Source organism: Neobacillus sedimentimangrovi (genome assembly GCF_010614825.1).
GTDB lineage: Bacteria > Bacillota > Bacilli > Bacillales > Cytobacillaceae > Neobacillus > Neobacillus thermocopriae.
The window spans coordinates 1-40,485 of sequence record NZ_JAAFZF010000028.1; the positions used below are offsets into that span (position 1 = coordinate 1).

45 protein-coding genes and 3 pseudogenes are annotated in these 40,485 nt (G+C 38.9%); 12 read left to right on the top strand and 36 right to left on the bottom strand.

Annotated elements, in window-relative coordinates; all coding sequences use genetic code 11:
* The 7 genes and pseudogenes from GZA11_RS10290 to yugI all read right to left on the bottom strand — a co-directional run.
* Positions 1–267: pseudogene (locus tag GZA11_RS10290) on the bottom strand (group II intron reverse transcriptase/maturase); the annotation flags it as partial.
* A gap of 804 nt (positions 268–1,071) precedes the next feature.
* Entirely contained in the window at positions 1,072–2,421 is a 1,350-nt protein-coding gene (locus GZA11_RS10295; protein ID WP_038536989.1) for a glucose-6-phosphate isomerase, read from the bottom strand.
* A 164-nt stretch (positions 2,422–2,585) separates the two neighbouring features.
* Positions 2,586–3,749, bottom strand: coding sequence for an iron-containing alcohol dehydrogenase (locus GZA11_RS10300; RefSeq protein WP_163183725.1), 1,164 nt, complete (start codon positions 3,747–3,749; stop codon positions 2,586–2,588).
* 50 nt (positions 3,750–3,799) lie between these two features.
* On the bottom strand, positions 3,800–5,071 hold the full coding sequence (locus tag GZA11_RS10305; RefSeq protein ID WP_328822043.1) for a Glu/Leu/Phe/Val family dehydrogenase: 1,272 nt from the start codon (positions 5,069–5,071) through the stop codon (positions 3,800–3,802).
* Between the two features lie 59 nt (positions 5,072–5,130).
* Positions 5,131–6,330 carry an ornithine--oxo-acid transaminase gene (locus GZA11_RS10310; protein WP_038536995.1) on the bottom strand — a complete coding sequence of 400 codons (1,200 nt, stop codon included), beginning with the start codon at positions 6,328–6,330 and terminating at the stop codon, positions 5,131–5,133.
* Between the two features lie 192 nt (positions 6,331–6,522).
* Positions 6,523–6,963 carry a hypothetical protein gene (locus tag GZA11_RS10315; protein WP_038536999.1) on the bottom strand — a complete coding sequence of 147 codons (441 nt, stop codon included), beginning with the start codon at positions 6,961–6,963 and terminating at the stop codon, positions 6,523–6,525.
* Between the two features lie 204 nt (positions 6,964–7,167).
* Positions 7,168–7,569, bottom strand: coding sequence for a S1 domain-containing post-transcriptional regulator GSP13 (gene yugI, locus GZA11_RS10320; protein ID WP_038537001.1), 402 nt, complete (start codon positions 7,567–7,569; stop codon positions 7,168–7,170).
* A 224-nt stretch (positions 7,570–7,793) separates the two neighbouring features.
* Here yugI and GZA11_RS10325 point away from each other — a divergent pair, with 224 nt between their 5' ends.
* Positions 7,794–8,000, top strand: coding sequence for a helix-turn-helix domain-containing protein (locus GZA11_RS10325; protein WP_038537002.1), 207 nt, complete (start codon positions 7,794–7,796; stop codon positions 7,998–8,000).
* A gap of 153 nt (positions 8,001–8,153) precedes the next feature.
* Here the strand turns inward: GZA11_RS10325 and GZA11_RS10330 are convergent, their stop codons facing one another.
* Positions 8,154–8,417, bottom strand: coding sequence for a DUF1871 family protein (locus tag GZA11_RS10330; RefSeq protein WP_163183727.1), 264 nt, complete (start codon positions 8,415–8,417; stop codon positions 8,154–8,156).
* A gap of 86 nt (positions 8,418–8,503) precedes the next feature.
* Between GZA11_RS10330 and GZA11_RS10335 the strand changes: the two genes are divergently transcribed.
* The gene (locus GZA11_RS10335; protein WP_038537006.1) at positions 8,504–9,667 is read left to right on the top strand and encodes a MalY/PatB family protein; all 1,164 of its coding nucleotides are present in this window, start codon (positions 8,504–8,506) and stop codon (positions 9,665–9,667) included.
* A gap of 301 nt (positions 9,668–9,968) precedes the next feature.
* On the opposite strand, the gene gndA is transcribed toward GZA11_RS10335, so the two are convergent.
* From gndA to GZA11_RS10360, 5 genes are all read right to left on the bottom strand, one after another.
* Complete coding sequence (gene gndA, locus GZA11_RS10340) at positions 9,969–11,381, bottom strand: NADP-dependent phosphogluconate dehydrogenase (protein WP_038537009.1); 1,413 nt, start codon at positions 11,379–11,381, stop codon at positions 9,969–9,971.
* Between the two features lie 79 nt (positions 11,382–11,460).
* On the bottom strand, positions 11,461–12,663 hold the full coding sequence (locus GZA11_RS10345) for an alanyl-tRNA editing protein (protein WP_374718068.1): 1,203 nt from the start codon (positions 12,661–12,663) through the stop codon (positions 11,461–11,463).
* Positions 12,664–12,825: 162 nt separating this feature from the next.
* Positions 12,826–13,110 (bottom strand): hypothetical protein, encoded by a 285-nt coding sequence (locus GZA11_RS10350; RefSeq protein WP_163183731.1) that lies wholly within the window; start codon positions 13,108–13,110, stop codon positions 12,826–12,828.
* 109 nt (positions 13,111–13,219) lie between these two features.
* Positions 13,220–13,426 carry a hypothetical protein gene (locus tag GZA11_RS10355; RefSeq protein WP_038537016.1) on the bottom strand — a complete coding sequence of 69 codons (207 nt, stop codon included), beginning with the start codon at positions 13,424–13,426 and terminating at the stop codon, positions 13,220–13,222.
* An 86-nt stretch (positions 13,427–13,512) separates the two neighbouring features.
* On the bottom strand, positions 13,513–14,247 hold the full coding sequence (locus tag GZA11_RS10360) for a peptidylprolyl isomerase (protein ID WP_163183733.1): 735 nt from the start codon (positions 14,245–14,247) through the stop codon (positions 13,513–13,515).
* A 127-nt stretch (positions 14,248–14,374) separates the two neighbouring features.
* Here GZA11_RS10360 and GZA11_RS10365 point away from each other — a divergent pair, with 127 nt between their 5' ends.
* Positions 14,375–14,755, top strand: a complete 381-nt coding sequence (locus GZA11_RS10365; RefSeq protein WP_038537021.1) for a kinase-associated lipoprotein B — start codon at positions 14,375–14,377, stop codon at positions 14,753–14,755.
* Positions 14,756–14,792: 37 nt separating this feature from the next.
* Here GZA11_RS10365 and kapD read toward each other — a convergent pair whose 3' ends face one another.
* The 7 genes from kapD to GZA11_RS10400 all read right to left on the bottom strand — a co-directional run bounded on the left by kapD (position 14,793) and on the right by GZA11_RS10400 (position 21,828).
* Complete coding sequence (kapD, locus tag GZA11_RS10370) at positions 14,793–15,416, bottom strand: 3'-5' exonuclease KapD (RefSeq protein WP_163183735.1); 624 nt, start codon at positions 15,414–15,416, stop codon at positions 14,793–14,795.
* A gap of 166 nt (positions 15,417–15,582) precedes the next feature.
* Positions 15,583–15,963 carry a hotdog fold thioesterase gene (locus tag GZA11_RS10375; protein WP_038537025.1) on the bottom strand — a complete coding sequence of 127 codons (381 nt, stop codon included), beginning with the start codon at positions 15,961–15,963 and terminating at the stop codon, positions 15,583–15,585.
* 532 nt (positions 15,964–16,495) lie between these two features.
* Positions 16,496–18,004: a leucyl aminopeptidase gene (locus GZA11_RS10380; protein ID WP_163183736.1), complete on the bottom strand. Its 1,509-nt coding sequence runs from the start codon at positions 18,002–18,004 to the stop codon at positions 16,496–16,498.
* Positions 18,005–18,074: 70 nt separating this feature from the next.
* Complete coding sequence (locus tag GZA11_RS10385; RefSeq protein ID WP_163183738.1) at positions 18,075–18,683, bottom strand: 3D domain-containing protein; 609 nt, start codon at positions 18,681–18,683, stop codon at positions 18,075–18,077.
* A gap of 1,027 nt (positions 18,684–19,710) precedes the next feature.
* A complete protein-coding gene (locus tag GZA11_RS10390; protein ID WP_038537034.1) occupies positions 19,711–20,034 on the bottom strand; it encodes a YuiB family protein in 324 nt (107 codons plus the stop codon).
* Between the two features lie 140 nt (positions 20,035–20,174).
* Positions 20,175–20,300 (bottom strand): YuiA family protein, encoded by a 126-nt coding sequence (locus GZA11_RS10395; protein ID WP_158332802.1) that lies wholly within the window; start codon positions 20,298–20,300, stop codon positions 20,175–20,177.
* A gap of 301 nt (positions 20,301–20,601) precedes the next feature.
* Positions 20,602–21,828: an NAD(P)/FAD-dependent oxidoreductase gene (locus tag GZA11_RS10400; protein ID WP_200878226.1), complete on the bottom strand. Its 1,227-nt coding sequence runs from the start codon at positions 21,826–21,828 to the stop codon at positions 20,602–20,604.
* 424 nt (positions 21,829–22,252) lie between these two features.
* On the opposite strand from GZA11_RS10400, the gene GZA11_RS10405 reads away from it, so the two are divergent.
* The gene (locus GZA11_RS10405; protein ID WP_144242966.1) at positions 22,253–23,248 is read left to right on the top strand and encodes an NAD(P)/FAD-dependent oxidoreductase; all 996 of its coding nucleotides are present in this window, start codon (positions 22,253–22,255) and stop codon (positions 23,246–23,248) included.
* Between the two features lie 48 nt (positions 23,249–23,296).
* Here GZA11_RS10405 and GZA11_RS10410 read toward each other — a convergent pair.
* Positions 23,297–23,432, bottom strand: a pseudogene (locus GZA11_RS10410) (iron-sulfur cluster assembly accessory protein); the annotation flags it as partial.
* A 193-nt stretch (positions 23,433–23,625) separates the two neighbouring features.
* Positions 23,626–23,757, bottom strand: a complete 132-nt coding sequence (locus GZA11_RS16910) for a hypothetical protein (RefSeq protein WP_268926768.1) — start codon at positions 23,755–23,757, stop codon at positions 23,626–23,628.
* Positions 23,758–23,775: 18 nt separating this feature from the next.
* Here GZA11_RS16910 and GZA11_RS10415 point away from each other — a divergent pair.
* Positions 23,776–24,267: pseudogene (locus GZA11_RS10415) on the top strand (Rrf2 family transcriptional regulator); the annotation flags it as partial.
* Between the two features lie 286 nt (positions 24,268–24,553).
* Here the strand turns inward: GZA11_RS10415 and GZA11_RS10420 are convergent.
* Positions 24,554–24,919: a HesB/IscA family protein gene (locus GZA11_RS10420; protein WP_163183742.1), complete on the bottom strand. Its 366-nt coding sequence runs from the start codon at positions 24,917–24,919 to the stop codon at positions 24,554–24,556.
* 360 nt (positions 24,920–25,279) lie between these two features.
* Positions 25,280–25,519: a YuzB family protein gene (locus GZA11_RS10425; RefSeq protein WP_038537043.1), complete on the bottom strand. Its 240-nt coding sequence runs from the start codon at positions 25,517–25,519 to the stop codon at positions 25,280–25,282.
* Between the two features lie 251 nt (positions 25,520–25,770).
* Here GZA11_RS10425 and GZA11_RS10430 point away from each other — a divergent pair, with 251 nt between their 5' ends.
* A complete protein-coding gene (locus GZA11_RS10430; protein WP_038537046.1) occupies positions 25,771–26,841 on the top strand; it encodes an NAD(P)/FAD-dependent oxidoreductase in 1,071 nt (356 codons plus the stop codon).
* 280 nt (positions 26,842–27,121) lie between these two features.
* On the opposite strand, the gene GZA11_RS10435 is transcribed toward GZA11_RS10430, so the two are convergent.
* Positions 27,122–27,448, bottom strand: a complete 327-nt coding sequence (locus GZA11_RS10435; protein WP_038537049.1) for a YuzD family protein — start codon at positions 27,446–27,448, stop codon at positions 27,122–27,124.
* A 152-nt stretch (positions 27,449–27,600) separates the two neighbouring features.
* Here GZA11_RS10435 and GZA11_RS10440 point away from each other — a divergent pair, with 152 nt between their 5' ends.
* Positions 27,601–27,837, top strand: coding sequence for a NifU family protein (locus GZA11_RS10440; RefSeq protein WP_038537052.1), 237 nt, complete (start codon positions 27,601–27,603; stop codon positions 27,835–27,837).
* Positions 27,838–27,928: 91 nt separating this feature from the next.
* On the opposite strand, the gene GZA11_RS10445 is transcribed toward GZA11_RS10440, so the two are convergent.
* Complete coding sequence (locus tag GZA11_RS10445; RefSeq protein WP_038537054.1) at positions 27,929–28,924, bottom strand: 2-hydroxyacid dehydrogenase; 996 nt, start codon at positions 28,922–28,924, stop codon at positions 27,929–27,931.
* 60 nt (positions 28,925–28,984) lie between these two features.
* Positions 28,985–29,995, bottom strand: coding sequence for a spore coat putative kinase YutH (yutH, locus tag GZA11_RS10450; RefSeq protein ID WP_163183744.1), 1,011 nt, complete (start codon positions 29,993–29,995; stop codon positions 28,985–28,987).
* Between the two features lie 175 nt (positions 29,996–30,170).
* Here yutH and GZA11_RS10455 point away from each other — a divergent pair, with 175 nt between their 5' ends.
* The gene (locus GZA11_RS10455) at positions 30,171–30,671 is read left to right on the top strand and encodes a phosphatidylglycerophosphatase A family protein (RefSeq protein ID WP_200878227.1); all 501 of its coding nucleotides are present in this window, start codon (positions 30,171–30,173) and stop codon (positions 30,669–30,671) included.
* Positions 30,672–30,704: 33 nt separating this feature from the next.
* Here the strand turns inward: GZA11_RS10455 and GZA11_RS10460 are convergent, their stop codons facing one another.
* Both GZA11_RS10460 and GZA11_RS10465 read right to left on the bottom strand, forming a co-directional pair.
* Positions 30,705–31,469 (bottom strand): TIGR01457 family HAD-type hydrolase, encoded by a 765-nt coding sequence (locus tag GZA11_RS10460; RefSeq protein ID WP_038537059.1) that lies wholly within the window; start codon positions 31,467–31,469, stop codon positions 30,705–30,707.
* Positions 31,470–31,524: 55 nt separating this feature from the next.
* Complete coding sequence (locus tag GZA11_RS10465) at positions 31,525–31,962, bottom strand: DUF86 domain-containing protein (RefSeq protein WP_038537062.1); 438 nt, start codon at positions 31,960–31,962, stop codon at positions 31,525–31,527.
* 269 nt (positions 31,963–32,231) lie between these two features.
* On the opposite strand from GZA11_RS10465, the gene GZA11_RS10470 reads away from it, so the two are divergent.
* Positions 32,232–32,498: a DUF3055 domain-containing protein gene (locus GZA11_RS10470; RefSeq protein ID WP_038537066.1), complete on the top strand. Its 267-nt coding sequence runs from the start codon at positions 32,232–32,234 to the stop codon at positions 32,496–32,498.
* A gap of 63 nt (positions 32,499–32,561) precedes the next feature.
* Positions 32,562–32,855 (top strand): hypothetical protein, encoded by a 294-nt coding sequence (locus tag GZA11_RS10475; RefSeq protein WP_038537070.1) that lies wholly within the window; start codon positions 32,562–32,564, stop codon positions 32,853–32,855.
* A 34-nt stretch (positions 32,856–32,889) separates the two neighbouring features.
* Here the strand turns inward: GZA11_RS10475 and GZA11_RS10480 are convergent, their stop codons facing one another.
* Positions 32,890–33,165, bottom strand: a complete 276-nt coding sequence (locus GZA11_RS10480; RefSeq protein WP_038537073.1) for a YutD family protein — start codon at positions 33,163–33,165, stop codon at positions 32,890–32,892.
* Between the two features lie 115 nt (positions 33,166–33,280).
* On the opposite strand from GZA11_RS10480, the gene GZA11_RS10485 reads away from it, so the two are divergent.
* On the top strand, positions 33,281–33,916 hold the full coding sequence (locus GZA11_RS10485; RefSeq protein ID WP_038537075.1) for a YhcN/YlaJ family sporulation lipoprotein: 636 nt from the start codon (positions 33,281–33,283) through the stop codon (positions 33,914–33,916).
* A gap of 46 nt (positions 33,917–33,962) precedes the next feature.
* Here the strand turns inward: GZA11_RS10485 and lipA are convergent, their stop codons facing one another.
* On the bottom strand, positions 33,963–34,880 hold the full coding sequence (gene lipA, locus GZA11_RS10490; protein ID WP_038537078.1) for a lipoyl synthase: 918 nt from the start codon (positions 34,878–34,880) through the stop codon (positions 33,963–33,965).
* A gap of 198 nt (positions 34,881–35,078) precedes the next feature.
* Here lipA and GZA11_RS10495 point away from each other — a divergent pair, with 198 nt between their 5' ends.
* A complete protein-coding gene (locus GZA11_RS10495; RefSeq protein ID WP_407938556.1) occupies positions 35,079–36,071 on the top strand; it encodes a M23 family metallopeptidase in 993 nt (330 codons plus the stop codon).
* 32 nt (positions 36,072–36,103) lie between these two features.
* Here the strand turns inward: GZA11_RS10495 and yunB are convergent, their stop codons facing one another.
* The 5 genes from yunB to GZA11_RS10520 form a co-directional block, all read right to left on the bottom strand.
* On the bottom strand, positions 36,104–36,901 hold the full coding sequence (gene yunB / locus GZA11_RS10500) for a sporulation protein YunB (RefSeq protein WP_038537083.1): 798 nt from the start codon (positions 36,899–36,901) through the stop codon (positions 36,104–36,106).
* Between the two features lie 281 nt (positions 36,902–37,182).
* Positions 37,183–37,485 carry a YunC family protein gene (locus GZA11_RS10505; protein WP_038537085.1) on the bottom strand — a complete coding sequence of 101 codons (303 nt, stop codon included), beginning with the start codon at positions 37,483–37,485 and terminating at the stop codon, positions 37,183–37,185.
* 67 nt (positions 37,486–37,552) lie between these two features.
* Positions 37,553–38,374: a sulfite exporter TauE/SafE family protein gene (locus GZA11_RS10510; RefSeq protein ID WP_163183748.1), complete on the bottom strand. Its 822-nt coding sequence runs from the start codon at positions 38,372–38,374 to the stop codon at positions 37,553–37,555.
* Between the two features lie 30 nt (positions 38,375–38,404).
* Complete coding sequence (locus tag GZA11_RS10515) at positions 38,405–39,250, bottom strand: DUF72 domain-containing protein (protein WP_038537089.1); 846 nt, start codon at positions 39,248–39,250, stop codon at positions 38,405–38,407.
* Positions 39,251–39,410: 160 nt separating this feature from the next.
* Positions 39,411–40,485, bottom strand: a 1,075-nt coding sequence (locus GZA11_RS10520; protein ID WP_163183750.1) for an IS3 family transposase, incomplete at its 5' end; no start/stop codon positions are given.

Below are 40,485 nucleotides of genomic sequence, written 5' to 3' on the forward strand. Positions count from 1 at the left end.
CGCCTGTTGAATGAAACGATCTATCACAGTTGGTATTCCTAAAAGCCTTACCCCTCCGCTTGGTTTCGGGATTTCGACACGGCGGACGGGAGAAGGTTCATAGTCACCTGTTCTTAAAGCTTCCCGATGGGAATCCCAGTTCTCATAGAGATGTCGTCGTAGGGATTTTACGGACATTCCATCTATGCCGTGACTTCCTTTGTTCTGCTCTACCCGTTTTAGGGCAGTTAAAAGATTTTCCCGTGATAAGATTCGTTCCATTAACATGATGTTATTCCTCTCCACGCGAATGAAGATTCTGTTTATGCCGGCTCTTGCTCCACCCTCCTAAAGTTCCCGGCGGATTCACCGCTTCCTCCTTTAGGTAAGTCCTTTCGGATTGTCTGTGTTCAACACAATAACCGAATGTACAGATTTCATTCTTTCTTAATAGTTCAGTCCTTCCCATTCTTTCTCGAGTTAGAATGGTACTATGACTTCTGCTGACTTCTGATTGTTCAGCTATCCATTGCTGGATAGGTTACCAAGTGTACTTGGCGTTTCAATCAGACCTCCCCGGGTAAGAGTGCAGTCTTTCCCTCCATCTATCTGCTTCATTTACTCTGTACCACCTTCGGCAGTAAGGACTTTGTCTTGTTATGCAGACTCATCCAGTGGTACCTAGCCTTATATGAAGTTCGTGTTCCTCAGACCGGAGGTTTGCCGCCCGCTTCCTTCAGATTCCATGTCACCACGGACACCCTTGCGCTAAGCTAACCATTACTACTGCCTTCATGGCTCGGGACTTTCACCCTATAGACTACACCCATGCCGGGCGCACATAAAGGGGCTGTCTAAAAAGTCCATTTAAGAGAAAAATGAACCCAAATTAAAAACCCAAGAATGTTGATTTAACAGCATTCTTGGGTTTTGCTTTTATAAAGATTTCGGCTGAAATACCACTTTCCGGACAGCCCCTTTGCGATTCTAAGTGTTATTTTAAATGTTAATTCTAATTCGATTTAACTTTAAAATATGAAGTTTCCCTCCCAAAAGAGAACCTGTTGATTTAGTTTCGACCTGCTTTTTTTATTATTTTAATCGTTTTTCAAGCTCTGCTTTTTTCTCTTCATATCCAGGTTTCCCTAATAGGGCAAACATATTGACTTTATAAGCTTCTACACCTGGCTGATCAAATGGATTAACCCCTAGCAAGTATCCGCTCATCGCACAAGCTTTTTCAAAGAAGTACACAAGATAACCGAAAGTATACTCATCCATGGCTGGAATAGTAACGATTAAGTTTGGTACGCCACCATCCGTATGTGCTAGCATGGTACCTTCAAATGCTTTGTTATTTACAAAATCAACAGTCTTGTCTGCCAAGTAATTTAGTCCATCCAAATCGTTGTCCATCGCCTCAATGGTTAGCTCATGGCGAGGCTGATCAACTTTGATAATAGTTTCAAATAAATCGCGACGGCCTTCTTGAACATACTGACCTAATGAATGTAAATCAGTGGAGAAATTTGCTGAAGCCGGGAAAATTCCTTTTTGGTCTTTTCCTTCACTTTCACCAAACAACTGCTTCCACCATTCAGAGAAATATTGTAACCCTGGCTCATAGTTAACGAGCATTTCAATCGTTTTGCCTTTGTTATATAAAACATTTCTTACAGCCGCATATTGATAGGCAGGGTTAGATTCAAGCTCGGATTCGCTGAAATCTTCCTGTGCTTTTGCTGCACCAGCCATCATTTTTTCAATATCTGCTCCGCTGACAGCAATCGGTAGCAAACCAACAGCAGTTAAAACTGAATAACGTCCACCAACATCATCCGGAATCACAAACGTTTCATAGCCTTCTTCACTTGCTAATGTTTTTAATGCCCCGCGAGCCTTGTCTGTTGTTGCATAGATTCGTTTACGTGCTTCTTCCACACCGTATTTTTCCTCTAATAATTTACGGAATATACGGAAAGCAATGGCTGGCTCAGTGGTCGTTCCTGATTTGGAAATGACATTAATGGAAAAATCTTTTCCGTCGAGAAGATCCATAATATCTCTCATATAAGTGGAACTAATATTATTTCCGGCAAAAATAATTTGCGGAGTCTTCCTCTTTTCCTTTGGCAAAGCATTATAAAAGCTATGTTGCAACATTTCAATAGCGGCTCTAGCGCCGAGGTAGGAACCGCCAATACCGATAACAATCAGCACATCAGAATCAGACTTAATTTTCTCTGCTGCTTTTTGAATTCGGGCAAATTCCTCTTTATCATAATTCGTTGGGAGCTCAATCCAGCCTAAAAAGTCATTCCCTGCACCCGTTTTTTCATGAAGGGAATGGTGAGCAACTTTCACAGCATCACGTAAATATGTAAGTTCATGTTCTCCAAAGAAGGAGAGGGCCTTTGAATAATCAAAACGAACGTGTGTCATACATGATCCTCCAAAATTTTATTTTCAATAACCACTTTAAACAATGAGAGATGGATAATCAAGGCGAAGTCACTTATGTAAACGCAACCAATTTCGAGCATTTTTTTACAGAGGGAGGAATTTTGTCGAAAAAGGAGCTCAGTAAAAAACCTGAGCTCCCAATATTATAAGGACGCACGATAAATGGCTAAGCAATCATCCCGGTTCAGTTTCTTAAAGTTACCGAATTCTCCATTTGCCATTGCACGGTCCGCCATTAGATCAATGTTGCTGTCATCTATGTCGTAATCCGCCAATCGTGATGGGGCTCCAATCTGATTCCAGAACTCGCGTAGCTTACGAATGCCTTCAAGCCCCGCCTCTTCAGCCGTTTTTCCTTCAGGGTTCACCCCAAATACCCTCACAGCCAGCTGTTTAAACCGCTCAGGCTTCACATGAAGAGTATGCTCCATCCAATGCGGGAATAGGATGGCAAGCCCGCCTCCATGAGGAATATCATAAACAGCCGATACAGCATGCTCCAGATTATGGGTCGCCCAGTCACCGCGATAGCCCATATTTAAAATCCCATTTAATGCCATTGTTCCGCAATATAGGATTGTTTTTCGGTGTTCATAATTTTCAAGATCCTCTAGTAATTTTGGAGCGGTTTCCATAACAGTCAACAGCAAGGACTCACACATACGGTCCTGAAAATCGGTATTTTCTTCAAGGTGAAAATAATGTTCCAAAACATGGGACATCATATCAACAATGCCATAAATTGTTTGATCCCTTGGGACTGTAAAGGTATAAACCGGATCCAGAATTGAGAACTTAGGAAAAGTAACTGGACTACCCCACCCATATTTTTCCTTTGTCTCCCAGTTTGTGATCACCGATCCGGCATTCATTTCGGAACCCGTTGCTGCTAATGTCAATACAGTCCCAAATGGTAAAGCTTCCTTGGCAACAGCCTTTTTGATAACAATGTCCCAAGGATCGCCGTCATATTTGGCCCCGGCGGCAATCAATTTACTGCAATCAATAACACTACCACCGCCTACAGCTAAAATAAACTCGATTCCCTCGCGTTTACAGATATCCACTCCTTTCCGAGCGGAAGAAACACGGGGATTAGGTTCTACTCCGGCCAGTTCAAACACTTGTGCTCCAATTTCATTTAAGATGGCTATTACTTGATCATATAAGCCTGTTCGTTTAATGCTACCGCCACCATAAACCAACAATACCTTTTTCCCATAGCGGGGAATTTCAACTTTTAATTGCTCAATTTGTCCTTTTCCGAAAATTAATTTTACAGGGTTTTGAAAAATAAAGTTTTGCAACTGATTCCTCTCCTTTAATTCATTAGTTTAGGTGCCATATCCTAAAGAAATTAAATCCAACCTCTAAACTGAGCCGCCTCCGCCATTTTTCTCACTCCCGTCATATAAGCAGCAAGGCGCATGTTCATCTTTCGTCGTTCAGCCGTTTTAAATACTTCTTGAAAAGAAGTGGTTATCTTTTCTCGCAGTTTCTCTTTAACTTCTTCCTTACTCCAATAAAAACCTTGGTTATTCTGTACCCATTCAAAATAGGAAACAATGACTCCCCCAGCACCTGTTAATAAATCAGGAACAATAACGATTCCCCGTTCGGCAAGAATCGTTGTCGCCTCTAGTGTGGTCGGACCATTAGCAACTTCCGCTATCAATTTTGCTTTAATATTAGGAGCATTTTCCTCAGTGATTTGATTAGAAATGGCCGCAGGAATTAAAATATCACAATCTTGCTCAAGAAGTTCTTCATTTGAAATGGCTCCTTCGAATAATGTTGTAATCGTCCCAAAACTATCACGACGTTCTAATAGGTAGTCAATTGGAAGCCCATTGGGGTCATAAAGGGCTCCATAAACATCGGAAATACCAACTATCTTTGCCCCTTCATCAGACAGGAATTTTGCTAAATAACCCCCGGCATTTCCGAAGCCTTGGACAATGACCCGCGCCCCTTTAATAGGAATTCCGACTTTTTCGGCGGCTTCCTCTATACATATAGCAGCTCCCATTGCTCCGGCAGTATCCCGGCATGATGATCCCCCAAGTGAGAGTGGTTTCCCAGTTATAAAACTTGGTGATCCGACTTGCTTTAGACGGTTATATTCATCCAGCATCCAAGCCATTATTTGCGAATTGGTATACATATCAGGTGCCAAGATATCCTTTGTCGGACCTACCACTTGACTAATGGCTCGGACGTATCCCCGGCTCAGTCGTTCCAGTTCACCCATAGACATAGTCCTTGGATTACAAATGACACCGCCTTTTCCTCCCCCAAAAGGCAGATCGGCAATTCCACATTTCATACTCATCCAAATTGCCAATGCCTTTATTTCGTCCTTATCTATTTTTGGGTGAAAACGGATCCCCCCCATCGTCGGTCCAACCGAGTCCATATGCTGCACACGATAACCTGTAAATACCTTTTTCGAACCATCATCCATATGGACAGGGATTCGGACCACGAGAGTTCTTAAAGGTTCCGCGAGTAAGTGGAACATCTCTTGTGAGTACCCAAGCTTATGTAGGACATTTTGAATAACCCTCTGTGTTGAAATAAGAAGGCTTTCCATTTGTTTTTCGATTTCTTCTTCATCCATTATCCCCATTTTGGTCCCCCGACTTTGATAAAAATCGTCCTTGTTTATGCCCTCTTTTTTTAGACTACCTAACTTAATACTTTATGAATTCTTTCAATGGCCCAATCCAGCTCATCTTTTGTAATCACAAGAGGTGGAGCAAAACGAATAACGGTATCATGTGTTTCCTTACATAAAAGTCCTTCTTCTTTTAACTGCTCACAATATGGTCTTGCTGCCTCTTTTAATTCCATGCCAATAAACAAACCTCGGCCACGAATTTCCTTAATAATAGGATTTTTGATTTCTTTTAACTTACTAATAAAATACTCACCAAGCTCTTGGGATTTTTCAGCAAGCTTCTCCTCTATTAGAACATCAAGCGCAGCAATAGAAACAGCACAAGCCATCGGATTGCCACCGAAAGTCGAACCATGGGACCCAGGATTAAATACGCCTAATATATCTTTGTTTGCGACCACACAAGAAATTGGGAAAACACCGCCCCCTAGCGCCTTTCCTAAAATATACATGTCCGGTTCAAATCCTTCCCATTCACAAGCAAACATCTTCCCAGTACGTCCCAGCCCAGCTTGGATTTCATCAGCGATAAATAATACATTATTTTCTTTACACAACTCATACGCTGCCTTCAAATAGCCTTTTGGCGGTATGATAATACCGGCCTCCCCTTGGATCGGCTCAATTAAAAATGCGGCGGTATTAGGAGTAATGGATTCTTTTAAGGCATTTAAATCACCATATGGGACCAATTTAATCCCTGGAAGCATAGGACCGAATCCCCGCTTATACTCATCCTCAGAAGATAAAGAAACAGCGGCCATCGTCCGTCCATGGAAATTCCCAACACAACCAATAATTTCAGCCTGGTTTTCAGCGATACCTTTCACATCATAACCCCAGCGGCGGGCCGCCTTGATGGCTGTTTCTACTGCCTCAGCACCCGTATTCATCGGTAGAGCCATCTCTTTGTTCGTCATTTTGCATATTTTTTCATACCATGGTCCAAGCTGGTCATTGTGGAAAGCGCGGGAGGTTAATGTTACTTTATCTGCTTGTTCCTTCAATGCTTGAATTATTTTTGGATGGCGATGCCCCTGGTTGACAGCAGAATAGGCACTTAACATATCCATATATTTGTTTCCTTCTGGGTCTTCTACCCAAACTCCTTCTGCCTTTGAAATGACAATTGGAAGGGGATGATAATTGTGTGCTCCATATTTCTCTGTTTGTTCAATAATACTTTGTGTATTTCTATTGCCACGCATAATTCCATTCCTCCATTTCAAACTTATGTATGTCCATCCATATTTATTGTAGCCCACAACGATAAAAGAATGAATCGGTAAACCTATAAGATTTTAATCTGTAACCTATAAGATTTTTAATAAAAGTCTCTGTTAAATTTTAATGTTGATAAATGAATAATATTTTTTGGACACCCTATTTATTTATGTTTACTAACGACCCCGTTTCTTTAATAAAAAGCTGTTCCATATATTTTCTTCAACCAAGAAAAATCCTTCATGTGAACAGGAGGCTAACAGGCACTTACCATCTTTGTAAAACATTAAGTCCTCTGGTAATTTGGGACTGATCCAATCAAAAAGAGATTTGCTACGTTCTTTTAAAAATTGCCTTGTAACATTGTTTAAAGCGAAATAAAAAACGTATGCTGTATCTTCAAGAAGTTTTGTCGTTTCCCATTCTTGTTGAATTTTTCTCTCAATAAGGTGTTCTTCAATAGGTGCGATCAAAATGTCAATATAAGCAAGGCGTTCATCTTCAATCTCCATCATTTGTCTATTCTCAACAAAAGCAAAGATATTGCAATTTCTGGATAATAAATCAATTAGTTCTTTATATCGTTTACCCTTTACATTTTCCATTATCGTTAGCATTTTAGTTCCCCCCAGACTAAATAGCTTTATTAAGTTTTTTCGTATCGCACTCTATCTCTCTTAATCTTCAACTATCCTATCCATTGAATAAGGGCTAAACACTAAATTTTGACAGTCATAAACTGTCATAGGTGTCAGTCAACAGAGCCTAATAAAAAAACAGCCCGGTACTTTTTCTTTGGAAGTTCCTAGGCTGTTTTTTCATTATTTTTTTATTAAATCTTCACGCTGGGATTGATCAATCCATTCCTGAAGCTTTTCTTTTAATGTATTAAAGCCTTGATAACCGTCTCCCTCAGCAACAATGGCTGCAGCCTGACGCTTACGGGGTTTTCTTGAACGAACAGTCTGCTGTACAGGAGGCTCTTCGGTTGCTTTGATGGAAAGGCCTATTTTTCCTGCCTCTTCATCTACTGATAAAATTTTTACCTTAATTTCATCACCAACTTTTAAATGATCATGAATATCTTTCACATAGCCGTACGTAATTTCTGAAATATGAACAAGACCTTGTGTATTTTCGTCCAGTGCAACAAACGCACCGTATGGTTGGATCCCGGTCACCTTACCAGTAATTACACTTCCTGTTTCAAATTTTTGTGACATGAAAACACTCCTAAGTAAATTAATTATAGTTCCCTTTTATACGCATTAAAAAATTATAACACACCAAACTTCAATTATCAAAAAAACGCTTCTCTTTATAACGAAATAAACAAACGATCATTTAACAGTTCGTAACAAAATGGACAAAATCACATTAAAAAAATAAAAGAATTCCATGATAAAATAATAGTAGGAAACGATCTTACTCGGGGGTGAATAACTGTATGATTACCATTGGTCATACGATTAAAGCTGCACGTGAAAGACGAAATCTGACAAAAGAGGAGCTTGCCCAAAAATTAAGGGTAGGAACACATACGGTAGAAAAATACGAATCAGGGGAACAAATTCCTAGCAATCAAACGATTTTAAAGCTATCTACAGTACTTGATATACCTACTTCCGAACTTTTGAAAAAACAAAATATATAAAACGCTAAAAGCGCCCGTTTTATATATTTTTTCATTTTTGTGTGAAAAAAAGTATAAAAGAGGGAAATTTTGGTTAACCTTAGACCATAAGCTTTCTAGTATTCCCCCCTTTTTGAGTGGACATCCGTCGATCGGAATGTTCACTTTTTTTGTTTATAAATTGCAGGAATTGCTTTCTTTCACTACCAATAAGGCCTCAGCTATTTTTAAACATTTTTCCATTGGAATTACCTTCTCAAATGAGAATTCATAAATATGCTGTATTCTCTTTGCTAACTTAACGGAATCATCCAACTCATAAACAGCTTGGATGACATCCACCATTTCCGTATCGTAATCTCCTTTTTCCAATCCAAATGGATTCCAATCATTTAAAAGATCCACCAACTTAAGATTCGTTTGAACTTCTTTTCTCATTTTTTCGCCCCTAAAATTTTTCCATTCTTTAAGAAATATTTTATCATAAATATAAGACAGTTATAAAAGATATAGGAGGCAAGATTATGTCAGTGTTTGATGAAAAAATAGACCGTTCAAAGACAGCCTCTGTGAAATGGGAGCTAACGAAAGTAATTTTTGGAGAAGAGGATTTATGGCCAATGTGGGTGGCCGATATGGATTTTAAGCCGCCAAAAGCCGTCCTCGACGCGCTGAAAAAACGTTTGGACCATGGCATCTTGGGCTATACTTTTGTACCTAACACCACATCCCAAGCCATTGTTGAATGGTTATTTAAAAGACACCAGTGGGAAGTAAAACCTTCATGGCTTTCCTATTGTGGGGGAGTTGTTCAAGCCATCAGCACCGCTATAACGTCCTTCACGAACGAAGGAGATCGGATCATCATTCAATCACCTGTTTACACACCATTCTTTGACATGGTTGAAAAGAATAACCGTAAAGTAGTCAATTCTCCACTAATTCTTGAAGGAAATAAATATAAAATGGATTTTGCTGGTTTTGAATCGGCATTAAAAGAAGGTTGCAAGGTTTTTATATTATGCAATCCACATAATCCCGGCGGCAGGGTTTGGACCAAAGAGGAATTATTGAAAATCGGAGAATTATGTCTAAAATACAATTGCCTCATCCTTTCCGATGAGATTCACTCCGATCTCGTTTATAAGGCTTATAAGCATACACCTATGGCATCCATATCAGATGAGATTTCAGAAAAAACGGTCACCTTTGTTGCACCAAGTAAAACGTTTAATCTTGCAGGATTGCACTCCGCTGTGGCCATAATTAAAAATCCTACATTAAGAAAACAGTTTAACCAGGTACAAAAACGACAAGGTAACTTCGGCTTAAATATCTTTGGAATTGTCAGCATGGAGGCCGCTTATCGTGAAGGAGAAGCATGGCTAGAAGAACTAATTGATTATCTAGAGGAAAACAAAAACTATGCTATTGCCTTTCTTAAAAAACATCTTCCCAAAATTTCTTGTATGGAGCCAGAAGGCACCTATCTGCTGTGGCTCGATTGCCGGGAACATGGTTTGAGTGATGAAGAACTGCGGCAATTGCTTCTTGAAAAAGGAAAGCTGGCCCTGGAACCAGGACCAAAATACGGACCTGGTGGAAATGGCTTTGTCCGTATGAATATTGCATGTCCGAGAGATTATTTAATTGAAGGATTAAACCGTTTAAAAAAAGCTCTTACTTAAAGCAAATGGGGGTGTCCTAAAAGGATAACTTTTTAGGACACCCTTTTTTGTTTACTCTATCAATCCGTTTTAAAAGCTTTACTTTTCGCAAGCATAGTGGGCTCGTGAACAAGTGTGCGTGACCTCCACTCCAATTAACTGTGTGGAAAAGGAAACTTGAAACTCGATATAAAAAAAGATATATTTTCGTTATGTCCCTACGACCAAACTTTTGAATAAAGCAATTTTCTTATGTACATGAAAAAAAGGCTGATCCCCAAAAAAGTCCTTTTTAAGAACCTTTTGGGTCAGCCTCACTTTTTTACTTTTCAAGCCATTCTGTGTGGAAGCTTCCTTCCTTATCAATTCGTTGATACGTATGGGCACCGAAGTAATCCCTTTGAGCCTGTAGCAGATTGGCAGGTAACACACTGGTGCGATAGCTATCATAATAAGAAAGTGCACTAGCAAGCCCTGGAACTGGAATTCCTGCTTTTATAGCAGTTGCCACCACTTCCCTAGCTGCATCTTGATAATCAGCGGTTATTCCTTGGAAATAAGAATCAAGCAACAAATTCTCCAATTCCGGATTTCGTTCATATGCATCCATAATATTTTGCAGGAAGGCTGCACGAATAATACAACCGCCACGGAAAATCTTTGCAATTTCACCAGGTTTTAGATCCCAATTATATTCTTCTGATGCCACTTTAAATTGAGAAAACCCTTGGGCATAAGAAATGATTTTACTGAAATATAAGGTTTTACGAATTAGCTCGATAAATTCCTTTTTATTGCCAATAAATTTATTTTCTTTTGGTCCTTTAAGAATCTCGCTAGCCTTCACGCGCTCCTCTTTCATTGCAGACAAGAATCGAGCAAAAACGGATTCCGTAATCATTGATAGAGGAACACCTAAATCCAATGCACTCTGACTTGTCCATTTTCCGGTTCCTTTTTGACCAGCTTTATCTAGAATAACATCTACTAATGGCTGTCCTGTTTCCGGATCCATTTTTGTAAAGATATCAGCTGTAATTTCAATCAAATAGCTATCAAGTTCCCCTTGGTTCCATTCTTTAAATACTTCATGAAGCTCTTCTGCAGATAATCCAAGCAAAGACTTCATTAAATGATAGGACTCACAAATAAGCTGCATATCTCCATATTCGATACCATTATGGACCATTTTCACATAGTGGCCAGCTCCATTAGGCCCGATATATGTACAACATGGCTCACCATTTACTTTTGCTGAAATGGCCGTTAGAAGAGGACCAACATGCTCATAGGCTTCTTTTTGACCGCTTGGCATGATCGCTGGACCTGTTAATGCCCCTTCCTCACCGCCGGAAACACCGGCACCGATAAAGAGAATACCCTTCTCTGCAAGGTATGTATTTCTTCGAATCGTATCTTTGTAAAAACTATTCCCTCCATCAATGAGGATATCTCCTTTGTCTAAATAAGGGATCAAGGACTCTATTGCTTTATCTGTAATTTCACCAGCATTCACCATTAACAAAATTTTCCTTGGTGTTTCTAAAGATTGAACGAATTGTTCGATATTTGTTGTTCCGACAATGTTTTTTCCTTTATTACTCTCTAAAATTTCATTGACCTTTTCAGCAGAAAGATCATAGATAGAAACGGAAAAGCCTTTGCTTTCAAAATTCAAAGCTAAACTCCGCCCCATTACGCCAACTCCGACGACACCAACTTGTTGTTTTTTCAAACTGAACCATCCCTTCTTGCTGTTAATTATTAAGCTTATATTGAAAGTTGATGCTTGAGAGAATTTCCCACTCAAACAATCACTTTGCTTCTATTTTCATAGTCCTCCACACAACTTCTAACAACTCTTGTCCCGAAATTCTCGCCTCTCCTCCACCTTGAGCGAAGGAATCATTTCCCCCACCTTTTCCGCCAATATGCGGTAGGACAGTTTCAATGACGTGTTTCATATTTTCTGTTCTGGCTGCACCTCGGGCACAAACCAACTGTAGTCGATTTTCGCTTTCGGAAACAAGAATAGCCATAGAAGCTTCATTCACTACTGTAATAAAACGAGCTAGCTTTTGCAATTCTTGTATCGTACGATTTTTAAAAACTTTGCCAATCATATGATTGGGAGGACCGTTTGATAATAATTCCTTTGCCTCGTATTGCAGTAACTGATCCTGGAGCAGTTCGATCGTCTTTTCTTGCTCTTTTCTAGCATCGATGATCCGCACAGCCGCTTGTTCCAGTTCCTGTTCTGGGGCATTTAATAGCTTCGTTAACGATAATAATACATTATGTTTGTTTTCCAATTGGAGTAGAACACGTTCGCCGCAAACAAATTGAAGGCGAATTTTCTTCTTTTGCCGTTCCCATCCCAAAATTTTAATTCCTCTTACTTCACCGGTAGTTTTTGGATGTGTGCCTCCGCAGCCATTGTAATCAAAATCCGGAATGATAACAAGCCGAATGTCTTTTTTCACCTTTGGAGCTTTACGTAGTGGGTACTGGGATAACTCCTGCTCGGTCACCCACTTCACTTGAATGGGCCTATTTTCCAAAATAATTTGGTTTGCCAGTTGCTCCGCTTTTTTAGCCTCCTCCTTTGTTAATTGTTCGGTTTCAAGATCAATCGTGACTATTTTTTCACCTAAGTGAAACCCAACTGTTTTGTATGCAAATAAGCTTTCAAAAGCGGCTGAAAGAATATGTTGGCCGGCATGCTGCTGCATATGATCAAAACGTCGATCCCAATCTATTTGACCCTGGACTATTTTTTCACAATTAGAGATTGGTCCATCCAAAAAATGTCGAATCTCTCCGCTTATTTCTTCTACGTTAATTACCCTTTTTTCATCAATAATTCCTGTATCAAATGGCTGTCCGCCTCCAGTAGGATAAAAAGCCGTTTGGTTTAAGACTACATACCACCTGCCCAACTCATCCTGCTCTTGTTTTAAAACTTTTGCTGTAAAGGTACTTATGTATGGGTCTGAATAAAATAATTTGTTTTCCATCATGTAATTTCCCAGTCCTTGTTAATTTATTACACTCATTTTCGGAAAAAACGGACAAGAAATCAAGAATATACAAGGATTTTCTCATAAAAAAATGCCCCACAATGATGGGGCAAAAACTTTAATATTTATGAGGTTATAAAATGACACTTGGCTAAAAATTTATTTGTCTTCTTTCCGCTGGCCATAAGATGGCATCATGCCATACGGAAATCCATGGTGGTAGCCTCCCGGGTACCCATGGTGATGTCCGAAATGGTGACCATGATGGTGACCATGATGGTGACCATGATGATGGCCAAAATGCGGAAACTGTTGGTGATGACCCCCAAAACTAGGATAGTGTCCACCCATATGATAGACATGCTGTGGATATCCAGTCATTTGCGGGTAGCCCATTTGCTGCCCAAACTGCCCCGGAAATGTTCCAAACTGTCTTTTGTCCATTGCTGAATCCCTCCTTCATTGTCTCATGGTAGTGTATGTACAATGAATGGGATAAGCTTAGATGGATGTCCTATTAAAATGAAAATGGGCAAAAAAAGAACAGCATGCATTAGCTGTCCTTTCTTGCAGATTGTTGATTAATTTTCTCTTCCAATTCCTTTGCCTTTTGAGCTTCCCGTTTGGATATCCTAATGATCCATCTCATAGTAAAGATGGCTGCAATTAAGAAAATGGAAAAACTGATAAGTGCCGGAAAATATTCGGATTTATCCTCTGGAAAATATAAAAATAAGGATAGGATAAATGGATGAAACATTTGATTCTCCCTTTCTAAAGAGACCTGCTCTAATTCTCCAATTATAACAATAAAATCTGTTTCATTCCATGGATTGAGTTCATTTCTTATTTAAGTACATTAATCTTTTTAATAAATACATCTTTTTCAGGCTTATCCTTGGCATCAACCTTCGTTTCCGCTATTTGATCAACGACATCCATACCTTCGATCACATGGCCAAAAACAGTGTGGGCCCCATCAAGCCAAGGAGTTCCCCCATGTTTTGCATAAGCATCGATGATTTCTTTCGGATATCCAGCGTCTTCCATCTTCTTCTTCAAAGAACGATCAAGCTTAGTACTTTGGACAATAAAAAATTGGCTGCCGTTTGTATTTGGACCAGAATTCGCCATTGAAAAAGCTCCACGGAAATGAAACAGGTTTTTTGAAAACTCATCCTCAAATGGTTTTCCCCAAATGCTTTCGCCACCTGTTCCATTGCCGTTAGGATCGCCGCCTTGAATCATAAAATCTTTTATTACCCTGTGAAAAATCAACCCATCATAATAACCTTCCTCACTATGTTTAATAAAGTTTTCCACAGCTTTTGGAGCGTACTCTGGAAATAGTTTTATTTTTATATTTCCCATTGTAGTTTCTATTTCCGCTAGTCTTTCGTTCTCTAATACTTCAGTAGTCATCTGAGGATAAACTGTATTTGCCACTAGCAGGTCACCTTCCTTCTGTTCCGTTTTTTGCGTAACAGTATTTGTTTTGACTTCTTCTTTCATATTGCCTGGCCCACATGCAGCAAGCATTAAAACCATTATAATGATTGGCAAAAATATTCTCTTTCTCATTAAATTATATATTCCCTCTAATTTTTCTCTTTAATCTCATTCAAAATTTGGCACCGAGTTTTTCATTTATTCTTTTTCATTATAAAATGAAAGTAGCATGACGTGGAAAATGATTGGGGGTATTCTAGTGGCAGAATTACAAATTGGCTCTAAAGTAACAGGTATCTATAAAACGGGGAAATATATCGGAGAAATTACGGATATCCGTCCACAACATTATTTAGTCAGAGTATTGGCAGTCCTAAAACATCCAATGCAAGGCGATTTACATCATCCTAAGGAAGCTGATGTCCTCTTTTTTCATGAAAGACGAGCACTAAGCTATCGAGAACAAGCTAACATCCCAAAACAAATGGTTAAACTGTATGAAGGGGACATTCCTGAGTATAAAACGTCACTAAGAGAAGCTGTGGATAAAATGAAAATGGAATTAAAAGAAAACGAATCAAAATGGGCCGAAATGAGCTTAAAAATGGTGGAATCACTTGAAAAAGATTACTTTCAATAAATAAGTAAGGCCAAATCCCATTGAGCGATTTGGCCTTTCATGCAAAATCATTTAATAGCTTGGAGAAATCTACCCTGTCACCAATTGTCGTTGGTTTCGGTTTCTCTAAATATTGTTTATCCTTTTCAACCAATTTGAATATATTATAGGTTGTTAATGCATCATCAAGTGCACGGTGATGCCTGCCTGTCCCTTCCTTGCCATACTCTTGTACAGCCTTCCAAAGACCTGTTTGATTCTGGTTGCCAAAGAACCTCTTATATTCCATGGAAAGATCCAATTCTTCGGCCTGAAAAGGAAATGGTACCCCGGCTGCCAGACAATTTTGACGCAGAACCTTCATATCCATATTCCCCCAAGTTACAATTGTTGTTTCAACCGAATCGTTATTAAACTCCTCCAGTTTTCGAATAAAATCATAAAAAGATAGTCCCTTGTCAACTTGCTCCTGTGTAATATGTAAGAATGACTTACAACGTTCAGAAAGGATAGGGAATTTAAGCGGAGTTACAAAGGAGGAAAACTGCCTGATAATTTGTTCATTCATTACAGCCACAATCCCAACTTCAATAATTTCCGGATAGAAATCCTTTACCCGGACATTCTCTTCTGGCATTGTAAATTCAAAATCAATAAATAAATATTGGCACTCTGCTGTCAATTTGTTCACCACCTTTTTACAAGTAATTTATACTACAGTATATAAAGAAACATGGACAAAAAATTGTGCTTATTTCTTACATTATAGCATGTAATCAGGATGAATTTTTTAAATTTTATAACAAATAAAAGAAATGAAGGAGGGAAATGGTTCCTCCCTTTCTCTTCTATTTCTTTTTCAATACGGCTATGGTACATCTGGATACGCAAATAAGTCGGTCCTGTTCATCAGTTATTTTAATATCCCATACCTGTGTTGTTTTACCTTGATGAATCACTGTTCCAACAGCAGTTACAATACCGTCGGATTTTGACCTTACATGATTGGCATTAATTTCAAGACCCGCCACAATCTCGTTTTCCTTATCAACCAATTCGTAAGCTCCAATGCTCGCAACCGTCTCTGCCAATGCAACGGAAGCCCCTCCATGCAAAATGCCAAATGGCTGACGAGTCCGTCCATCAACTGGCATCGTGGCGCACACTTTTCCTTTTTCGACTAAGGTTATCTCAATCCCCAACGACTTAAGCAATGTTCCTTCGATCATTCAAATCCCTCCAAGTAAATATACTCCTCTTCCCTATTCTATATTCTATCGCCGTTCCTTCTTCCCTTTATCGAAATCGATCATGCCAAGCATTCTTTTAATTTAGAGCTTTAGAGCTTGACCAAATTAAATTTCCCTTGCATAAAAAAAACACCCCGTAAATGTATGATCCATGTCTAACATTTACGGAGCTCTTTCTCTTAGATATTTTTTCAACACTAGTAATAGTATGGTGGTCCAGGATAACCAGGATATCCATAGGGATAAACGAAATATGGGCGATTTACTAATGCGCCTCCTAGTAAACCTCCCAAGAAACCTAGTCCGCCAATTGCCAAGGGTAACCCCCATCCCCAAGGTCCCAAAAATCTATGGTCAGAAGCGGGATACGGAATTCGATAATATGGGTACATTAAGGCCATGCCTCCTTTTCTCAGATACTTGCCTACACTATTTCATATGCGAAAAGTTAGCATTTGGCGTGGGCCCAATCTGGTGAGGAAAAGCCCTAATATACATTAGTTGATTGTTTTCATTTTTTAAGAGGTTCAAAACGTTCCACAAAAAGAGCAAGCGTGCGTGTCATGACGCCGGTAGCACCCGCCGGCCCAAGATCGTGCTCTTTGGAAGTAGTGGCTGTTCCAGCAATATCGAGATGCACCCAAGGAGTATCCTCAGCAAATTCACCAATAAACGCACCAGCGACGATCGCGTGACCTTCGCTGCCAGGAGAATTGTTGAGATCCGCCACTTTACTATTACGGACTCTTTCCTTTTCACTTTCAAACAACGGAAGTTGCCACATTTGCTCGCCTGCTTCTTTTGCCGCTTCTAAAACCTGTTCATACAGAGAATCATTATTCGTCATAGCTCCAGTAGTATGAACACCCAGTGCAGTAATGACTCCACCAGTCAAAGTAGCAACATCAATTAAATAGTCTGCACCATGATGTTTAGCATAGGTAACCGCATCTGCCAGCACCAGTCGGCCCTCTGCATCCGTATTCAATACTTCGATTGTTTTTCCGCTCATAGAAGTGATGACATCATCTGGCTTAAAAGCATTACCGCTAATCATATTGTCTGTAGATGGGATAACGGCGACCACATTTTGTTCTGGTCTCGTTTCACCGATAATCTCCATTGCTCCAAGAACAGCAGCTGCTCCTCCCATGTCTGTCTTCATGCCGACAATGCCAGCTTTCGTTTTAATCGAATAACCACCTGTATCAAAAGTGATACCCTTTCCAACTAGACCGATCACATCTTCCCATTCTTCCTTACCTTGATATTTTAAAACAATCATTTTCGGCGGCTCAGAAGATCCTTTATTGACAGCAAGGAAAGCACCCATACCAAGCTTTTCAATGTCCGCTTTGTCGAGAATCTCTACTTCAAAATTATACTTGGCTGCAAGTTCGACAGCATAAGCGGCCAAATCTGAAGCTGTCAGCATATTTCCCGGAGTGTTTACAAGTGTTCTTGCTGAATTTGTTCCTTTTCCAAATGCATAGCCAACCGTTAAGGAGGCGTTAATTTCCTTCTTCTCCGCAGCGGTAGAGTAGACCGTAATATTTTCTAGTCTTTTCATTGGTTCATTTGGCTTTTGCTTATAATGATCGAATTGATAGGTCGCAAGAGCAATGGCCTCACTAAGAGCGTGGGCTGCATCTAGTCCATTTATTGTTTCTGTTAAAAAAGAATCTAAGTAAACCGATACTTCTTCTAACTTGTTTGCTTTAATCGTTTTAAAAGTTTTTCCAAAAGCTTTTCGAAGATGGTCAAAGGTTAGTTCTTTTTCTTTTCCAAGTCCAACAAACCAAATTCGTTTGATCCCAATTTTACCCAAACTATGTATTTTACTAATTTTATTTAATTTTGCAGAAATATCTCCTGATTTAACGAGCTCCGTTAATTGTCCATCAAATGCCTTATCAAGATTGGCTAATTCCCCCGAAAATTTCACCGGCTGATCAAATAAACCTACAACTAAAGCTTCCTGTTTATCAGATAACACCAATTCCTCTTTTACATGAAACAACCTCTTCACCCCCATTTATTTACGATTTAATTATATCGAATAAAAAAATAAAAAACAGGCATTGAGCCTGTTACTTCTTTTCCGATTTTATATATTGTTGGCGAAAAACTTGCATTGATTTATCTTCATTTAATGCTGTAAGCTGTTCCTCCGTCAGTTTTCCATTACCTTTTTTCACTACATACACATCAACTGTTTTCTTTCCCCAATGACGATAAACATCCTCAACAGTCTCATAATAAAGATCGAGACGATTTCCTTTAATGGCTCCACCTTTATCAGCTACTACGCCATAACCATATCCAGGAATAAAGAGAATGGTTCCTATTGGAAAAATTGATAAATCTGCAGCAATCGTAGAATATAAGTCTCGTTTTACTTTCACGCCAGAATACGTGATTCCATATTCAGGGTGCCCTTTACTTTTCCCAGTTGATTCCATCCCTGCCGTATAACCAGTGGCGGTAACTGTGTATTTTGGGTACTTAGACCAATCGATCGACTCCTCTAATGTCGGAGCCTCCCCATTAACCGTTTCACCAACAGGAATCGTATCCATCAGGTGCGAAACAAACAAATGTGCTTGCAAACCAGTAATAGAATGGAATGTCACGGTTAATGCCATTAGAAACAAACAAGTCATTCCTAAACGCTTGGTCCATTTTTTCATTTTATTCATGAAATTTTTCACTCCTCCCAAAATATTCATTCCCAAGCGGAAAAGAATTATTCAAAAAAAGAGTGAAAAAATTAGAAAAGCGAAAGCGCCCTGCTTAGCGACGTATGACCTGGAGGTTCTCCAACTGAGATATAGGAAACACGAAGAGCCGGAGGCGATTCGATGTTGACTTATCGTAGGGCGGAGACCGAAAGCGTCTCGCCGCTAGGGCGCTGGAGCTAGACAGTTCTCGAAGTAAAAAAATATTTTCTTATCTATTTAGAAAAGCGGAAGCCCCCTGCCCAGCGGCGTATGGCTTCCTCCCAAAAGCTATCGCTTTCGGTCGTGCGATGCTAATGCTCCCGGAGCTTTCCTTGTGGTGGTATCCAACTGAGATATAGGAAACACGATGAGACGAAGGCGATTCGATGTTGACTTATCGTAGGGCGGAGAGCGAAAGCGTCTCGCCGCTAGGGCGCTGGAGCTAGACAGTTCTCGAAGTAAAAAGATATTTTCCTATTTAGAAATGCGAAAGCGCCCTGGTCAGCGGCGTATGGCTTCCTCCCAAAAGCTATCGCTTTCGGTCGTGCGATGTTAATGCTGTCGGAGCTTTCCTTGTGGTGACCTCCAATTGAGATATAGGAAAAAAAAAACGATGAGACGAAAGGCGATTCGATGTTGACTTATCGTAGGGCGGAGAGCGAAAGCGTCTCGCTCCTAGGAGGCTGGAGCTAGACAGTTCTCGAAGTAAAAAGATATTTTCCTATTTAGAAATGCGAAAGCGCCCTGGTCAGCGGCGTATGGCTTCCTCCCAAAAGCTATCGCTTTCGGTCGTGCGATGTTAATGCTGTCGGAGCTTTCCTTGTGGTGGTCTCCAACTGAGATATAGGAAACACGATGAGACGAAAGGCGATTCGATGTTGACTTATCGTAGGGCGGAGAGCAAATTATAATCTCAATAAAAGACATTTCTTAGAGAGGAAATCAACAAATAAGGTTCAGTGTAAACAAAAAGGGTGTCCCTAAAGGAATACTTTTGGGACACCTTCTAAAACATTTGGTAACCATTTTTTCGTAATAGCTTAATGGTGAAACCTGATGCAATCGCACCGGCCAAACCACTTAATAATATTAATATATCAGCTGTTGCCAAATGGCTTAGTCTATAGCCAAGATCTTCAAAAGCTGCTTTACTATTTGTGAAATACTCAATAAAACGAACCTGATCAATAATTAAAATCGCTACAATTGGATAAATAATTGCCATTATCCATGACATCCGAAGTAGCATATTTAAGATAAAACCGATTCCGAAAAATAAAACAAAAAATAATACCACAGAAATAATTAGTACAACAATGCTCATTTGCATTGGAATTCCCCCTTTTACATCAACCTTAAGTGTACTTAAAGTCGAAAAGGGAGTCAATAAAAACGGACAACTTTATCAATGATAGGAAAGGCTAAAATAGCCTAGGATAATAGCAAAGCAGTCGTCTTTATTGGAAGTAACTACTCTTTTTTCTTTCCGGTACCCTCACAGCTTGAACAAGTTTCTGATCCACCAAGAACCAACTGAAAATATCCTTTTCCTTTACAATACTCACATGTTTTCGCCTCTAAACTCTTTACCGTCATCACCAATTTTCCTCCTTTTAATATTGACTTAATTTTCTGATAATATATCAAGGATTAGGAGAAATGAAAAGAGCGAAATTTATTCAAAATCAACATAAGAAAGCGGATACATATCTTGTTTTCTTTCATTTTCTAAGCGTGACTCAAATTTTCTAAAAATTTAAAAAATTAAAAAACCAAGCACAATAAGAATTCTGCTGGGCTTACACAAATTGAAAATGGCTTCTAAGACAAAAAACAAATTCTCTTTAAAGGAATGAAAAACATTCAATAAAAAAGGGACAGGATTCCCCTGTCCACATTAAAATACGTTAAATTTTCCTTTTTTTAATACAAGGCCTGCGCCGCCAATCATATAAAGTGCACGATTGTCGACTACTTTCTTCATGATTGATGCGCTAGTTCCAGTTAGTTTTTTGCCAAAAACAACCCCGATTGCATCGTGTTCACCAAGTGAACAAACAGTTCCTTTATTATCAAACTTAAATTCTTCAAGATCAGATTTTCCACGAACTAATGCTGCTAAGTTACGTGCAGCACACTCACCTTGCTGCATAGCAATTTGAGCAGTAGGTGGGTAAGGACGATTAATCTCTTCATTGATGACAAGAGAACAGTCACCAATAATGAATATATCATCAAAACCAGGAACACGAAGATCCTTCGCTACCTTCACACGACCTCTCATCGCTTCAAAGCCGGATTTCTCAATTACAGAGTTACCACGAACGCCCGCAGCCCACACAACAGTTCCAGCTTTAATTTCACGTGGTTCTTCTTCGCCTTTAGCAACTAGAATACCATCAGGCGTACATTCTTTAATTGCTGTTCCAATTAAGAACTCAACACCCTTGCGTTCTAATTGTGACACAGCATATTGAACTAATTCAGGATCAAATCCCGGAAGAACAGTTGGTGCTGCTTCCACACAAATAACTTTCACTTTATGAGGATCTATATCATATTCATGACATAATTTAGGGATACGGTTAGTTAATTCGCCAAGGAATTCAATACCAGTAAATCCAGCGCCACCAACAACAATCGTTAGACGTGTATCGTTCTTTTCCTCTTCTGTATTATAAGTAGCAAATTGATATTCAATATGCTCGCGAAGAAGACGAGAAGAGTTTACATTTGTAATTCCGAAAGCATACTCTTTCAAACCTTTAATACCAAAAGTTTCAGGCTCTCCGCCAAGAGCAATCACTAGATAATCATAATCGATTTCGCCGTTTTCAAGAATAACTTTCTTTTCTTCTTTATTAATTTGTTGAACCGTACCTTGTACAAACTCCACTTTATTACGGTCGATGACATCAAGAATGTCATAACGGACTTTGTCATGATGTAATGTTCCAGCAGATGCCTCATGGAGCCAGGTTGTTTCATAATGGTAATCATTTTTATTGACTAAGACAATATCTGCTTCGTTAATCCCTAAATGTTTTTGTAAACGAACAGTTGTCATCAATCCGCCGTAACCGGCACCAAGAATAACAATTTTAGGCTTTCTCAACGCAATCACTTCCACCCTTGTAATGTATTAATAATTCTTTAATCCTTATCTTCCACAGCTTGGTCTTATATTATTTTGAATATCAGAAAATTAGTATGTGATATAATTCACGTACTAAATCAAAATAATAAACCAATACAATTGTCTATCTAGCTGCCAATTTGTGAAAAGGCATGAATTCATTTATAATTCCATCGTCATATAAATGTGCCTTTATTGTCACAAAATCTTAACAATATATCCACAATACATCATATGCTACTTCCATTAGAATTTCAAGCCATTTCGAGAATATAATTAATAAAAATATTGTTTGAATATTTTTATAAAAATAATATTAAACAATAAACAATTATCAGAAAAATATGAGGATTTTTATTTTTTATGATATGATAAAGAGTGGAATGGTTACTACAAGTTGGGGGGATACGGAGTGGAAGAGCAAAAAATTTATGACATTACCATTATCGGTGGAGGTCCCGTTGGTCTTTTTACTGCTTTTTATGGGGGAATGAGACAAGCTACGGTCAAAATAATTGAAAGTTTACCGCAGTTAGGCGGTCAATTATCTGCACTTTATCCTGAAAAATATATTTACGATGTAGCCGGTTTTCCAAAAATTCGTGCACAGGAACTTATTAATAACTTAAAAGAGCAAATGGCAAAATTTAAACCAACCGTTGTATTAGAACAATCCGTTGAAAAAATTGAAAAGCTGGAAAATGGGACGTTTAAATTAACCACCAATAAAGAAAGCCATTTTACAAGAACAGTAATTATTACTGCTGGAAATGGTGCATTCCAGCCCCGCCGATTAGAGCTTGAAAATGCTACTCAATATGAAGGAAAAAATTTACACTATTTTATTGATGACCTCAATCGATTTGCTGGTCAAAAAGTTGTCGTATTCGGAGGGGGAGATTCGGCTGTTGATTGGGCATTAATGCTAGAGCCCATTGCAGAGAAGGTAACAATCGTTCACCGCCGTAATAAATTCCGCGCCCATGAGCATAGTGTTGAAAACCTGTTTAAGTCAAAAGTAGACGTAAAAACCCCATATATTCCTACTGAATTAATTGGTGACGAAAATGGCATCCATAAGGTCATTCTTAGTTCTGTGAATAGTGAAGAAAAAATAAACCTTGAAGTTGATGCCGTCATCTGTAACTATGGATTTGTTTCTTCCCTCGGTCCTATTAAAGAATGGGGGCTTGAGATTGAAAAGAATGCAATTAAAGTAAACTCCAAAATGGAAACAAATATTCCTGGTATTTACGCAGCTGGAGATATATGTACGTACGACGGAAAGGTAAAATTAATTGCATGCGGCTTCGGTGAAGCACCAACCGCTGTTAACAATGCAAAAGCCTATATGGATCCAAAAGCAAAAATCCAGCCATTGCATAGCTCGTCCATGTTTGATAAATAGAATGTTAAAGGCGCCCCCCATTAGGACGCCTTTTCAATATATTTAAATTTAACATTCCTCAAGTGTACCCGCTACTGTTGCCGTTCTAAATGAAGAACCACAGCCAACAGCCACAGGATGCAATGGCATTCGGGTTATTAATGGTAAACCCACCGCCCATCATCGATTGTTTGAGATTGATAGTATATCAAGTTATTGGTGTTAAGTCTATATCTGAGATTTTTCGTATACTTCTCCATTCCATCATTATTTAAATGCCTCTGGTGCTACATTGTAATAATCGATTCATTGTTCCATTTTTAATAACCTCTTTAAAATGCTTAGTTTACTCTGTATTTTAATACCTTTTCCTTTAATTCAAAAGGTAGCTGATATTTCTATTTAGAAAATTGCCAATTAATATAATCAACTAATTCTTTTTCAGTTGATTTCATTATTTCTTCTTTGTCATTAGTAGACATATCTAAGCCTTGAGCACGTATTAATTTCGTATGGTTAATTCCCATCATGTGCAGTACTCCGCGCATATATTGTGGCTTGTGGGAGTTGAATATGCTTTACATTGTCTGGTTTATTTAATTGATGTTCCTTCCACGGAAAGTGTTGGGATAAAGGATTTAGCAAAATTCCAAGGACTTTCTGAGACATTTCTTTCAAAAGTTTTCGGTAAATTATCAAAAGCAGGTATTGTTAGATCGGTTCCAGGAGTTAAGGGTGGTTATAAACTTGCTAAATCTCCAGAAGATATTTCCTTTTGGGATGTAATTGAAGCAGTTGAAGGTCCCAAACCCATATTTCAATGTAAAAATATTAAAGATAATGGTTATTTATATAGAGAAAAAGGCTGCACTCCAAGTGCTTCTTGCACTATCAATTTAGTTATGCTCTCCGCAGAAGAAAAAATGCGTGATTTTTTGCGTAGTAAAAAACTCTCATGGTTAAATGAAGAGCTTGAGCGTGTCTTGCCCAAACAAATACGTGAAGAAACTCGAAAATATTTTTTGAAGAGCAAGAAAAAACCTCTCATGATAATTCCTAATTTAAGAGGGTACATGAGAGGTTTTTCTTTGTTCAAAAAAATGTATATCTTTAAATTATCTTTCCAACTTGTTTACGTATCACTCTTTTATTTAATGACACAAAGAAAGCCTCCTCAAAAAGTTATGTTTTACAACATTAACTATCGAGAAGGCATGTAATTCCAAAATTGATTTAAAGCTTTTAGGATTGCTAACACACATTTTTAGGCTTGTGTACAATCAAAATTCCAATGTAATTCTTAACCCCAAATATTTATTCAAAACCTTAACATTCCTCAGGTGTACCCGCTACTGTTGCCGTTCTGAATGAAGAACCACAGCCGCAGGATGCAATGGCATTCGGGTTATCGATTGTAAACCCACCGCCCATCATCGATTGTTTATAGTCAATTTTTGTACCTTGTAAAATCGGTGCGCTCTCTTTATCAACTAGGATTTTAATCCCAAATTGTTCAAATTGATAGTCATCTTCCTTTACTTCATGGTCAAATCCCATTCCATAGGATAGGCCACTGCAGCCGCCACCGTTTACACCTACGCGTAAATAGGCACCCTCTTCTTCATTATGCTTCATCATTTCTTTTATTTGAAGAGATGCTGCTTCCGTTAAAAAAATAACATCCTTACTCATCTTAATATCCCTCCTTAATAACGAGGCTTTTTAAAATAGTATATACATTGATCTATATCAACTCAACAAATACGACTTATAAGAAAAGCGTAAGCACCCTGCTTAGCGGCGTATAGCCTCCTCCCAAAAGCTATCGCTTTCGGTCGTGCGATGATGATGCTGTCGGAGTCTTCCTTGTGGTACTCTCCAACTGAGATAAAGGAAACACGCAGAGCAAAGCGATTCGATGTTGACTTATTGTAGGGCGGAGACCAAAGGCGTCTCACCGCTAGGAGCGCTTGCGCTAAACCTTTCTCGAAATCGAAATAGACTTCCTTATTCTTAAATTATGCTAAAAGGAATGATCATGCTTCTTTTAGATTAAAACATTGGATTTTCTTCAAGGTATTGGTAAATATGCTCGACCAATTCATCAGGCGTATCTCCTGTAACAACCTCTCCATTTACAAGTGCATAAAGAGTGGATGCACATTTTCCACAATACCCTAGGCAACCATATTCAATAATATCCAAATTTGGATCTTTCTGCAGTTTTTCTAACGCTAATTGTGCCCCGCTTGCAAGATTGCTGACACAAAATTCAATGATTGGCTGAATCATGGCTTTCACCTCTTTACTATCTACTAATCCTACCTTTTTTCAAATTTGTCGTCAAATATCACATTTCTTCCAAGTTTGTCAAGTTTCATTCGGATAAGTGTTGTGATTTTGTCACATTTTAGATATACTGATATTTGTGTGTTTAGCGAATAATTTTTAAATTTTATCTAAAAAATAATCTATTTTGAAAGCGGTATTTCTGAACTAAGCCAATAGGACATTTCAAGCACTGCAAAAAAGGGGAAATTCAAATGAAAAACCTTGTAATTCTAGGCGGCGGTTATGGAGGGATGAAGGTTTTACACGAGCTTCTGCCAAATGATCTGCCGGAGGATGTCATGATCACACTTGTGGATCGCGTTCCTTATCATTGCTTAAAAACTGAATTCTATGCTCTTGCAGCAGGAACGATTTCCGATAAAGAAATCCGAGTAACCTTTCCTGAACATCCAAGGGTTCAATTTAAATACGGAGAAGTAACTGGTATTGAAACAAATGAGAAAAAGGTGCTATTAAAAGACCAAGAACCCATTACTTATGACGACCTTATAATCGGGCTTGGTTGTGAAGACAAGTACCATGGTGTGCCGGGAGCAGATCAATATACCTATAGTATTCAAACGATTGCCAAATCTCGTGAAACTTATTCTGTACTGAATAATTTGCCTCCAGGTTCAGTAGTAGGTATCGTAGGAGCCGGACTGAGCGGTGTTGAGCTTGCTAGTGAGTTAAGTGAAAGCCGTGAAGACCTTCGTATCAAATTATTTGACCGAGGAAAACACATTCTTTCTGCTTTCCCTGACCGGTTAAGTAAATATGTAGAAAACTGGTTTAAAAATAAGGATAATGTTGAAATTATTAACAATTCTAATATTACTCGGGTAGAAGAAAATACCTTATACAATCATGACGAACCAATTCATTGTGATGTGATTGTTTGGACTGCAGGGATCCAAGCAAATAAAATTGTACGCGAAATGCAAGGGGAAAAAGACCATTTAGGAAGAATGGTGTTAACTCCAAGGCATCATCTTCCACATGATGAACATATTTTCGTTGTTGGAGATTGCGCGAGTCTCCCTCATGCTCCAAGTGCCCAGCTTGCGGAAGGACAAGCAGTGCAAATTGTAGAGGTTTTAAAGAAACGCTGGAACGGAGAAGAACCACCTGCCTCATTCCCACCAATTAAATTAAAGGGTGTTCTCGGTTCTCTTGGAAAAAAACATGGTTTTGGCTTGATGGCAGAACGGCCAATCACTGGACGAGTTGCCCGACTCCTAAAATCCGGTGTACTTTGGATGTATAAATTCCATAATGGGTAACAGAAAAGCGGAAGCCCCCTGCCCAGCGGCGTATGGCTTCCTCCCAAAAGCTATCGCTTTCGGTCGTGCGATGATTATGCTGACGAAGACTTTCTTGTGGTGCTCTCCAACTGAGAAATAGGAAACACGAAAGAGACGAAGGCGATTCGATGTTGACTTATCGTAAGGCGAAGTGCGAAGGTGTCTCGCCGTTAGGTGCTTGAGCTAGACGCTTCTCATACTTAAAAATAGACTTTCTCAATTCATTAAAAGAAGCATTCCAAATGTGGAATGCTCCTTTTTATTGTGCCTTGTAACCATATTTTTCGAGTTCGGCAAAAATCGTTTTTAAGCGGGGATTCCCTTCACCTACAATTTTATCCTTAATGACGATAACTGGGTAAAACATATCTTCTTCGATGACACGCTGAGCAAATTTTACTAAATTCTCATCTTCCGGCGGCTGGTGAATATCGACATACGTCATTTTAAAGGGCTGACCAGGGAATTTTCTGGAGATTGCTGCTTCTAGCCATTCAAAGGTTTCTTTTGAGGATGGCGAGTTGACACAGCTTGGACATACCTGTTCGGCACCATAAAGAACAATTTCTACCTCGGTAAATTCCATAAAAACCATTCCTAACTTTTTTCTTTTATTGTATATTATAAGCCTAAGAATCTCTATGAAAATGTTCGTAGTTTGGGCAGTTCACCAATTTCTGATAATGGATTTTTACTGCCAGCGCCAGTATAATAGAATTATGAAAGGAGTCGATTAGAATGTCTGAACGAGATATGTTTGAACAAGTTCAAGAAGTGTTAGATAAATTACGCCCATTTCTTCTTCGCGATGGTGGAGATTGCGAATTAGTGGATGTTGAGGATGGAATCGTAAAACTTCGCTTACTAGGTGCCTGCGGATCTTGCCCAAGCTCAACGATTACACTAAAAGCTGGTATCGAAAGAGCTCTTCTTGAAGAAGTACCTGGTGTTGTGGAAGTAGAGCAAGTATTCTAATTTTTAATAAAAGCGATTGCCGATATGGCAATCGCTTTTTTGATGCTCTTGGAGGGTATATTTCTTTCGCTAAGTACCAATATCAAATTCGTTATAAAATGGCTCCCCTTCCTGGTTGCCAATCTTTATTTACAAGCGTTTTTGGCGGTCTACCTTCTAGGATTGCTTCTATATTTTCAACACATAGCCTCATCATGCCTGTTCGTGATTCAATGGTGGCACTTCCAATATGCGGCAGGGCGACTACATTGAAAAGCTTCAACAATGGATGGTCTTGGCCAATTGGTTCCTTATCAAATACATCCAGCCCAGCTCCAGCAATTTCCCCACTAACAAGTGCATCATAAAGGGCTTGTTCATCCACTACCGGCCCTCTTGAAGCATTAACAAATATTGCTGATGGTTTCATTTTTCTAAATGCTTCACGGGTAAAGAGGTGTCTTGTTTCCTTTGTCAACGGTGTCAGGCAAACAATAAAATCAGATGTACGCAATAACTCTTCAAAGTTGGCATAGGTGGCTCCCAAAACCTTTTCCGCTTCCTGATTTCTTGATCGATTATGATAAAGAATATTCATATCAAAACCAGTTGCCCGCTTTGCTACGGCCTGACCGATTTTCCCCATACCGACAATCCCAATTGTTTTATGGTGTATATCTTGGCCAGCTAATAAAAACGGACTCCAACTTTGCCATTTTCCTTCTTTGACAAACTCTGCAGCTTCGACAATTCTCCGAGCCGTTGCCATCATTAAAGCAAACGTTAAATCTGCTGTCGTATCTGTTAGCACATCTGGTGTATTACAAATGGCAATCCCTTCCCTACTGGCTGCTTGTATATCGACATTATCATAGCCGACTGCCATATTAGCAACCACTTTTAGCTTTTTACCGGTCTTTAACAAGGCTTCATCTACTTTGTCTGTTAACATTGTCAATAACGCATCAGCTTTTGCTGCTTCAGCAAGCAATATTTCTCTTGGAACCGCTTGATCTTCATACATCCACATTTTCACTTCAAATTTCTCAAGGAGTGGTCGAACGACATCGTTTGGCAACTTACGAGTGATAAAAATATACGGCTTCATTTTGTATTCCCTTCCTTATTTTTCTATCTTTCCTCTATTTTAGCATATAGAAGAGAAAGATTATTGATATAGCCAATCAAGCTGAGGAAGATTTTGCCGCCTGATGGGGGCATCGGTCATTTGATAGAAGCGTGACAAAAACTTTTCATACTCTGTAGATTGTCTTAACATTTTACTTAAATGCTCTTCCAATAACTTCTTCTCCTGTTCAGATCTTGTTGTATAGTAATTTTCGATACACTCGAAGTAATGAAGTGGAAAGATCAACCTAGCAAATAATAAACGCCACGAAAAAGAGGTTAATGTGACAACCGTTTGGTATTCCTCAAAAAATTGCTTCAACTCAACATCATACGTTTGCATATTGCGGAAATATCTTTCCCTTGTCCATTCAGCCAAATCACGACTCCGATGATCAAAAACCCAATCAAATGGTTTTTTTATTAAAAAATCGCCATTCCAAGTGGTTTGGGTAAATCGCTCGTGACATACAGTTCCCCCATCTAATACACCAGGCTGATCATCAATTTCCGTATCGACTAAATATTGAATAGCATTCTCAGTCAATGCCATGTAATAAGGGAATGATTCAATGAACATTTTTTCAAACTCATCCTCTGGAGTTTGATAAAGTAGTCCACTCCAAACCTTCTCCATTTGCTCTAGCCTTTTTTCCCACAGGTTCTTCCATTGCCCAATTCGGCTTATTCGTTGAATTTGAAAGGGCACTCTTCTGCCACGTTCATGAAATTTTGCGAGCTTGCGCCCCAATTTCATATTTCGCTGCCGGCGTTTTCTTTGCTGATTGGCTAGAACGCAGAATTTTTCTTGAGCCCAAGTTGTAATATATTGACCACTCTTTGTTTGTAAAACTTGAGGCACATCTTGATCTCCATATTTTCGTAAATGCTCAGCTATTTTCCCTAATTCTTGTATATCCGCTTCGTCCTTACCAACTGGATCAACAATGACATAAATCCATCCATTGCCTCTTAGTGCATCGTATCGATCAATTTTTATTTGTTCTTCAGCCCTGACTCCGTACTGGGCTTCAAGCATATTTTGCAGCATCTTCTCACCCCTGGTTTTCTTCCCTATAAGTCATTTATATGTTTTAAAATGCAAAACTTGTAGCAACCATTTTTTTTAATGAAAGTAATTTCATTGATTGTCGATACGAAAAATGCATATCATAAACTAATGGGATATATATATAGAAAAATGGATGAAAAAGGTGATAATTGGAATGGCAGAAGACAAAAAAATTAACCATGTAGAAGAAAAAGCACGCAAATGGTTGAAGGAAAGAGGTGTTGATGTAAAAGATATCGCAAATTTGGTTTATTTTTTACAAGAAAAATACCATAAAAATCTAAAAATGGAAGACTGTATTGCCAATGTTGAAAAAGTTCTCTCTAAACGTGAGGTGCAAAACGCGATCATTACTGGAATTCAGCTTGATATCCTCGCAGAAAAAGGCATGCTAGAAGAACCGCTTCAATCCATTATTGCAACCGATGAAAGCTTGTATGGTGTGGATGAAATTCTGGCATTTTCCATCGTAAATGTATATGGCTCAATCGGCTTCACGAATTACGGCTACATTGATAAACAAAAACCGGGGATCCTAGCTTATTTAAATGATAAATCAACTGGAAAGTGTAATACGTTTTTAGATGACATTGTCGGTGCAATCGCAGCTGCTGCTTCTAGCCGATTAGCACACGCTGCCGCTAATGTTGAATAATATTAAAAAAGGATGGCAATCTAGCCATCCTTTTTAAATTTCCCATTGATCCAAAGAATCAATCGCATATGTAGGCTTCCGATCATACCCTTTCAGAAGTTCCTTTGTTGTCACACCTGTATGAACTAATAAAGTATCAATCCCGGCATTCATACCAGCCAAGATATCGGTATCATAATAATCGCCGACCATTATTGTTTCTTCCTTCGAGGTTCCCAGCACCTTTAATGCCTGTTCCATAATAATGGATTCAGGTTTTCCGATAAAGATCGGCTTTGTTTGAGTCGAAACGCTAATGACAGAGGTAATTGATCCATTTCCTGGCAATAGTCCTCTTTCAGTCGGAATCGCGATATCCCCATTAGTAGAAAGAAAAACAGCCCCATTCCGAACCGCTAAACAAGCGACCGCCAATTTTTCATAAGTGAGTGAACGGTCAATCCCAACAACAACAAATTCAGCTGTTTCCCCGGCAAAAGTAAATCCCTTTTCTTCCAAAGCTGTACGGATCCCTTCTTCTCCGATCACATAAACGGTAGCATCTTTCTTTAAGCTATAAATATAATTTGCCGTTGCCTGACTTGTAGTAAATACTTGGTTCTCCTCGGCTGGAATATCAAAGTCACGAAGTTTTTTCGCCACTTGGGCCGGAGTTCTGGAAGAATTGTTTGTAACAAATAAGTATGGAATTCCTTTCCTTTGCAACTTTTTCACAAAATCGGAAGCTGCTTCAATCCGTTCAGAGCCCCGATACATGGTTCCATCTAAATCAATTAAATAGCCCTTATAATTTTTCATCATAAATCACTCCTTATGTAGCATACGCTAAAAAGAAAAAGACCGATGGACGGCCTCAGTTCTTAAATGCAGATACAGGTCCCAATTCATTTATCAAATAATCCCGGACATTTTTTGGGAATACCTTTAATGCAGGCAATTGGTTGAAAAACTGCTGCTGAAGCTCATGATGGTCTACTTCCATGTATAATTGAACAAGCTTTTTTCGGAATGGAATGAGAGTCTTTAGGCGATTCCCTGTTTCCTCTGAAACGACTTTTTCATCCACTAATATATCAATAATATCATCATAACTTCCGGGATCACGCATGATAAATCCATCTATCATAGCATTCCCAACATCCAGCACGGACTCCAACATCATTTGTGTTAAACGTTCCAGTGCCGCTTTTTCAATAGGTGATGTCCATTCCTTCTTGCTTTCAAAAAGATGAATTTGGGATTCTAAATAAATGAGTGTCTCTTCAATTTTTTCTCGATCCACAAAATACATGGGACTCCACATCCTTTGCATAGTTGTTCTAAGTGGCTATTACCTGAATGAAGGCAGTTAGAGATATATAATCATTCCCCTTTGCCTTAAAAAGAGCATGCAACGATTTATTTCTATTGTAACATATTTTTACAAAGTTCTTATTTTCTCTGTAGAAATTTCATCCTTTATGTTGAAGAAAAATTGTATACCTACCAACGGAGCTTTTATTTTGATACTATAGATATTGTATTTAGATCAAAGAATTGGACAAGGAGACAATAAATCCGATGAAAGAACGTTATTTCTTATATGATGATATCGAAAATACAAAAACAAGGTTTGTAAGCTTTGTTGGGGAAAACCAACGCTATGATTTGGCAATTGTTCAAACCGACCGTCATTATGGCAAGAGCCTTGTTCTTAACATGCAAGGAAATCGTTTCGCCATTATCGGCCAGGATGATCTTGAAGAAGAAGGATATCTTGAATATGCGTTTCAATTAACCGAAGAAGAAGCAGAAGAATTAAAGTCATTTTTAATGGAAATCATCTAATAAAACCCCCGCACATGTTTTTTTCACTCCTTGCAATACTATAGGATAAAAGGAGTGAAGGGGATGGCAAAGAAAGATTCCAAAAATTATGATGATTTGTCTAATGTGGAAGTACAGCATAATTTCCTAACAGCAGAGGAATTTCCAGAAGGACCCTATGGATCGCCAATTCGAAAGGATGATCCTGTTGAATTAAAAAGCTCACCTTGGCAAGAAGGACAGCGGTGGTACAGTAATTTTAATTATGAATTTAAAGCCTTACATCAGGACATGCCAAGGGAAATGGATGGAGCTCACCCTCCACATGATGATAAACATAAAGATGTACAAGCTCCATATAACAATAATGAAGCTTAGTAAAAGAAAAAACGAAGGGAAATGACCCTTCGTTTTATTTTTTCACCTTTTTTAAAACAAAATAGGCACAGCCGAAATTACAGTATTCATATAGATATTCGGTTAATGTACTAATTTTTGTATCAAAGGTGGCCTTTTGATTTTGATCATCAAAGAAACCTTTCAGACGGAGCTGGCCATATCCCCAATCCCCTACAATATAATCATATCTAGAAAGAATATCGCTGTATCTTGCTTTTAGCGCTTCTTCATTAAACCCATTGCGATATTCTTGCACCAACTCATACAAATTATTATTAATTGCGATCATGCATGCATCACCTCAATTTGCCAACAGGTCTATCCTCATTATAACCGATTCCCCATCAATTACTAAGAAAAAAAATGTTTCTTTGGGCCATTCTAATAAAAGGAGGTGGTTTTAATTGAAAAAATTCATCCCCATTATTGGTTTATGTGCATTAACCTTACTCCCGGGCTGTACAAATAATATGGCCAATCGTGATGTATACGAAGAAAGCGGGAATACCATTAACGTCAACAATAAACGCAATGAACTTTACCGTGAAGATCAATTGCAAGGAACGAAAAATATTAGCAACCAATATGGTTACGTCCGTAATCAAAAAAGCCCGCTGATGAATGACAATACAGCCAATAATAATGACACGGGACTTGATCGTGAACAATTGGCGAACATTATTAGCAAATTGGCTGCAGAAATTCCAAATGTTAATGATGTAGCAGCACTGGTCACTGATCAAGAAGTACTCGTTGCCTATCAAACCGATACGAAAAATCGTGAATTAACGGCCGACCAAGTAAAAAGAACGGCCCTTTCAGTTGTACCACGATATTACCATGTATATGTTTCAGACAATAAAGCGCATATACGAGATATCGAAAATCTCGCTAATTTTACCAGTACCAGCAAAAAAGCTCGAGAGCAAGTAAATGCTGTAATTAAACGCATGAAAACTTCACCACAAGGCTCCCGTATGAACAACAGTGAGGATGAAAATGGCCTGACTCCAGATGACAAAACAAAAACCAGCCGTTAAATAGAAGAGTTCAGACCTGGAATGGGCTGAACTCTTTTCACTTTGTTTATGCTTCCTGTGCGTTTTGTTCTCCTAATAGCTGCTTATGCTTTGCTGCGGCATTCACTTGTTCATCTGCATGGTAAGAAGAACGGACAAGTGGCCCTGCCTCGCAATGACTAAATCCTTTTGATAAAGCAATTTCTCGGAATTCATTAAACTCATCAGGACTGTAATATTTTTCAACTCTTAAATGACTTTTGGTCGGCTGTAAGTATTGGCCTATCGTCATAATGTCTACATGATTGGCCCTTAAATCATCCATGACTTCAAGTATTTCTTCTCTCGTTTCACCCAATCCAATCATTAAGCTGGATTTCGTTGGGATAGTTGGATTCATTTCCTTTGCCCGACGCAAGAATTCAAGTGAACGTTCATAGGTGGCACGTGCTCTAACTCTTGGTGTAAGGCGTCTAACAGTCTCAATATTGTGATTGAGGATATCTGGTTTCGCATCCATTAAAATTCGTAAATTCTCTTCTTTTCCACCCATATCGGAAGGCAACACTTCAATTGTAGTAAATGGATTCTTTCTACGAATGGCCCTTACCGTCTCAGCGAATACAGCTGCTCCCCCATCCTTTAAATCATCACGGGCAACAGCCGTAACGACCACATGCTTAAGGTTCATAAGCTGTACGGAATCAGCTACCCTTTCCGGCTCTTTCCAATCCAGCTCCGTTGGCAACCCTGTTTTTACGGCACAGAAACGGCAGGCACGGGTACATGTATCCCCGAGGATCATAAATGTAGCTGTCCGTCTTACAGCCCAACATTCATGAATATTCGGGCAGCGGGCCTCTTCACAAACGGTATGAAGATTTTTCTCCCGCATTAATTTCTTTAACCCTGTATATGTCTCATTCGTATTTAACTTTATTTTCAACCATTCAGGTTTACGTAAAATCTCATTCTTCTTACTCAATCATAACACCCCTCGGCAAATCATTATGTACAAGCCTTCTGTTCACACTTTAACATACTAGAATACGAACGACAAGCAAACCGAGGAGTGGAATAATAAGGAAAAGGATACAAAACGCCAAATACCATATATTAGTAATAATGAAATAGAGGAGAAGTCATAAAATAAGTTTGTACATTATTCGGAAGGAGAATGACTGTGCGGACTTTTTTGATTTTTGGAACTTTGTTTTTCTTTTTTAGTTCTTTCTTTTCCGCTAGGGATGTTTGTGCGGCAGAGTCCAATCCCTACGAGGAAAGGATGAAACTTTATAAAAAGGTTGAAACGGTGACGCACATTCCTTGGTATTATCTTGCTGCCATTGACCAATATGAAAGAAATGTTCGTATGGTCCGCCGTGATTTACCAAAACCGAATCGTGTTATTTCCATTTATTTTCCTCCAGAGGTCTGGGTAGGACTAACAAACCCTAATCTTGAAGAGGAAGATCCTGCTATCATTAAATTTTTTCAAGGTATGGGGGTCGATGGAGATGGGGATGGTAAGGCAAGTTTAAAAAGTGATGAAGATGTCCTATACGCCTTTGCCAATTATCTTCTTTCCTACGGAGTTGACCATGATAATATAAAAATTGGACTATGGAATTATTACCACAGGGATCGTACAGTCGGAAGCATCGCCAGCTATGCTAAGATTTACCGACATTTTGGGCGAATTGATTTGAATACAAACGTATTTCCCGTCCCGCTTAGTAGCAACCACAGCTATCGCAGTACGTGGGGGGACGCCAGAGGTTGGGGAGGTCGAAGAATACACGAAGGAACCGACATTTTTGCCGACTATGGTGTACCTGTAAGAGCTACTAGCTATGGTATTGTTGAGATCAAAGGATGGAATAAATATGGCGGCTGGAGAATTGGTATTCGTGATATTAATAATAACTATCACTATTACGCCCACCTTAGTGGTTTTGCAAAAGGGATTGAAAAAGGAAAAATTGTGGAGCCTGGAATGGTCATCGGTGGTGTTGGTAGCTCCGGTTATGGGCCACCGGGTACCTCTGGAAAATTCCCACCACATTTACACTATGGGATGTACAAGGATAATGGAAAAACAGAATGGTCCTTTGATCCCTATCCACATTTAGTGAAATGGAAACGAATGGAACGGGCAAGTTTAAAGAAAAAGTAGGAGATGGGCTCGGATCACTTGAGTCCATCTCTTTATTGGTTTGATTTTTTCGTTTCGGTTTTCTCCGTTTTCTTATCCGGTATCTGGAAGGATGGAGCGATACCACTGCCTCCACTATTATAAAATTGTGGAACATCACCTTCTACCATCGCACTGCCAACAGGAATTTTTTGTTTGAGCTTCGTGATATCTGTGGCAAATGGGGTAATAATTTGTACTGAAACCTCAATTTCAACCACTACATTAACCCACGTATTATTGATTCCCATTTCTTTTGTTTCAATCTGCACATCTGGTTCCACTTCCCCGATCGCTTGGAATTTCACTGGTATTTTTGGACCTAGATTCCCTAACAAAGCAATATTAGTTGCCTGCCCTAATGGGACATACCAAATGATCGAATCTTCATCTGATGAGTCCTCTGTTTCAATTTCGACATCTGTTAATTGTTCAAGCTGGGCTACTTTTCCTTGTTTCGCCTCCTTTAAATTCTTTTGGATTTGAGCAGTTGTTTCAGCCAATACACGGTTAATTAAATCGGTATTTAACTGCCAGTGATGCTTTGAACCATCACTGCTTGGGATAATTTTTACCACTTCATTATTCTCCCCCACATTGGTCGTCCGCTTCGTTATGGCCCGGTTAATAACAAGGGAGGCGATATTACGTGTCTCCGATTCAGCATATCTCATTAATGTCGGTTCAATACCCTTATTCACCAATAAGACACCTAAAGCCGTTGTTAAAAGAAAAAATACAAATGTTAAAAGTAAGACGTAACGGAAGGGCAACGGTCCTCGTTTTGACAGCCTCCTGCGGAACTTTGCCAAAGTAAATCACCCCTTCAAGCTATATGTATGCGAAACTACGGTGAACTAGCCCAATAAACCATCAATTTATATCAAAATCATATTTAGTGGATTATTTTGGTTAACACTCTTTCTACCTTATACGAGGCGAAGGGAGATCTCATTCCCCACTAACAACCAAGGAAGCGAAGCACCTAGATTAAAATCAACCGTCCATGTAAAATGAGCAATAAAAAAGACTGTCAATAACCCCAAACGATATGGAGGTTACCAACAGTCTAAATGCCTGCCAAAAGCAGGCATTAAATCATCTTTAACAAGGCGTCTTTGCCAATCATTCCTTTGTGGATACCTAATTCTTCAGCCTCATACGTTACCGATTCCAGTGGGGCATTTAATAATTGTTCGATGGTTCTTACCCCTACTGCTCTTCCGGCAATCACCTTTCGATCCTTTAATTTTTCATTGAGTAAAGCGACATCTAAGGCACCGCACATGATGTATCCTTTATCACTCGTCACTGCTAGTAATGTTGTTTTTGGAAGTAAAACTGTAACAGCCAAAAAGGTATGGCCGGCAATATTGATTGGTGAAAGATCAATCAACTTTCCACACTCCTTTCCTTACTACAGTATGAAAGGAGTAGGAAATTCGTGTTCATCCCAAAGAAGCTTACCCGTATAGTCCTTCTATAATCATTCGAACACCAACTATAATCAGAATTGTACGCAATATTAATACAATTGTTTTACTTTTTAGTTTTGTATTCAAATAGACGCCGATCTTGGCACCAATATAGGCTCCTGGCACTAAAGCTAGTGTTAGCAGCCAATCCACATTCCCCAACGAAATATGAGTAATAGAGCTTAAAATCGCGGTTGGCAGAATCATAAACATAGAGGTCGCAGTTGCAACATGAGGCGGAAAAAAGAACACTAAAATCATGGTTGGCACCATTAGCGAGCCTCCCCCAACCCCAAATATTCCTGATAAAAAGCCAACAATAAAGGAAACCAAAACAGCAAGAACCGGACTAAAGCCATATTCATAGGTTTTTCCTTCATTATCTGTAAATGAGCGAACAACTCCCCGATCTTTTTGATATGGCAGAGGCTTTAATTTATCTTTGATTAGTAATATGAAGGAGACTAAAATAATAAATATCCCAAAATAAAGACTAAATGAATGCAAGTCTAGTTTTTCCGTGACCCAAGCTCCCAGAATACTTCCTGGTCCACTTCCAATGAGAAATATGAATCCACTTTTATAATCGACCGTCTTATGTTTCATATAGGCCAGCGTCGAAGAGAGCCCCGTAAAAATCATAGTAAATAATGAGGTTCCAACAGCTACCTGCGGAGAAATATCACCAAAGACTGACAGTGTTCCCATATAGAGAAGTGCAGGAACAACAATAATTCCTCCTCCAAGGCCAATCAGCGATCCTAGTGAACTTGCAGCCAGCCCAACAATAACTAAAATAATCCACTCCATGATTTCACCCTCTAGTTTTGTAGAGTATTTCTAAAACAAATGAAGCTGCCTTGGTGCAAGTCCTTCATATTCGATTTGTAATAGCTCCATCAATTGCTTAGCATTATCGGCGGCATCGCCACCGGAATTATTATTAAAAAGCAAATATACCTTTTCACATTCTTTTGTTAGCTTTCGTACATGATTTGCCCACTCTTTCAGCTCCTGTTGATTGTAGCGGTAAAGATAACGAACCTCCCGCCAATTTTCACCATTCTTCTTTTGCCAGCCATGAATATTGCGGCCATGGAACCTAACAAGAACCTTCTCACGATTAGTCGTTCGCAGGATGGTTGGTACCGATCCTTCACCGGATTGGGGTTCATCACAAATACTATGAATCCAATTTTCTTTTATCATGAAATCAATGGTTTTTTCCCGATACTGTGGTAAAAACCAAGATTGATGCCTAAATTCCAATGCACAGGGGATGCTGCCCATTTCCCGCTTGCACCATCTTAAATATTCTACATTTTCCCTTCTGCAATCAAACCAAGGTGGGAATTGAAATAACACCATGGCCAATTTGTTTTTCTCTATGTAAGGAACTAATGATTCTTTAAAGGCCTGAAACATTTCCTTCATGGATTCAAATGGGATTTTACTTGACAAATGTCCTGTCATCCCTTGATAGGCTTTGACGATAAACTGAAAGCACTCCGGAGTTTCATTGACCCATTTTTGTGCATTACGTGTAGGCTGAATCGCATAAAAAGCGGAGTCTACCTCGACAATCGGAAAATGGCTTGCATATTCCTTTAATTTATCTCTCGGCGCGGTCTTGTCAGAATATAAGCTGTCATGGTCACCCCACCCCGTTACACCGATATAGATCAACAAAACTCACCTCCATTTATTTATAATAGCATAACCATTTAATTGGATGGATGAACTTTTTGGAAATTTAAAAAAAGTTCCCAGCTATAAAATAATCGTATTTTGCTATTTTAAGGGGCTTCGACTGAGTTTTGTGGCTGCTTTCCAAATAATTAAATACTTATTTCACCTTTAGAACAGGGGATTTTGCTCCACTTTCAAGGAGTACGTTAAAATCTCTACTTCCAATGACAACAATATAAAATCGTTTATAAGACCTGGTCTCCATATTTTCAAATAAAATACCTGTTTCTTTTGTCATTTTTCTACTCCCCACATTCGGTGTTATCGGATTCGCATCTGACACATCAAGATAAAAAACTTGGACGTGCCAAAAATAAGAAAAACCCTTGATATGAATGACCCCTGTCAAGTAGACAAGAATAAAAAAGCACACATAAGCAGCCTGAGTCCTATATTCATAAGAACTCAGGTTATTTAATTTCTTTTGGAAACGTTGGTGGTTATAAAAACGAATGAATTTGTGTTCGGCATCCTTGACCTCTTTGGCTTTGCGAAAAGAGTCTAGATTAAAACACTCTGCCTTGAAATGGCTGAAGAAGTTCTCCATGCTGGCATTGTCTAAACAGTTTCCTTTTCTGGACATACTAGCTTTTATATTGTATCTTTTAAGTAAGTTGTTGTATTGACGGGATGTATACTGGAATCCTTGATCACTATGCAGGAGGAGTCCATTTACATTCCGTTTTTTTATGGTCTTTTTTAGCGTATCAAGCACCAGTTTGATGTCATTTCTTGGACTAATATGGTAGGCAACAATTTCATTATTGTATAGGTCCTTAATGGTAGACAAATAAAGCTTTTGCCCATTAAAAATCAAATATGTAATATCTGTCACCCACTTCTCGTTTGGTTTTGACGCGTGAAATTCCCTGTTTAGATGATTGTCCGAAATGACATAAGGCTCTTTCTTCCCATAATAAGACCGTTTCTTCCGAATCACCGCACGAATTCCCATCTCTTTCATCAACCTTTGTACGCGTTTATGGTTGATATTCAGTTTGTATTTTCTCTTAAGCCAGACTTTGACTCTCCGATACCCGTAGATTCCTTTCCGTTTTTTATGGCACTCCTCGATTTTTTTCTTTAACTGCTCGTCTTCTAATTGCTTTTGAGAAGGGTGTTTCTGCCGTTTTACCCAATTGTAATATCCACTTCGAGACACGCCTGCAATC

Coding starts and splice junctions, on each gene's coding strand:
- GZA11_RS10295 (WP_038536989.1), bottom strand. CDS start 2,421: ATGACACACGTTCGTTTTGATTATTCAAAGGCCCTCTCCTTCTTTGGA.
- GZA11_RS10305 (WP_328822043.1), bottom strand. CDS start 5,071: ATGGGGATAATGGATGAAGAAGAAATCGAAAAACAAATGGAAAGCCTT.
- GZA11_RS10310 (WP_038536995.1), bottom strand. CDS start 6,330: ATGCGTGGCAATAGAAATACACAAAGTATTATTGAACAAACAGAGAAA.
- GZA11_RS10315 (WP_038536999.1), bottom strand. CDS start 6,963: ATGCTAACGATAATGGAAAATGTAAAGGGTAAACGATATAAAGAACTA.
- yugI (WP_038537001.1), bottom strand. CDS start 7,569: ATGTCACAAAAATTTGAAACAGGAAGTGTAATTACTGGTAAGGTGACC.
- GZA11_RS10325 (WP_038537002.1), top strand. CDS start 7,794: ATGATTACCATTGGTCATACGATTAAAGCTGCACGTGAAAGACGAAAT.
- GZA11_RS10330 (WP_163183727.1), bottom strand. CDS start 8,417: ATGAGAAAAGAAGTTCAAACGAATCTTAAGTTGGTGGATCTTTTAAAT.
- GZA11_RS10335 (WP_038537006.1), top strand. CDS start 8,504: ATGTCAGTGTTTGATGAAAAAATAGACCGTTCAAAGACAGCCTCTGTG.
- GZA11_RS10345 (WP_374718068.1), bottom strand. CDS start 12,663: ATGGAAAACAAATTATTTTATTCAGACCCATACATAAGTACCTTTACA.
- GZA11_RS10350 (WP_163183731.1), bottom strand. CDS start 13,110: ATGGACAAAAGACAGTTTGGAACATTTCCGGGGCAGTTTGGGCAGCAA.
- GZA11_RS10355 (WP_038537016.1), bottom strand. CDS start 13,426: ATGTTTCATCCATTTATCCTATCCTTATTTTTATATTTTCCAGAGGAT.
- GZA11_RS10360 (WP_163183733.1), bottom strand. CDS start 14,247: ATGAGAAAGAGAATATTTTTGCCAATCATTATAATGGTTTTAATGCTT.
- GZA11_RS10375 (WP_038537025.1), bottom strand. CDS start 15,963: ATGATCGAAGGAACATTGCTTAAGTCGTTGGGGATTGAGATAACCTTA.
- GZA11_RS10385 (WP_163183738.1), bottom strand. CDS start 18,683: ATGAATAAAATGAAAAAATGGACCAAGCGTTTAGGAATGACTTGTTTG.
- GZA11_RS10390 (WP_038537034.1), bottom strand. CDS start 20,034: ATGCAAATGAGCATTGTTGTACTAATTATTTCTGTGGTATTATTTTTT.
- GZA11_RS10395 (WP_158332802.1), bottom strand. CDS start 20,300: ATGACGGTAAAGAGTTTAGAGGCGAAAACATGTGAGTATTGTAAAGGA.
- GZA11_RS16910 (WP_268926768.1), bottom strand. CDS start 23,757: ATGATGGGAATTAACCATACGAAATTAATACGTGCTCAAGGCTTAGAT.
- GZA11_RS10420 (WP_163183742.1), bottom strand. CDS start 24,919: ATGAGTAAGGATGTTATTTTTTTAACGGAAGCAGCATCTCTTCAAATA.
- GZA11_RS10425 (WP_038537043.1), bottom strand. CDS start 25,519: ATGATTCAGCCAATCATTGAATTTTGTGTCAGCAATCTTGCAAGCGGG.
- GZA11_RS10430 (WP_038537046.1), top strand. CDS start 25,771: ATGAAAAACCTTGTAATTCTAGGCGGCGGTTATGGAGGGATGAAGGTT.
- GZA11_RS10435 (WP_038537049.1), bottom strand. CDS start 27,448: ATGGAATTTACCGAGGTAGAAATTGTTCTTTATGGTGCCGAACAGGTA.
- GZA11_RS10440 (WP_038537052.1), top strand. CDS start 27,601: ATGTCTGAACGAGATATGTTTGAACAAGTTCAAGAAGTGTTAGATAAA.
- GZA11_RS10445 (WP_038537054.1), bottom strand. CDS start 28,924: ATGAAGCCGTATATTTTTATCACTCGTAAGTTGCCAAACGATGTCGTT.
- yutH (WP_163183744.1), bottom strand. CDS start 29,995: ATGCTGCAAAATATGCTTGAAGCCCAGTACGGAGTCAGGGCTGAAGAA.
- GZA11_RS10455 (WP_200878227.1), top strand. CDS start 30,171: ATGGCAGAAGACAAAAAAATTAACCATGTAGAAGAAAAAGCACGCAAA.
- GZA11_RS10460 (WP_038537059.1), bottom strand. CDS start 31,469: ATGAAAAATTATAAGGGCTATTTAATTGATTTAGATGGAACCATGTAT.
- GZA11_RS10465 (WP_038537062.1), bottom strand. CDS start 31,962: ATGTATTTTGTGGATCGAGAAAAAATTGAAGAGACACTCATTTATTTA.
- GZA11_RS10470 (WP_038537066.1), top strand. CDS start 32,232: ATGAAAGAACGTTATTTCTTATATGATGATATCGAAAATACAAAAACA.
- GZA11_RS10475 (WP_038537070.1), top strand. CDS start 32,562: ATGGCAAAGAAAGATTCCAAAAATTATGATGATTTGTCTAATGTGGAA.
- GZA11_RS10480 (WP_038537073.1), bottom strand. CDS start 33,165: ATGATCGCAATTAATAATAATTTGTATGAGTTGGTGCAAGAATATCGC.
- GZA11_RS10510 (WP_163183748.1), bottom strand. CDS start 38,374: ATGGAGTGGATTATTTTAGTTATTGTTGGGCTGGCTGCAAGTTCACTA.